At 69.4% G+C, this 55,581-nt stretch carries 53 protein-coding genes (1 of these 53 only partly in view); 37 read left to right on the top strand and 16 right to left on the bottom strand.

What is annotated here, in order from left to right:
• The 4 genes from DES41_RS34960 to DES41_RS34945 form a co-directional block, all read left to right on the top strand.
• Window positions 1–1,001, top strand: the 3' end of a protein-coding gene (locus DES41_RS34960) for a transketolase family protein (protein ID WP_245966028.1). 1,060 nt of this gene lie to the left of the window's left edge; only the last 1,001 of its 2,061 coding nucleotides appear in the window; its start codon lies beyond the left edge, outside the window; it ends in the stop codon at window positions 999–1,001.
• Window positions 1,002–1,025: 24 nt separating this feature from the next.
• Window positions 1,026–2,024 (top strand): type I glyceraldehyde-3-phosphate dehydrogenase, encoded by a 999-nt coding sequence (gene gap, locus DES41_RS34955; protein ID WP_114472296.1) that lies wholly within the window; start codon window positions 1,026–1,028, stop codon window positions 2,022–2,024.
• Window positions 2,025–2,122: 98 nt separating this feature from the next.
• Entirely contained in the window at window positions 2,123–2,404 is a 282-nt protein-coding gene (locus tag DES41_RS34950; RefSeq protein WP_114472295.1) for a hypothetical protein, read from the top strand.
• Between the two features lie 58 nt (window positions 2,405–2,462).
• Window positions 2,463–3,377 (top strand): hypothetical protein, encoded by a 915-nt coding sequence (locus tag DES41_RS34945; protein ID WP_114472294.1) that lies wholly within the window; start codon window positions 2,463–2,465, stop codon window positions 3,375–3,377.
• A 16-nt stretch (window positions 3,378–3,393) separates the two neighbouring features.
• Here the strand turns inward: DES41_RS34945 and DES41_RS34940 are convergent, their stop codons facing one another.
• The gene (locus DES41_RS34940; protein WP_114472293.1) at window positions 3,394–4,863 is read right to left on the bottom strand and encodes an aminotransferase class V-fold PLP-dependent enzyme; all 1,470 of its coding nucleotides are present in this window, start codon (window positions 4,861–4,863) and stop codon (window positions 3,394–3,396) included.
• A gap of 23 nt (window positions 4,864–4,886) precedes the next feature.
• Window positions 4,887–5,294, bottom strand: coding sequence for a Rid family detoxifying hydrolase (locus DES41_RS34935; protein ID WP_342769700.1), 408 nt, complete (start codon window positions 5,292–5,294; stop codon window positions 4,887–4,889).
• Window positions 5,295–5,704: 410 nt separating this feature from the next.
• Between DES41_RS34935 and DES41_RS34930 the strand changes: the two genes are divergently transcribed.
• Window positions 5,705–7,138: a cache domain-containing protein gene (locus DES41_RS34930; RefSeq protein ID WP_114472291.1), complete on the top strand. Its 1,434-nt coding sequence runs from the start codon at window positions 5,705–5,707 to the stop codon at window positions 7,136–7,138.
• Window positions 7,135–7,791 carry a response regulator gene (locus DES41_RS34925; protein ID WP_114472290.1) on the top strand — a complete coding sequence of 219 codons (657 nt, stop codon included), beginning with the start codon at window positions 7,135–7,137 and terminating at the stop codon, window positions 7,789–7,791. Before DES41_RS34930 ends, DES41_RS34925 begins: the two co-directional genes overlap by 4 nt.
• A 60-nt stretch (window positions 7,792–7,851) precedes the next feature.
• On the opposite strand, the gene DES41_RS34920 is transcribed toward DES41_RS34925, so the two are convergent.
• The 3 genes from DES41_RS34920 to DES41_RS34910 are packed head-to-tail and all read right to left on the bottom strand — an operon-like array spanning window position 7,852 to window position 10,059.
• Window positions 7,852–9,078, bottom strand: a complete 1,227-nt coding sequence (locus DES41_RS34920; protein ID WP_245966025.1) for an MFS transporter — start codon at window positions 9,076–9,078, stop codon at window positions 7,852–7,854.
• 33 nt (window positions 9,079–9,111) lie between these two features.
• Window positions 9,112–9,597: a DUF1579 domain-containing protein gene (locus DES41_RS34915; RefSeq protein ID WP_114472289.1), complete on the bottom strand. Its 486-nt coding sequence runs from the start codon at window positions 9,595–9,597 to the stop codon at window positions 9,112–9,114.
• A 15-nt stretch (window positions 9,598–9,612) separates the two neighbouring features.
• Complete coding sequence (locus tag DES41_RS34910) at window positions 9,613–10,059, bottom strand: VOC family protein (protein ID WP_114472288.1); 447 nt, start codon at window positions 10,057–10,059, stop codon at window positions 9,613–9,615.
• 56 nt (window positions 10,060–10,115) lie between these two features.
• Between DES41_RS34910 and DES41_RS34905 the strand changes: the two genes are divergently transcribed.
• Both DES41_RS34905 and DES41_RS34900 read left to right on the top strand, forming a co-directional pair.
• The gene (locus DES41_RS34905; RefSeq protein ID WP_114472287.1) at window positions 10,116–10,790 is read left to right on the top strand and encodes a TetR-like C-terminal domain-containing protein; all 675 of its coding nucleotides are present in this window, start codon (window positions 10,116–10,118) and stop codon (window positions 10,788–10,790) included.
• Window positions 10,791–10,846: 56 nt separating this feature from the next.
• A complete protein-coding gene (locus DES41_RS34900; protein ID WP_114472286.1) occupies window positions 10,847–11,479 on the top strand; it encodes a phosphatase PAP2 family protein in 633 nt (210 codons plus the stop codon).
• On the opposite strand, the gene DES41_RS34895 is transcribed toward DES41_RS34900, so the two are convergent.
• On the bottom strand, window positions 11,480–11,953 hold the full coding sequence (locus DES41_RS34895) for an FKBP-type peptidyl-prolyl cis-trans isomerase (protein ID WP_114472285.1): 474 nt from the start codon (window positions 11,951–11,953) through the stop codon (window positions 11,480–11,482).
• A gap of 125 nt (window positions 11,954–12,078) precedes the next feature.
• On the opposite strand from DES41_RS34895, the gene DES41_RS34890 reads away from it, so the two are divergent.
• The 4 genes from DES41_RS34890 (at window position 12,079) to DES41_RS39710 (ending at window position 17,799) form a co-directional block, all read left to right on the top strand.
• The gene (locus DES41_RS34890; protein ID WP_114472284.1) at window positions 12,079–13,887 is read left to right on the top strand and encodes a S8 family peptidase; all 1,809 of its coding nucleotides are present in this window, start codon (window positions 12,079–12,081) and stop codon (window positions 13,885–13,887) included.
• Between the two features lie 91 nt (window positions 13,888–13,978).
• Window positions 13,979–14,791, top strand: coding sequence for a gamma-glutamyl-gamma-aminobutyrate hydrolase family protein (locus tag DES41_RS34885; RefSeq protein ID WP_114472376.1), 813 nt, complete (start codon window positions 13,979–13,981; stop codon window positions 14,789–14,791).
• Between the two features lie 35 nt (window positions 14,792–14,826).
• Entirely contained in the window at window positions 14,827–15,699 is an 873-nt protein-coding gene (locus DES41_RS34880) for an HTD2 family dehydratase (protein ID WP_114472375.1), read from the top strand.
• Between the two features lie 138 nt (window positions 15,700–15,837).
• Window positions 15,838–17,799, top strand: a complete 1,962-nt coding sequence (locus DES41_RS39710; protein WP_170168390.1) for a methyl-accepting chemotaxis protein — start codon at window positions 15,838–15,840, stop codon at window positions 17,797–17,799.
• Window positions 17,800–17,806: 7 nt separating this feature from the next.
• On the opposite strand, the gene DES41_RS34870 is transcribed toward DES41_RS39710, so the two are convergent.
• A complete protein-coding gene (locus DES41_RS34870) occupies window positions 17,807–18,712 on the bottom strand; it encodes a LysR family transcriptional regulator (RefSeq protein ID WP_114472282.1) in 906 nt (301 codons plus the stop codon).
• Window positions 18,713–18,828: 116 nt separating this feature from the next.
• Here DES41_RS34870 and DES41_RS34865 point away from each other — a divergent pair, with 116 nt between their 5' ends.
• The 6 genes from DES41_RS34865 to DES41_RS34840 all read left to right on the top strand — a co-directional run bounded on the left by DES41_RS34865 (window position 18,829) and on the right by DES41_RS34840 (window position 25,993).
• A complete protein-coding gene (locus DES41_RS34865) occupies window positions 18,829–19,815 on the top strand; it encodes a tripartite tricarboxylate transporter substrate binding protein (protein ID WP_114472281.1) in 987 nt (328 codons plus the stop codon).
• An 8-nt stretch (window positions 19,816–19,823) separates the two neighbouring features.
• Window positions 19,824–21,941, top strand: coding sequence for an acetate--CoA ligase family protein (locus DES41_RS34860; RefSeq protein WP_114472280.1), 2,118 nt, complete (start codon window positions 19,824–19,826; stop codon window positions 21,939–21,941).
• Window positions 21,942–21,943: 2 nt separating this feature from the next.
• Window positions 21,944–22,693: an SDR family NAD(P)-dependent oxidoreductase gene (locus tag DES41_RS34855; protein ID WP_114472278.1), complete on the top strand. Its 750-nt coding sequence runs from the start codon at window positions 21,944–21,946 to the stop codon at window positions 22,691–22,693.
• Window positions 22,686–23,492, top strand: coding sequence for an enoyl-CoA hydratase/isomerase family protein (locus tag DES41_RS34850; protein WP_114472276.1), 807 nt, complete (start codon window positions 22,686–22,688; stop codon window positions 23,490–23,492). Before DES41_RS34855 ends, DES41_RS34850 begins: the two co-directional genes overlap by 8 nt.
• Window positions 23,493–23,496: 4 nt before the next feature.
• Entirely contained in the window at window positions 23,497–24,693 is a 1,197-nt protein-coding gene (locus DES41_RS34845) for an acetyl-CoA C-acetyltransferase (RefSeq protein WP_114472274.1), read from the top strand.
• A gap of 67 nt (window positions 24,694–24,760) precedes the next feature.
• Complete coding sequence (locus tag DES41_RS34840) at window positions 24,761–25,993, top strand: CoA transferase (protein WP_114472273.1); 1,233 nt, start codon at window positions 24,761–24,763, stop codon at window positions 25,991–25,993.
• Here the strand turns inward: DES41_RS34840 and DES41_RS34835 are convergent.
• Window positions 25,971–26,501 carry a DUF3016 domain-containing protein gene (locus DES41_RS34835; protein ID WP_114472271.1) on the bottom strand — a complete coding sequence of 177 codons (531 nt, stop codon included), beginning with the start codon at window positions 26,499–26,501 and terminating at the stop codon, window positions 25,971–25,973. The two genes, DES41_RS34840 and DES41_RS34835, sit on opposite strands and share 23 nt — an antisense overlap.
• 11 nt (window positions 26,502–26,512) lie before the next feature.
• A complete protein-coding gene (locus DES41_RS34830) occupies window positions 26,513–27,661 on the bottom strand; it encodes a serine hydrolase domain-containing protein (protein ID WP_114472269.1) in 1,149 nt (382 codons plus the stop codon).
• A 224-nt stretch (window positions 27,662–27,885) separates the two neighbouring features.
• Between DES41_RS34830 and DES41_RS34825 the strand changes: the two genes are divergently transcribed.
• Together DES41_RS34825 and DES41_RS34820 are read left to right on the top strand one after the other, a co-directional pair.
• Window positions 27,886–30,081, top strand: a complete 2,196-nt coding sequence (locus DES41_RS34825; protein WP_114472267.1) for a malate synthase G — start codon at window positions 27,886–27,888, stop codon at window positions 30,079–30,081.
• A 149-nt stretch (window positions 30,082–30,230) separates the two neighbouring features.
• Window positions 30,231–31,346: an AI-2E family transporter gene (locus tag DES41_RS34820; RefSeq protein ID WP_114472266.1), complete on the top strand. Its 1,116-nt coding sequence runs from the start codon at window positions 30,231–30,233 to the stop codon at window positions 31,344–31,346.
• A gap of 3 nt (window positions 31,347–31,349) precedes the next feature.
• On the opposite strand, the gene DES41_RS34815 is transcribed toward DES41_RS34820, so the two are convergent.
• Window positions 31,350–31,700 carry a DUF1304 domain-containing protein gene (locus tag DES41_RS34815; RefSeq protein ID WP_114472264.1) on the bottom strand — a complete coding sequence of 117 codons (351 nt, stop codon included), beginning with the start codon at window positions 31,698–31,700 and terminating at the stop codon, window positions 31,350–31,352.
• A gap of 105 nt (window positions 31,701–31,805) precedes the next feature.
• Here DES41_RS34815 and DES41_RS34810 point away from each other — a divergent pair, with 105 nt between their 5' ends.
• From DES41_RS34810 to DES41_RS34795, 4 genes are read left to right on the top strand one after another with little or no spacing between them, the layout of a single operon-like run.
• A complete protein-coding gene (locus tag DES41_RS34810; protein WP_114472262.1) occupies window positions 31,806–32,021 on the top strand; it encodes a cysteine-rich CWC family protein in 216 nt (71 codons plus the stop codon).
• 36 nt (window positions 32,022–32,057) lie between these two features.
• Window positions 32,058–32,246 (top strand): 4-oxalocrotonate tautomerase, encoded by a 189-nt coding sequence (locus DES41_RS34805; RefSeq protein ID WP_114472260.1) that lies wholly within the window; start codon window positions 32,058–32,060, stop codon window positions 32,244–32,246.
• Window positions 32,247–32,274: 28 nt separating this feature from the next.
• Window positions 32,275–33,741 (top strand): MFS transporter, encoded by a 1,467-nt coding sequence (locus tag DES41_RS34800; RefSeq protein ID WP_245966023.1) that lies wholly within the window; start codon window positions 32,275–32,277, stop codon window positions 33,739–33,741.
• Between the two features lie 2 nt (window positions 33,742–33,743).
• Window positions 33,744–34,511 carry a class II glutamine amidotransferase gene (locus DES41_RS34795; protein WP_114472259.1) on the top strand — a complete coding sequence of 256 codons (768 nt, stop codon included), beginning with the start codon at window positions 33,744–33,746 and terminating at the stop codon, window positions 34,509–34,511.
• A 5-nt stretch (window positions 34,512–34,516) separates the two neighbouring features.
• On the opposite strand, the gene DES41_RS34790 is transcribed toward DES41_RS34795, so the two are convergent.
• Window positions 34,517–35,014 carry an Lrp/AsnC family transcriptional regulator gene (locus tag DES41_RS34790; protein WP_114472257.1) on the bottom strand — a complete coding sequence of 166 codons (498 nt, stop codon included), beginning with the start codon at window positions 35,012–35,014 and terminating at the stop codon, window positions 34,517–34,519.
• Window positions 35,015–35,310: 296 nt separating this feature from the next.
• Between DES41_RS34790 and DES41_RS34785 the strand changes: the two genes are divergently transcribed.
• The 11 genes from DES41_RS34785 to glnT all read left to right on the top strand — a co-directional run bounded on the left by DES41_RS34785 (window position 35,311) and on the right by glnT (window position 48,982).
• Window positions 35,311–36,660, top strand: coding sequence for an NAD(P)/FAD-dependent oxidoreductase (locus tag DES41_RS34785; protein ID WP_114472256.1), 1,350 nt, complete (start codon window positions 35,311–35,313; stop codon window positions 36,658–36,660).
• 181 nt (window positions 36,661–36,841) lie between these two features.
• Window positions 36,842–37,648 carry a gamma-glutamyl-gamma-aminobutyrate hydrolase family protein gene (locus tag DES41_RS34780; protein WP_114472254.1) on the top strand — a complete coding sequence of 269 codons (807 nt, stop codon included), beginning with the start codon at window positions 36,842–36,844 and terminating at the stop codon, window positions 37,646–37,648.
• An 81-nt stretch (window positions 37,649–37,729) separates the two neighbouring features.
• A complete protein-coding gene (locus DES41_RS34775) occupies window positions 37,730–39,094 on the top strand; it encodes a glutamine synthetase family protein (protein ID WP_114472253.1) in 1,365 nt (454 codons plus the stop codon).
• 42 nt (window positions 39,095–39,136) lie between these two features.
• On the top strand, window positions 39,137–40,525 hold the full coding sequence (locus tag DES41_RS34770; protein WP_114472251.1) for an aspartate aminotransferase family protein: 1,389 nt from the start codon (window positions 39,137–39,139) through the stop codon (window positions 40,523–40,525).
• A 47-nt stretch (window positions 40,526–40,572) separates the two neighbouring features.
• On the top strand, window positions 40,573–41,709 hold the full coding sequence (locus DES41_RS34765) for a polyamine ABC transporter substrate-binding protein (protein ID WP_114472250.1): 1,137 nt from the start codon (window positions 40,573–40,575) through the stop codon (window positions 41,707–41,709).
• 36 nt (window positions 41,710–41,745) lie between these two features.
• Window positions 41,746–42,843, top strand: coding sequence for an ABC transporter ATP-binding protein (locus DES41_RS34760; RefSeq protein WP_114472248.1), 1,098 nt, complete (start codon window positions 41,746–41,748; stop codon window positions 42,841–42,843).
• 10 nt (window positions 42,844–42,853) lie between these two features.
• Window positions 42,854–43,792 carry an ABC transporter permease gene (locus DES41_RS34755; RefSeq protein WP_114472246.1) on the top strand — a complete coding sequence of 313 codons (939 nt, stop codon included), beginning with the start codon at window positions 42,854–42,856 and terminating at the stop codon, window positions 43,790–43,792.
• Complete coding sequence (locus tag DES41_RS34750; protein ID WP_114472244.1) at window positions 43,789–44,706, top strand: ABC transporter permease; 918 nt, start codon at window positions 43,789–43,791, stop codon at window positions 44,704–44,706. The genes DES41_RS34755 and DES41_RS34750 overlap by 4 nt, the downstream gene beginning before the upstream one ends.
• 59 nt (window positions 44,707–44,765) lie before the next feature.
• Window positions 44,766–46,142, top strand: a complete 1,377-nt coding sequence (locus DES41_RS34745; RefSeq protein WP_114472243.1) for a DUF3138 family protein — start codon at window positions 44,766–44,768, stop codon at window positions 46,140–46,142.
• Window positions 46,143–46,161: 19 nt separating this feature from the next.
• Window positions 46,162–47,652 carry an aldehyde dehydrogenase gene (locus DES41_RS34740; protein ID WP_114472241.1) on the top strand — a complete coding sequence of 497 codons (1,491 nt, stop codon included), beginning with the start codon at window positions 46,162–46,164 and terminating at the stop codon, window positions 47,650–47,652.
• On the top strand, window positions 47,645–48,982 hold the full coding sequence (gene glnT, locus DES41_RS34735) for a type III glutamate--ammonia ligase (protein WP_114472240.1): 1,338 nt from the start codon (window positions 47,645–47,647) through the stop codon (window positions 48,980–48,982). The genes DES41_RS34740 and glnT overlap by 8 nt, the downstream gene beginning before the upstream one ends.
• Here the strand turns inward: glnT and speB are convergent.
• From speB to DES41_RS34710, 5 genes are all read right to left on the bottom strand, one after another.
• Window positions 48,964–49,902: an agmatinase gene (speB, locus tag DES41_RS34730; RefSeq protein WP_114472238.1), complete on the bottom strand. Its 939-nt coding sequence runs from the start codon at window positions 49,900–49,902 to the stop codon at window positions 48,964–48,966. The genes glnT and speB overlap by 19 nt on opposite strands.
• 76 nt (window positions 49,903–49,978) lie before the next feature.
• Window positions 49,979–50,542 (bottom strand): cytochrome b, encoded by a 564-nt coding sequence (locus DES41_RS34725; RefSeq protein ID WP_114472237.1) that lies wholly within the window; start codon window positions 50,540–50,542, stop codon window positions 49,979–49,981.
• Window positions 50,543–50,591: 49 nt separating this feature from the next.
• Window positions 50,592–51,395 (bottom strand): ABC transporter permease, encoded by an 804-nt coding sequence (locus DES41_RS34720; RefSeq protein WP_114472235.1) that lies wholly within the window; start codon window positions 51,393–51,395, stop codon window positions 50,592–50,594.
• Window position 51,396: 1 nt separating this feature from the next.
• Window positions 51,397–52,215: an ABC transporter permease gene (locus tag DES41_RS34715; protein ID WP_114472234.1), complete on the bottom strand. Its 819-nt coding sequence runs from the start codon at window positions 52,213–52,215 to the stop codon at window positions 51,397–51,399.
• The gene (locus tag DES41_RS34710; RefSeq protein ID WP_114472233.1) at window positions 52,215–53,210 is read right to left on the bottom strand and encodes an ABC transporter ATP-binding protein; all 996 of its coding nucleotides are present in this window, start codon (window positions 53,208–53,210) and stop codon (window positions 52,215–52,217) included. Before DES41_RS34710 ends, DES41_RS34715 begins: the two co-directional genes overlap by 1 nt.
• 84 nt (window positions 53,211–53,294) lie before the next feature.
• On the opposite strand from DES41_RS34710, the gene DES41_RS34705 reads away from it, so the two are divergent.
• Together DES41_RS34705 and DES41_RS34700 are read left to right on the top strand one after the other, a co-directional pair.
• Window positions 53,295–54,296, top strand: coding sequence for a LacI family DNA-binding transcriptional regulator (locus tag DES41_RS34705; protein WP_245966022.1), 1,002 nt, complete (start codon window positions 53,295–53,297; stop codon window positions 54,294–54,296).
• 195 nt (window positions 54,297–54,491) lie between these two features.
• Entirely contained in the window at window positions 54,492–55,451 is a 960-nt protein-coding gene (locus DES41_RS34700; protein WP_114472231.1) for a Bug family tripartite tricarboxylate transporter substrate binding protein, read from the top strand.
• The last annotated feature ends 130 nt before the right edge of the window (window positions 55,452–55,581 follow it).

Raw genomic sequence — 55,581 nt, 5'->3', positions numbered from 1 at the left:
GCCTGACGGCCGCCCTGCCCGAGCTGCTGGGCGGCTCGGCCGACCTGACCGGCTCCAACCTGACCAACACCAGCCACACGCCGGCACTGCGCTTCGACGCCGAGACCGGCGCCGTGGTGCTGGGCGCCGCGCCCGACCGCAAGGCCGGTGCCGAGGACGAGAAGGCCGCCCCGGTGGAGGAGCCGCCGCACGGCGTGATCGGCCGCCACATCAATTACGGCGTGCGCGAGTTCGGCATGGCCGCCATCATGAACGGCATCGCGCTGCACGGCGGCTACATCCCCTACGGCGGCACCTTCCTGACGTTCAGCGACTACAGCCGCAATGCCATCCGCATGGCCGCGCTCATGAAGCAGCGCATCGTGCATGTGTTCACGCACGATTCGATCGGCCTGGGCGAGGACGGCCCCACGCACCAATCGATCGAGCATGCGGCCAGCCTGCGCCTGATTCCCGGCCTGGATGTCTGGCGCCCGGCCGACACGGCCGAGACGGCCATCGCCTGGGCCGTGGCCCTGGCCCAGAAGAACCGCCCGACCGCGCTGCTGCTGTCGCGCCAGAACCTGCCCTACGCGCCCAAGGGCGAAGAGGCGCTGGACAACATCGCGAACGGCGCCTACGTGCTGAGCGAACCCGCCGACGTGGGCCTCAAGCAGAAGGCCCGTGCCGTGATCATCGCCACCGGCTCGGAAGTGCAGCTGGCGCTGGCGGCGCAGAAGCAGCTGGCCGCCGCCAAGATCGCCGTGCGCGTCGTCTCCATGCCCAGCACCACCGCCTTCGACCGCCAGAGCCTGGCCTACAAGAAGGCCGTGCTGCCGGCCAACCTGCCGCGCATCGCGGTGGAGATGGGTGTGACCGACGGCTGGTGGAAGTACGGCTGCGCGGCCGTGGTCGGCATCGACACCTATGGCGAGTCGGCCCCCGCGCCCGTGCTGTTCAAGCACTTCGGTTTCACGCCCGAGAACGTGGCGGCGACCGTGCGCAAGGTTCTGTCCAAGTAATTTTCAACCTCAGGAGAAAAAGCAATGGCGATCAAGATCGGTATCAACGGCTTCGGCCGCATCGGCCGCAACGTGCTGCGTTCGGCGGTGCAGAACTTCTCCGACATCGAAGTCGTGGGCATCAACGACCTGCTCGAGCCGGATTACCTTGCCTACATGCTGCAGTACGACTCGGTGCATGGCCGCTTCAAGGGCGACATCGCCGTGGACGGCAACACCCTGATCGTCAACGGCAAGAAGATCCGCCTGACGCAGGAGCGTGACCCGGCTGCGCTGAAGTGGAACGGGGTCGGTGCCGACATCGTCATCGAGTCCACCGGCCTGTTCCTGACCAAGGAAACCGCGCAGAAGCACATCGATGCCGGCGCCAAGAAGGTCATCCTGTCGGCCCCGTCCAAGGACGACACCCCCATGTTCGTCTTCGGCGTGAACGACAAGACCTACAAGGGCGAGGCCATCATCTCCAACGCGTCGTGCACCACCAACTGCCTGGCCCCGCTGGCCAAGGTGCTGAACGACAAGTGGGGCATCAAGCGTGGCCTGATGACCACCGTGCACGCCGCCACCGCGACGCAGAAGACCGTCGACGGCCCGTCCAACAAGGACTGGCGCGGCGGCCGCGGCATCCTGGAAAACATCATTCCCTCCAGCACGGGCGCTGCCAAGGCCGTGGGCGTGGTGATCCCCGAGCTGAACAAGAAGCTGACCGGCATGTCCTTCCGCGTGCCGACCTCCGACGTGTCGGTGGTCGACCTGACGGTGGAACTGGTCAAGGAAGCCAGCTACAAGGAGATCTGCGCCGAGTTCAAGGCCCAGTCCGAAGGCGCGCTCAAGGGCGTGCTGGGCTACACGGAAGACAAGGTCGTGGCCACCGATTTCCGCGGTGACGCACGCACCTCCATCTTCGACGCCGAAGCCGGCATCGCGCTGGATGGCACGTTCGTCAAGCTGGTGAGCTGGTACGACAACGAGTGGGGCTACTCGAACAAGGTGCTCGAGATGGTCCGCGTCATCGCCAAGTAAGCTCCCGGCGCAAGAGGGCTGGGCGGCTTGCCCGGCGCTTGCGGGTTCCCCTGGGCGCGCTACGATGTGCGCCCACCTTGTCTCGCAAGAGTCCGAACATGTCCCAGCCTTCCAAAGATGCCCAGGCCGCCAAGGACCTGGAGCAGGCGATCGAAAAGGCCAAGGAAGTCGCTGCCGACATCCGTCAGGCTGCCGACGACCTTGCCGTCGCCAACACCGTGCTCGACACGCACCTGAGCGAGCAGGCGCGCACGCGTGAAGTCGACCAGGCGCTGGACCACCAGGGCGCCGTCGAGAAAACGCTGACCAAATCGGCCGAAACGCTGGACCAGGTCAACAACGCGCTGGACAAGGCGGCCGCGCCGGCGCCGCACGGCTGAGCCGCATCCTTTCCCTCTCACGACAAAGGGCCGGTCGAGACCGGCCCTCCTGCTTTCCATGGACAAAGAAGTCGCACCCGCCGTCCTGGCGGTCATCAACGAAAAGCGCTTGTCGGGCGACAAGCGCACGCCGGTCGAGATCATCACCAAGATGGGCGTGTTCGACGCCCGCGACAAGGCCTCCGACATGGCCTGGCTGGCCAGCGGCGACAACATCATCGTCACCATCTGGGCCGAGCTCGTCAGCGTTGGCGAGGGCGGCCGCTGGTTCCTGCTCGAATCGCTCGACCCGCTGCACCGCATCGGCGGTGGCGAGCGCACCGACCTGCGCATCCAGCGCACCAAGGACCGCATCCAGCTGATCAAGCGTGCGCTGGACGCCGGCCAGGGCCTGCGCGCCGTGCTGCAGACCAACCGCGTGGCCATCGCCGACCTGGAGACCGACAAGGCCGCCCGCATGTCGGTGCGCGTGCCCGACGAGCAGGAGTGGCATGTGGCCGTTTGGAGCCCCGAGGAGCGCCACGTGGTGCTGGTGCGCGGCCCGCGCGGCTGGGTGCCTGGCGAGGCGGAGATCCAGGCGGCGCGCGCGCGCGCCGGCATCGTGGACGCCGCGCCGGATGCAGCGGCCATCGCCGTCGGCGGCGGCGACCTGCACTCGGCCGCACTGGACCACCTCACGCGCCACTTCGCCGGCTACGGCTACAAGACCGAGGCCATCGATCCGCCGAGCGCGGGCCACGAGGTGGAAGTGCGCGACAAGAAGGGCAAGACCCTGCTCAAGCTCGTCGTCAAAGGCACCGCCACGGGCGCGACCGGCTATGCGCTGACGGCCGAGCAGCGCGCCCTCGCGCGGCGCGACCCGCAGTGGCGCCTGGCGGTGGTGTCCGACGTGGGCAGCCCCGCTGCCCAGCACAAGCTGTACAACGGGGCCGACATGGACAAGGCGCCGGGCCTGGCGCCCGAGCTGGGCTGACCCGGCCGGCCTGGTATCAGGCCATCTTGCCCGACAGGTCCCACATGGCATCGACCAGTGCGTCGATGTCGTTCGCGTCGTGCCACAGGTGGGTGGAGATGCGCATCGCGTAGTGGTTCGAGGCCGCGCCGATCACCGGGAAGCTGGCGTTGCGGATCACCAGGCCTTGCGGGTACTCGGCCTGCAGGCGCGAGACGAACTGCGTGGCCTTGGCCGAGTTCATCGCATCGTCCTTGTTGCGGAACACGTTGAACGAGGTCAGCGCGCACACCAGCTTGGGGTCGTCCTTGGGGGAGTAGAGCGACTCCACGCCCCAGCGCTCGACGATCTTCTCCTTCAGGTAGGCCGACAGCGTGAGGTCGTAGGTCTCGATGTTCTTGCGGCCGATCTGGTCCCACAACTGGCAGGCACTGGTCAGGGCCTGGAACATCGGCGTGTGCGTGCTGCCGCAGCTCGTCACGCTGGCGGCGATGTCGTAGGTGGCCGTGCCGTTGGTCGTGCGTTCGCGCGTGGAATAGGTGCTGGTGTGCACCGGGTACCACTTGGGCAGCGGCAAGGGGTTGGAGGCGCGGATCTTGTTGCGGATGATCAGGATGCCGGTGGACCCCGGGCCGCACTGCCACTTGTGACCGGCCCCGGACATGAAGTCCATGCCCAGCGCGCTGTAGTCGTAATGCATCATGCCCGGCAGGTGGGCCCCGTCCACGATGCTGATCAGCCCATGCATCTTGACCACTTCCATGATCTCGGCGATCGGCAGCAGCGTGCCCGTCACGTAGGTCGGCGAGGACCACATCACGGCACGCACATTCTTGCCGGCCGACTTGAGCGTGCGGATGCGCTCGTCGAACAGGTTCTGGTAGGTGGCCGCGGTCTGGTTGTTGCCCACCGGCATCTCGATGCGCGAGATCTCCACGCCGTAGCGGTCCACGGCGATGGCCAGCGGCGTGTTGCCTCCGCCGTGTTCGTGGTTGGTCGTCACGATCACGTCGCCGCGTTGCCAGGGGATGCCCAGGATCGCATGGCACATGCCCGAGGAGGTGTTGGCCGAGAAGGCCAACTCGTCCACGTCCACGCCGAAGGCGGGTGCCACCAGCGCGCGCAGCGCGTTGTGGTCCGAGTAGCCGTTGCCCGACTCCCTGGCCTTCTTGCGGTTCTCGGTGTCGAACAGGTCCAGCGCCACCTTGGGCATGGAGCCGGCCGTGCCGATGTTCATGAAGGTCTTGGTCGGGTCCAGCGTGAACATGTTCTGCACGTCCGCCCAGAAGGCCTCGTTGGCCACGAGCTGGGCGCGCAGCTCGGCGGCTGGCGTGGCCGAGTTGCTGCTGCCGCAGGCCATCAGGGCCGGGCCCAGCGCGGCCGCACCGGCGCCATAGCCCAGCATGCGCAGGAAGTCGCGCCGCTTGGACGGCCAGCGCGTGGTGTCGGTCGCGGCCAATGCGTTCAGTTCCGCGGCGTGGGCGGTGACGATCTGTTGGTCTTGCATGGTGTCTGTGCTCCTGATGGGGTTCAACGGCGACCGACGATGACGGCGATCTCGACCTTCACGTCACGCGGCAAACGTGCCACTTCGACGGTGGCCCGCACCGGCGCGTTGCCGGGCTTGAAGTACTCGCCGTAGACCTTGTTCATCGCGGCGAACTCGTTGAGGTCCTTCATGAACACCGAGGACGAGAGCACGTCGGTGTAGTCCAGCCCCTGCGACTGGAGCATGGTGCCGATGTAGCGCAGCACGGCATGCGTCTGTTCCTCGATGGTGGTGCCGACGACGGCGTTGCCGGCCTCGTTGAGCGGGATCACGCCCGAGAGGTACAGCGTGTTGCCGTGCGCGACCATCTGCGAGTACGGGCCGATCGCCGGGGGCACGCCGGTGGTCGACAACACGGTGCGTTTGGCCGGCATGGCGCAGGCCGTCATGAGCAATGCTGCAGTGCAGCCGGCCACCACCCTGGTGAAGCGGCCGACACGGATGTGAGAGGGCATGGAACCACCTTTCCTTCTTTCTGGAATCAAGAACCACGCGTGGCATTTCGGCCATGCGAAGCGACAAGAGCCAGACCCTCCCGGGATGTTTTGCTGCAGTGCAATGCGGTCTAACTTGCGATGAATTCTAGGAATGGCATCACGGTGTGTGACGGTTTCATTTCCCCTACGTGGTAGTACGCAGCGCTGCTTTTTGGACGCGGATTTCGCCGCACTGCAGCAGTGTTTCCAAATGAAACGTCACTGGCTGGCATCGGGATTGCTCTGCACATTCAGGCCCGCCATGCACATCGACACACATTCCAGGACATTGGTGCAGACCGGCCCCGGAGTGGGGCGCTGACATGCAGCTCCGCCTCAAGTTGGTGCTGCTGTCGGGTGTGCCCATCGTGGTCGCGTTGCTGCTCATGAGCGCCACCATGCAACAGCAGACCTACAAGCTCGTGCGCGAGGAACAGGCGCTCGTGCAGCAGGCCTTCATGCACAGCAAGGAGGCCGAGCTCAAGCACTACGTCGAGCTGGCGCGCAACACCCTCGTGCGCATCGCCGAAGGGCCGGGCGAGGTCGGCGAGCGCAAGGAGCTGGCGCTGGCCACGCTGGCGCGCATGCAGTTCGGCGACAACGGCTACTTCTTCGTCTACGACCAGCACGGCCAGCTGCTGATCGACCCGAAGACGCTGCCCATGCAGGGCGTGGCGTTCTGCGATCCCAACGATCCCGCGGGCGCCGATTCGGCGCAGCGCATCCTCAGCGTCGCGCGCCACGGCGGCGGCGTCGTGCGTTACAGCTGGAGCAAGCCCAGCTCGCAGTCGGTCGTGCCCAAGCTGGGCTACGTGCTCACGGTGCCGGGCTGGAACTGGGTGATCGGCACCGGCATCTACCTGGACGATGTGCAGGGCGCGCTGCAGGCCATCGAGACCGGCGCGCGCACCAACATCGAGGCCACGCGCCAGCGCCTGTACGCCATCGCCGCGGTCTGCGTGGTGCTCATCGGCCTGGGCGGCCTGGCGCTCAACCTGAAAGACCACCGCGTCTCCAGCGACAAGCTGCGCCGGCTGGCGCGGCGCGTGGTGCGTTCGCAGGAAGACGAGCGCGTGCGCGTGGCCCGCGAGCTGCACGACGGCGTGGTGCAGGTGCTGGCTTCGTCCAAGTTCCTGCTCGAGACGGCACAGCTGCAGCTGGCCGATCCGCGCGCCGCGGCGCCTGCGGCACCGCGCCAGGCGCTGGACCAGGGGCTGGCGCGGCTGGGCACGGCGCTGGTGGAGATCCGGCGCGTGTCGCATGGGCTGCGACCGGCCTTGCTGGACGACCTCGGGCTGGAGCCGGCCCTGGATTTGCTGGCGCAGCAGGTGCAGGAGAGCGGGGGCTTCAGCGTCGGCCTGGTGCGCCAGGGTGTGCCGGGCCAGCTGCCGGCCGAGCATGGCACGGTGCTGTTCCGCATCGCGCAGGAAGCGCTGCAGAACTGCCGCACCCATGCCCAGGCCACGCGGGTGGAACTCGTGCTGCATGGCACGCGCCACGGCGTCGGCCTGCAGGTCATCGACGACGGCCAGGGCTTCGACATGCGCGGTGTGTCCGGGGACGGCACGCGCGGCATCGGCCTGCGCAACATGCGCGAGCGGGCCGAGAGCCTGGGCGGCACGCTGTCCATCGAATCGGGCCGCCATGGCACACGTCTCGCCGCCTGGTTGCCCTTGCCCCAGGCCGCCGCGCCCGCACCCGCACCCGCACCGACGCGCGCGCCGCACCCCATCGCCATTGCCCGTTCCGCACCATGACCCCTGACCCCGCCCCCATCCGCGTGCTGCTCGTCGACGACCACCCGCTGCTGCGCGATGGCGTGCGCATGCGCCTGCACGCCACGCCGCACATCCGCGTGGTGGGCGAGGCCGGATGCGCGCAAGAGGCCGAGGCGCTGGCCGCCGCGCTGCAGCCCGATCTGGTGGTGACCGACATCCGCATGCCGGATGCCAGCGGCATCCAGCTGGCCACCCGGTTCCGCGACCGCTTTCCGGACCTGCGCCTGCTCGTGCTGTCCATGCACCAGGATGCCGAGTACGTGCGCCGCGCCGTGGCGCTGGACGTGCGCGGCTATGTGCTCAAGGACGGGCCGGGCCACCACCTGGTGGAGGCCATCGACGCCGTGCACGCGGGCGAGCGTTACTTCAGCCCCGGCCTGCCGCTGCCGACCGAGCCGGCGCCGCCGCCCGTGACGCGCGCCTGGGGCCACCTCACGCCCAAGGAGTCGGCCGTGCTCTCGCTGCTGGCCGATGGCTGCTCGAACCGCGAGATCGCCGATGCGCTGGGTGCCTCCGTGCGCACGGTGGAAACGCACCGGCTGCACCTGCGCCGCAAGCTGCGCATCGAGGGCCAGGCGGCCCTGGTCAAGTACGCGGTGTCGTACGCCGACCTGCAGGTCGGCCACGCCTGAGCGCGCGCCGCCCGAAGGCGCTCGGCAGCGCATGCGCAGCGCGGACGTGCTTGCTGGATGTCAGGCCGCGGGCGGCTGCGGCAGCCTGCGGTAAGCCAGTGCGCCGAGCAGCAGCGCTGCCGCGATCGCCAGCAGCGGCGCGGTGAAGGTCTCCACGCCCTGGCCTGCCGCCTGCGCGGCCACCCAGCCCGTGCCCCATTGCATGAACGCCACGCCCATGAACATGGCCATCGTGAAGACCGACAGCGCGCGCCCGATCATGGCCGGCGGGTAGGCTGCGCGCACGTCGGCGTACTGCAGCACCATGTAGCCCGACAGGCAGGCCACGGCCACGGCCAGCAGCACATCGGCCACCAGGCCGTGCAGCAGTGCCATCGCCACGAACAGGGCCGCCATCAGCAGCGTGCAGCGGCCGATGCGCCGGCGCCGCGCTGCGATGCCGCCAGGGTCGAAGCGGCCGAACAACGGCGGGCTGACCAGCGAGACCACCGACACCAGCAGCGCCACGTGGCCGCTGACGAGCAGCGACAGGCCGTGGCGCTCGACCAGCATGGGCCCCAGCCACAGGCCGCGCAGCGTCAGGAACGACGCGTAGTTGACGGCCGCCATGCAGACGATGCCCCAGGTGTGCGGCACCAGGAACAGCGCGCCGAAGCCGCGCAGCGCCTGGCCCAGCGATTCGCGCGCGATGCCGCTGGCAGCAGCCGGCACCTGGTGCGGCACCTTCCACCACACCAGCCCCCAGGCCAGGACCGAGCCGGCCGCCAGCAGCCACATGCCCCAGCGCCAGCCATGCGCCTCGATCAGCCAGGCCAGCGGCGTGCCCGTGAACAGCATGCCGGTGCCGCCCAGCATCAGCACCAGGCCGGACAGCATGGCGAAGCGCTCGGCCGGGAAGTTCTGCGCGATGAAGAGCGTGCAGGCCAGGAAGGCCGGTGCGCAGCCCACGCCGATCAGCACCTGGCCCACGATCAGCTGGCCCTGGCCGCCGGCCGTGGCCGACACGGCCGCGCCCACGACGGCCAGCGGGAAGGCCGTCAGCACCGTGCGGCGCAGGCCGTGCAAATCCATGCCGATGCCGACGAGCAGCTGCAGCGCGCCGAACGCGAAGTGAAAGCTTGCCGCGAACAGCCCCAGCTGCTGCGGCGACAGCTGGAACTCGGCCTGCAGCGGCGGCGCGAGGATGGCGGCCAGCGTGCGGAACGCCTGGCTCATGGCGAAGGCCGCCGTCAGCGCCAGCAGCATGGGCCAGGCGGCGCGCGGGGAAAGCAGGGGGCTCGTGGACATGGCGGGCGCGAGCCTACCCGAGCCCGTGCACGCCTACTGTCGCTTGTAGGTCGCCGTCATGAAGCGCCGCCACTGGCCGTCTTCGCCCAGCGTCTGCGAATGCAGCGTGCGCGTGTTGGCGTCGACCAGCGTGATCACGTCCTGGTAGCGCACGGTCCTGCCGTCGCCGGCGAAGCTCGGGCCTTCGGTGTCCAGCGTGAGGACCTTGCCGGCGGCGTCGAGCTGGCCCTCGTAGATCCACATCAGCGTCATCATCGAGCCGACCCAGTTGCCGACGAAGGCCTGGCGCTGCGGGTCGTAGCCCAGCGTCATGCGCATGTGGCCGGTGCCGGCACCGGCGGGCATGTCGGCCTGGCCTTCCAGCACCACCCACAGGTCGCCGAGCATGCGCACGCTCTCGGTGCCCAGGCTGCGGCTGGGGGGCTGGTCGGGGCCCATGTCGGCTTCGCCTTCCATGGTCCATTCACCGGCCAGCTGCTGCAGCCAGCGGTGCTGTGCGAGGGGCTTGGTGGATTCCATGCCTCGTCCTTCTGTTCAGCGCGGCGGCTGGTTGGGGTCTTGCACCACGATGAGCCAGTGCACGCCGAAGCGGTCGTCGACCATGCCGAAGGCCGGGCTGAAGAAGGTCTTGGCCAGCGGCATCTGGACCTGGCCGCCATCGGCCAGGGCGTCGAAGCGCTGCCTGGCCTCGGATTCATCCGCCACCACGAGCGACAGGGAGATGCCGGCGAAGCTCGGCTTGCCGCTGGCCATGCCGTCGGTCGCCATCAGCGTGGTGTCGCCGATGCGCAACTCCGAGTGCATGACCTTCTCGCCGTCCGGCGGGGGACCGCCGGCGCAGCCTTCGGGCGGTGGCTGGTCCATGGGCGGGGCGTCCTTGAAACGCATCACCAGGCCGACCGTGGCGCCAAGCTTGTCGCGGTAGAAGTCGAGCGCTTCCTGGCAGCGGCCTTCGAAGGAAAGATAGGGATGGATCTGCATGGCGTGTCTCCTCTCGATAGATGTGAACACCGTCCACAAGAATTCTGGCAGCAATAATGGACGCTGTCCACATGGCAGAGAACACACCTCCATCACGCACCCGGGCGGTCCCGGCACGCGGCAGTTACCGGCATGGGGACCTGCGCCGGGCCCTGTTGGAGGCCGGCTTGGCGCTGGCCGCCGAGGGCGGGCCCGATGCCGTGGTGCTGCGCGAGGCCACGCGGCGCGCCGGGGTGGCGCCCAATGCGGCCTACCGCCATTTCGCCAACCGTGAAGACCTGCTGGACGCCGTGCGCACAGCGGCCGTGGCTGCCGTGGCCGAGGCGATGGAGGTGCGGATGGCACAACTGCCGGTGCAGCCCGATGCCGTTGCCCAGGCGCGCGCGCGGGTGCGTGCCGTGGGCGCGGGCTACCTGGGCTTTGCGCGTGCGCACACAGGGCTGTTCCGTACCGCCTTCGGAGGGCGCTTCGCGCTGGCGACGACGCCCGATCCGGCCAAGGCCGGCCGCTCGGGCCTGGACCCGTTCCGCCACCTTGGCGCCGCGCTGGACGCGCTCGTGGCAACCGGCGCGCTGCCGCAAGAGCGCCGGCCTGGCGCCGAATTCCTGGCCTGGTCCACCGTGCATGGCCTGGCGCTGCTGCTGATCGACGGCCCCCTGCGCGGCCTGCCGGCCGAGCAGGCCGAGGCCCTGGGCGGCCGGCTGCTGGACATGGTCGAGCGCGGCCTGTAGGGCGCCTCCCGGCCGCCGCATTTCAGGGTTTACACGGGGGCCGCACAATCGGCGCCGTGCCCCTGCATTTCTGGACCACCGTCACCCACCTCGGCAACTCGGCGCTGCTGCTGCCTGCTGCGCTGGTGCTTGCGCTGTGGCTCGTCAAGACACGGCACGCGCCGCTGGCGCTGGCCTGGGCGCTGGCGTTCGGCACGGCCGTCCTGCTGGTGCTGGCCAGCAAGCTGGCCTTCATGGGCTGGGGCATCGGCAGCGCCGCGCTGGATTTCACAGGCATCAGCGGCCATGCGACGGTCTCGACCGCAGTGTTCACCATGGGTGCCTGGCTGGCGGTGGCCGATCGGTCGCGGCGCCTGCAGGTGCTGGGCATCGCCGCCGGCCTGCTGGTGGGCCTGCTCGTCAGTGTCTCGCGCGTGGTGCTGAAAGCGCACTCGGTGTCGGAGGTCGTGGCCGGTTTTGCGCTGGGCGCCATGGCGGCGGCGTTGCCCATCGCCTGGGCATCGGGCCGCACGCTGCGCCTGCGCCAGCGCTGGGTGCCGATGGCACTGGCCGGCATGCTGGCCCTGGTGCCGCAGATGGGCCAGCCCGCGGAGACCCATGGGCTGGTGCAGAAAATGGCGCTGATGGCCTCCAGCCGCGGCGAGGTCTACACGCGCCACATGCTGCACCGGGAGCAGCGCCGGCGCTGATCAGTGGTGGTGGCCGTGGCCACCGTGCACGTGGCCGTGCTGGATTTCCTCTGCGGTCGCCGCGCGCACGGCGCCCACCTGCAGCGTGAACTTGAGCGCCTTGTCGGCCCAGGGATGGTTGGCGTCCAGCAGCACCTGGTCGCCCTTGATCTTCATGACCGTGAAGATCTGCTCGCGGCCGTCTTCGGTCATGCCGCGCAGCTGGCCGCCGACCTTCACACCGGGCGGGAAGTCCTTCTTGGCGATGCTGCGCTCCAGTGCGGCTTCGCGGCGGCCGAAGGCGTCTTCGGGCTGCAGTTCCAGCGTCACGCGGAAGCCGGCTTCCTGCCCTTCCAGCGCTGCCTCGATCCTGGGCAGCGTGTTGCCATAGCCGCCGTGCAGGTAGTCGGTGGTTTCGCGGCTGGCCAGCGGCTTGCCATTGGCTTCGGTCACGCTGTAGTGCAGGGTGACGGCGGTGTCTTTGCTGATCTTCATGACATTGCGGTGTCGAAAGGCGCGGTCGCGCGAGGGCGCCGATTGTCGTGCAAGCCGCTGTGGCGCCACGCGCCGTCATCCATTTCCCACGCGCGGCGACGCACAGCCGTGCTACAACGCCGCGCATGCTCAAGATCATTGCCGCGGCCTTGCTGGCTGTCCCCCTGGTGGCAGCGGCCCAGGGACCCCAGGAACCTGTTCGCAACCTGCTGGTGCGGCTCAAGCCCGCGGCCGAATCGACGGCCTCCGCGCGCGAGGCGCCACAGGCGGCGCGTGAGCGCCTGCGCGCCGTGGCCGCCACGGCGGGGGTGGGCTTCGAGGACGAGCGCGCCGTCGGCCGGCAGCACCGGCTGCTGCGCATGCCGGCCGCGCAGTCCGGTGCCGAACTGGATGCCACGGTGCGTCGCCTGCGGCTGAACCCCGACGTTCTGGACGTCGAGCCCGATGTGCGCGTGCGGCGGCTGGCCGTGCCGAGCGACCCCGACTACGCACGGCAGTGGCAGCTGCAGCCGCCCACGACCGACGCCGCAGCGATGAACATGCCGGCGGCCTGGGATGTCACGACGGGCAGCGCCTCGGTGGTGGTGGCGGTGCTGGACGTGGGCGTGCGCCTGAACCATCCCGACCTCACCGGCCGCCTGGTGGCCGGCTACGACTTCGTGAGCGAGGTCGAGTATTCCAACGACGGCAATGGCCGCGACGCCGACCCGAGCGACCCGGGCGACTGGGTCAACGCTGCCGACAAGCGCTCGCCGCTGTTCTCCACCTGCGACATCGAGGACAGCTCCTGGCACGGCACCTTCATCGCCGGCCAGATCGCCGCTGCCACCAACAATGGCCTGGGCGTGGCCGGCATCGACTGGCAGGCCAGGGTGTTGCCCGTGCGCATCGCCGGCAAGTGCGGCGCACTGCTGTCCGACCTGCTGGACGGCATGCGCTGGGCGGCCGGCCTGACGGTGGCGGGCGCACCGGCCAATGCCACGCCGGCCCGCATCCTGAACCTGAGCTTCGGTGGCGATGCCGCCTGCAGCCCCAGCTACCAGGACGTGATCGACGAGATCACCGAGGCCGGCGCCCTGCTGGTGGTGGCGGCCGGCAACGAGGCCGGCACCGTGGCCCGGCCCGCCGATTGCGCCGGCGTGCTGGCCGTCGGTGCAGTGCAGGAGGACGGGCGCAAGACGGCCTACTCCAACTACGGTGCGCAGATCGGTATCGTGGCGCCGGGCGGCACGGGCACACGCGCCATCTATTCCCTGGACAACCAGGGCACGACCACGCCGGGCGTGGACACCTACGGCCTGAAGCTGGGCACCAGCTTCTCGTCGCCGCAGGCGGCCGGCGTGGCCGCGCTGATGCTGGCCGTGAACCCGGCGCTGACACCGGCGCAGCTGGTCGTGCGCATGCAGGACGCGGCCCGCCCCCACGTGGCGGTGGCCGGCGCACTGCGGTGCAGCACCAACGGCACCGTGCCATGCAACTGCGACACCAGCACCTGCGGCGCTGGCCTGCTGGATGGCGCGCGCGCCGTGCTGGCCGCGACCTCGTCGCTGGTGCCGCAGGCCGTGGCCGCGCCCGTGGCCACCGCTCCGGCGGGCAACGCCGTGCCGCTCAACGGCAACGCCAGCACGGCCAGCACGGGCGCCGCCATCGTCACCTACCGTTGGGCCCAGGTCTCGGGTCCGGCCACCGCCACCATCGCCAACCCCGGATCGGCCAACACCAGCGCGACCCTGCCCGTGGCCGGCGCCTATGTGTTCAGCCTGACCGTGACCGACAACGCCGGCCGGCGCGACGTGGCCAATCTGGCCGTCACGGCCAGCACAAGTTCCAGCGGCGGTGGTGGTGGCGGCGGTGGCGGCGGTGGCGCCAGCAGCTGGTGGTGGGGTGCTGCGCTCTGGGCCCTGGCGCTGCTGGCCTGGCGTCGGCGCGCTTGACCGAACCCGTGCCCCGCGCCAGGGCTTGCGGGGCCGCGGTGACCGACGGCGGCCGCGTGTGCAGAATGGGTTTCTTTTGCGCACCGCCGCCATGAGCACCGTCCACAGCCGCCTGAAGATCGGCCTGTCCGCCTGCTTCTCCCACGCCGACCACGCGCGCTCGCTGTTCACCGGCAAGACGCTGCAGTACGTGGAGCAGTCCATCGCGCACTGGCTGATGTCCACGGGCGCCATGGTCGTCATGGTGCCCTGTCCCACGGGGAGTACCCAGCGCGGCGACGTGACCTACGAGCACTACGCCCAATGGCTGGACGGCCTGGTCATGCACGGCGGCGCCGATGTCTGGCCGGGCAGCTACGGCGAGGAGCCGCTGCACGAGAACTGGGCCGGCGACCGCATCCGCGACGAGTACGACAAGGCCCTGGTGGCCGCGTTCGAGGCCGTGGGCAAGCCCATCTTCGGCGTCTGCCGCGGCCTGCAACTGCTCAACGTGGCCTTCGGCGGGACGCTGTACCAGGACATCAACACCCAGGTGCCCGATTCCTTCGTGCACCGTGACGCGGTGACGTACGACCTGAACTACCACAGCGTCAACATCCTGCAGGGCTCGCGGCTGTCGCGCCTGTACCCGGGTGTGGAGCGCGTGCGCGTCAACAGCATCCACCACCAGGCCATCAAGCGGCTGGCCGACACCTTCGAGGCCGAGGCCTTCAGCGTCAGCGACGGCATCATCGAGGCCATCCGGCGCAAGGACCCCTCTGGCAGCTACGTGGCGGCCGTGCAGTGGCACCCCGAGTTCCACCAGCCCGGCTCGGACACCATCGACGACGCCGCGATGCTGCGCGACTTCCTGGACGCAGTGGCCGCGCGACGCATGGCGAACAGCCCCTTCGCCAAAAGCTGATGGCCGCGGGTGCGCAAATCGCGCACCATCGCGGCATGAGCACCACCACGCCTTCGCCCGCTACCGACCTCGACCACCTGCGCGCCTGGATCGGCCGCAGCGAATCCCGCCACGACCTGCTGACGCTGCAGCCCGTGGCCGCCATGTCCGCCACGCTGGACCGCGAAGACCCGGCCCCCGCCGCCGGCGACGCGCTGCCGCCGCTGTGGCACTGGCTGTACTTCCTGCCGCTGGCGCCCGCGCGCGAGATCGGCGAGGACGGCCACCCGCGCCGCGGTGGCTTCCTGCCGCCCGTGCCGCTGCCGCGGCGCATGTGGGCCGGCGGCCGCCTGCAGTTCCACCGCCCGCTGCAACTGGGCGCCAGCGTGGAACGCCATTCGCGCATCCTGGATGTCAGCACCAAGAGCGGCCGCAGCGGCTCGCTGGTGTTCGTGACGGTCGAGCACAGCTATGGCGACGCCGACGGCGTGGCGCTCACCGAGCAGCACGACATCGTCTACCGCGACGCCCCCCAGCCCGGCGCGCCAGCCCCGGCGCCGCAGGCCGCGCCGGCGGATGCGCAGTTCGAACGCGCCATCGTGCCCGACCCGGTGCTGCTGTTCCGCTACTCGGCGCTGACCTTCAACGGCCACCGCATCCACTACGACCGCAGCTACGTGACCGAGGTCGAGGGCTATCCCGGCCTGATCGTGCACGGCCCGCTGATCGCCACGCTGCTGTTGGACCTGGTCCGGCGGGAGCGCCCCGGCCAGAGCGTGCGCAGCTTCTCGTTCAAGGCCGTGCGGCCCATCTTCGACATCCACCGCTTCAGCGTCTGCGGCCGCGACGAAGGCGGCGGCAAACTCGCGCTGTGGGCGCGCGACCACACAGGCGCGCTGGCCATGCAGGCCGAGGCCGAGCTGGGCTGACGGGCGGCGCCTGCGGGTGCCTGGAGCGGGTTGGAAACTTGCGTGTCGGGGGCGCACCGCTGGTTCAATCGGCAGATCGTCCCTGCCAGCGCCACCGGAGAACCGATGCCCCCCTCGCCCGCTTCCCCTGCCTCGTCCATGCGTCTGCGCACCAAGCTGCTGCTGCTCGTCGGCGGTGTCGTGCTTCTGGGCTTCGCCATCACGGTCACGGTGCTCGCGCGCCAGGCGGGCGACCTGCAGCGCAGCACCGCGCTGCACTATGCCGAGGAACTGGCTGCGCGCAATGCCGCGCAGGTGGAGGCCGAACTCGACGCGGCCATGCTGGCCAGCCGCACGCTGGCCTACGCCCTGGGCGGCCTGCAGGCCTCCGGCCGGGCCGACCGCACAGCCGCCGATGCGCAGCTCCGGGCCGTGCTGGCCGGCAACCCGCGTTTTCTGGGCGTGTGGACCGCCTGGGAGCCGAACGCCTTCGACGGGCGCGACGCCGAGTTCGTCGGCACGCCCGGCCACGATGCCACCGGCCGCTACATCCCCTACTGGAACCGCGGCACCGGCCAGCCGGCCGTGGAGCCGCTGACCGACTACGACAAGCCCGGCCCCGGCGACTACTACCTGCTGGCGCGCAATGGCAAGGTCGAGACGCTGATCGAGCCCTACAAGTACACCGTGGCCGGCCGCGAGGTGCTGATCACCACCACCGTCGTGCCCATCATGGCGGGCGAGCGCGTGCTGGGTGTGGCCGGCGTGGACGTCGCGCTGTCCGATCTGCAGCAGAAGGTCGGCGCCATCAGCATCTACGGCGACGGCTATGCCAGCCTGTTGTCCAACGGTGGCCTCTACGTGGGCGACCGCGATGCGGCCAACGTGGGCAAGCCGTCGACCGGCGCGCACGGCGATGCGCTGGCCGCCGTGCGCGAGGGCAAGCCCTTCGAGGCCACGACCTTCCACGAGCGGCTGCAGGGCCAGGCCACGCGCCTGTACGTGCCGGTGCGGGTGGGCGATGCGCGCACGCCCTGGTCGTTCGCCGCCACCGTGCCCGAAGACCGCATCCTGGCCGAGGTGCGCCGCCTCAACTGGACGGCGCTGGTGCTGGGCGGCATTTCCGTGGTGCTGGTCTCGCTGGGCCTGGCCTGGGCACTGCAGCGCCTGGTGCTGCGCCCGCTGGGCGGCGAGCCGGCCGAGGCCGCCGCCATCAGCGCGCGCGTTGCCGCCGGCGACCTGAGCCAGACGGTACGGGTGCAGGGCAGCGACACAGGCAGCCTGATGGCGCAGCTCGCGCGCATGCAGGGCGATCTGGCCGGCGTGGTGGCGCGCGTGCGCCACGGCGCCGAGGCCGTGGCCAATGCCAGCGCAGAGATCTCGCAAGGCAACCAGGACCTGTCCAGCCGCACCGAGAGCCAGGCCAGCGCGCTGCAGCAGACGGCTGCCTCGATGGAGCAGCTGGGCGCCGCCGTCACGCAGAACGCCACCCATGCGCGCGAGGCCGACCAGCTGGCCCGCAGCGCCAGCCAGGTCGCGCAGCAGGGCGGCGCGACGGTGGAGCGCGTGGTGGCCACCATGCGCGACATCGATGCGGGCTCGCGCAAGATCGCCGACATCATCGGCGTGATCGACGGCATCGCGTTCCAGACCAACATCCTCGCGCTGAATGCCGCCGTCGAGGCCGCGCGCGCGGGCGAGCAGGGCCGCGGCTTCGCGGTGGTGGCCGGCGAGGTGCGCAGCCTGGCCACGCGCTCGGCCCAGGCCGCGCGCGAGATCAAGGACCTGATCGGCGCCAGCGTGCAGCGCGTGGAGGCCGGCACCGCCCTCGTCGACGAGGCGGGAAAAACGATGCAGGAGGTGGTGGCCGCGGTGGCGCGCGTCTCGCGCCTGCTGGCCGATGTCAGCAACGCCAGCGCCGAGCAGAGCGCCGGCGTGGCCCAGGTCCGCGAGGCCGTGGTGCAGATGGACCAGACCACGCAGCAGAACGCCGCGCTGGTCGAAGAGATGGCCGCCGCCGCCAGCAGCCTGCAGCAGCAGGCCGACGAACTCGTGCGCACGGTGTCGGTGTTCCGGCTGGGGCACGACGCCCCGCAGGCCGGCCTGCCGCGCCTGAGCTGACCGCGGCTCAGGCCTCTACGCCGCCGGCCGCCAGCTGCGCCGCGCTGGCCGCGAAGTGCGCCGTGGCCGGGTTGCCGCTGTCGGGCCGGTGCACCAGCGCGATGCCGATGCCGCTGTCGCGCGGCAGCCCGCGCAGCGGCCGGTAGACCACGCTGGTGGCGTAGTAGTGCGCGTTGGTCGAAGGCACCAGTGCCAGGCCCAGGCCGCTGAGCACCAGGCCCAGCACGGTGGAGACCTGCACCGCCTCCTGCACCAGCTGCACCGCCACCTCGGCCTGCTGCAGCAGCCGGCTGGAGGCCGCGTGCAGCCCGCCCACGGGCGAGGGCGTGTAGCCGATGGAGTCCTGCCCGGCCAGGTCGCGCAGCGTGAGCTGGGCCTTGGCCGCCAGCGCATGGCCCGGCGGCAGCGCCACGCAGAAGCGGTCGCGCTCCATCACCTCGAAATGCAGGCCCGGCAGGTGGCTCGTGGGCACGCGCACGAAGGCCAGGTCCATCTGGCCGGCCTGCACCTGCGTGAGCGATTGCTGGTTGGTCAGCTCGTGCAGGTGCAGCCGCACCTGCGGCCAGCGTTGGTGGAAGGCCCGCACCACGCGCGGCAGCAGGCCGAAGGTGGTCGAGCCGGTGAAGCCGATGCGCAGTTCGCCGGTTTCGCCACCGGCCACCGCACGCGCTGCAGCGCCGACCTCGGCGGCTGCCGCCAGGCACTTGCGCGCCGCCGCCAGCGCGCCTTCGCCGGCGCTCGTCAGCTGCACGCCGCGTGCGCTGCGCTCGAACAGCGCCACGCCCATGTCTTCCTCGAGCTTGCGCATCGCCACCGACAGCGGCGGCTGCGCCATGTGCAGGCGCTCGGCCGCACGCCGCAGGCTGCGGGTCTCGGCCACGGTGACGAACTGGCGCAGTTGCCGGAGCTCCATAGAGATACCTTTTGTGTATCGCCAAGACCATCGAAAGTATTGGACGGAGTATAGGGCGCTGCCTAGGATTCGCAGCAGTGGCCGGGCCTTCCGCGCCGCGATATCAGGAGACAAGCATGGCAACCATGACCCGCCGCGCCACCGCGGCGCTCGCCTGCGCCATGGCGCTCGGCACCCTCGCCTACACGGGCAGCGCCAGCGCCCAGGCCTGGCCCACCCGCACCGTCAAGATCGTCGTGCCGTATGCGCCCGGTGGCACCAACGACATCGTCGCGCGGCTGCTGGCGCAGCGGCTGGGCGACCGGTTGGGCCAGCCCTTCATCGTCGAGAACAAGCCCGGTGCCTCGGGCAACCTGGGCGCCGAGCAGGTGGCGCGCGCACCGGCCGACGGCTACACGCTGCTGCTGGTGACCATGGGCCACAGCATCGCGCCCTCGCTCTACAAGGGAATGCGCTACGACATCCGCAGCGACCTGGCGCCCGTGGCCGAGCTGACCGCCGGGCCCACGCTGGTGATGGTCAACCCCGCGCTGGGGGTCAATTCGCTTGCCGACCTCGTCGCGCTGGCCAAGTCCAAGCCGGGCGCGCTGAACTTCAGCTCCGCCGGCAACGGCTCGTCCACCCACCTGGCGACCGAGTACCTGAGCGCGCAGACCGGCATCAAGATGACGCACATCCCCTTCGGCGGCAGCGCCCCGGCCATGGCCGACGTGATGGCCGGCAACACCCAGGTGGTGATGGACCTGATGTTCTCCGCCATGCCCCAGGTCAAGGGCGGCAAGCTCAAGGCCATCGCCCAGACCGGCCTCAAGCGCTCGCCTGCCATGCCCGACCTGCCCACGGTGGCCGAGTCCGGCGTGCCCGGCTTCGACGTGGTGGTCTGGAACGGCCTGATGGCCCCGGCCGGCACGCCCAAGGAGGTGATCTCCAGGCTCAACCAGGAACTCAAGCGCGAGCTCGACGCGCCCGAACTCAAGGAACGCCTGCTGGCGCAGGGCTTCGAGCCGGCCTGGTCCACGCCCGAGGCCTTCGGCCAGAAGATCGCCGCCGACATCGCACGCTGGTCCAAGGTGGTCCAGGTGTCCGGCGCCAAGGTCGAGTGAGGCCGGCGATGGTGGACGCTCTGCATTCCCCTCTGTCGCGCCTGCTGCGCCCGGCCAGCGTCGCCGTGGTCGGCGCCTCGGACGACGCGCTGCGCATCGGCGGCCGGCCCATCGCCTACATGCTGGGCCAGGGCTACGGCGGCCGCATCCTGCCGGTCAACCCCAACCGGCCGACCATCCAAGGCCTGCCTGCGTTCGAAAGCGTGGCAGCGCTGCCGCAGGCGCCCGATGTCGCCATCGTGGCCGTGGCGGCCAAGCTCGTGCCGCAGACCATCGCCGCGCTCGGCGAGCGCGGCACGCGGGCGGCCATCGTGTTCTCCGCCGGGTTCGCCGAGGCCAGCGCAGAAGGCGTGGTGCTGCAGCAGGAGATGCTGGCGGCCGCGCGCGCGCACGGCGTGCGCATCCTCGGCCCCAACACGCTCGGTGTGGTGAACCCGCGCAGCGGCTTCTACGGCAGCTTCACGTCCGTCGTGGAGATGGGCTTTCCGAAGGCCGGCGGTGTCGGCATCGCGAGCCAGTCGGGCGCCTACGGCAGCCACATCCTGGGCGTGGCGCGCGCGTCGGGCATCGGCATCTCGTCCTGCGTGATGACCGGCAACGAGAGCGACCTGCACCTGGCGGACATGGTGCAGGCCTTCGTGGACGACGGCGACACCGAGGTGATCGCCGTGTACGCCGAAGGCATCCGCGACGGCGGCGCGCTGATGGCCGCGCTGGAGAACGCGCGCCGCGCACGCAAGCCGGTGGTCATGATGAAGGTGGGCACCAGCGCGGTGGGCAGCGCCGCGGCGCAGTCGCACACCGCATCCGTGGCCGGCAACGATGCCGTGACCGATGCCGTGCTGGCCGAGCTTGGCGTGGTGCGCGCGCACAGCACCGACCATCTGCTCGACGTGGCCCGCACCGCCACGCGGCGCATCTACCCCGTCGACAACACGCTGGGGGTGATCACCGTCAGCGGTGGTGCCGGCGTGATCGTGTCCGATGCGGCCGAAGTCCACGGCCTGGCCATGCCCGAGATGCCGGCCGCCGCGCAAGGCCGGCTCAAGGAACTGATCCCGTTCTGCGCGCCGCGCAATCCGGTGGACTGCACCGCGCAGTTCATGAACGACCTGGGCATCGCCGGCCTGTTCGCCGAGGCGGTGGTGGCCGAGGGCGGCTATGGCGCGATCCTGGCCTTCTTCACCTACACGGTGGGGGCGGGCTCCATCGCCGAGGGCCTGCGCGCGCAGCTCAAGGCGGTGCGGGCGCGGCATCCGGACAGACTGTTTGTGCTGTGCATCCTGGCCACACCCGAGACCGTGCGCCAGTACGAGGACGATGGCTTCGCGGTGTTCGAGGACCCGGCGCGGGCCGTGGCTGCCATCGCGGCGATGACACGCTTTGGCCAGGCCTTCGCGCGCGGGCCGGCGCTGGCGCCGCCGGAGGTGCCGGTGCTGGCCTTGCCTGACGCCACGCCGAACGAGGCCCAGGCCAAGCAGTTGCTGGCCGCGGCCGGCATCGCCGTGGCGCCCGAGCGCGCGTGCACCGATGCGGCCAGCGCCGTGGCCGCGGCCGAGGCGCTGGGCTACCCGGTGGTCCTGAAGATCCTCTCGGCCGACATCCTGCACAAGTCCGAGATCGGCGGCGTGCTGCTGGATGTGGGCGACGCCGCGGCCGTGCGCAGCGGTTTCGAGCTGCTGCTGGCACGCGCCAGGGCCGCCGTGCCCGCGGCGCGCATCGAGGGCGTGCTGGTGGCCAAGCAGCTGTCGGGCGGCGTGGAGTGCATCCTCGGCATCCAGCGCGATCCGGTGTTCGGCCCGGTGGCGGTGTTCGGGCTGGGCGGCATCTTCATCGAGGTGCTGCACGACGTGGTGCTGCGCCGCTGTCCGTTCGGTGAAGACGTGGCCGAGCAGATGGTCCGCTCGATCCAGGGCGCCCCGCTGCTGCTGGGCGCGCGCGGCAAGCCGCCGGTGGACATCCAGGCGCTGGCGGCCATGCTGGCGCGGCTGTCGCAGTTCGCGCACCAGGCCGGCCCGCGCCTGCAATCGATCGACCTCAATCCGGTGTTCGCACTGCCGCAGGGCCAAGGGGCCTACGCCGTGGACGCCGTCATCGAACTGGCGCCGCAAGGCAAGGAGCAATAGACATGGATCTGGGACTGAAGGACAAGGTGGCCATCGTCACCGGCTCGGCACGCGGCCTGGGCGCGGCCACCGCGCGCAAGCTGGCCGAGGAGGGCGCGCGGGTGGTCGTCACCGACATCCTGCGCGAGCAGGCCGAGGCCACCACCGCCGCGCTGAAGGCCGACGGTCTGCAGGCCCACTGCGTGGTCGCCGACATCACCAAGGCCGACCAGGTGCAGGCGCTGGTCGACGAGGCCGCGGCCACCTTCGGCGGCGTGCATGTGCTGGTCAACAACGCCGGCTTTCCACGCGACAAGTACCTCGTCAAGATGTCCGAGTCCGACTGGGACCTGGTCATGGAGGTGATGCTCAAGGGCGCCTTCCTGGCCAGCCGCGCGGTGATGCCGCGCATGATCGAACAGGGCTGGGGCCGTGTCATCAACATCAGTTCGCGCGCGCACTTCGGCAACCCCACGCAGGCCAACTATTCGGCCGCCAAGGCCGGGCTGATCGGCATGGCCAAGGCGCTGTCGATGGAGCAGGGACGCTACGGCATCACCGTCAACTGCGTGGCGCCGGGCTTCATGGAGACCGAGATGGTGCAGGCACTGCCGACCTACGAGACCATCAAGGAACGCGCCGTGCAGATGCAGCCCGTCAAGCGCGTGGGCCAGCCGCGCGACATCGCCAATGCGGTGGCGTTCCTGGCGTCGGATGCGGCCAGCTTCATCAGCGGCGAGGTGCTGCACGTGACGGGCGGGCGCTATGGCTGACGGCCCGGTGCGCTGCGCCGTGCAGCCGGACGGCGTGGCCGTGCTGACGCTCGACAACCCGCCGCTCAACGTCGTGTTCCGCGGCCTCACGGAGGCGCTGGGCCGGCACCTCGGTGCGCTGGCGGCCGACCGGGCTGTGCGCGCCGTGGTCGTCACGGGCGCGGGCACGCGGGCCTTCTGCGCGGGCTCGGACATCGCCGAATTCCAGCCGCTGATGCAGCCGGGCCGCATCGTGCCCGAGAAGCTGCAGCTGCAGCACCAGGTGTTCGCGCAGCTCGACGACTTCCCCAAGCCGACCGTGGCCGCCGTCAACGGCCTGGCCTTCGGCGGCGGGCTGGAGATCGCGGTCTGCTGCGACCTGCTGGTGGCCGATGCCGCCGCCCGCTTTGCGCTGCCCGAGATCAAGCTCGGCGTGTTTCCCGGCAGCGGCGGCCCGGTGCGCGTGGCGCGCCGCGTCGGCGAAGGCCGGGCCAAGGAACTGATGTTCCTGGGCGAGCCCATCGATGCGGCGACCGCGCTGGCCTGGGGCCTGGCCAACCGCGTGGCGCCCGCTGGCCAGGCGCTCGCCCAGGCACTGGCGCTGGCCGCCACGCTGGCGCAGCGCCCGCCGCTGGCGCTGGCGCTGTGCAAGCAGGCCATCGACATGGCCTTCGACACCACCGAGGACGCGGCCATCGCCGCGGCGCTGCCGCTGTCCGAGCGCGCCTTCACCTCCCTGGAGTCCCGCGAGGGCGTGCGCGCCTTCCTGGCCAAGGAATCCCCGCGTTTTCCGAACGCACTGCACACCCTGAAGGATTGATCCCATGCAAAGAGCCGCCATCGTTTCCCCGCTGCGCACGCCCATCGGCGCGTTCGGCGGCAGCCTGCGCAGCGTGCCGGTCGAGGAACTCGGCGCCACCGTGGCGCGCGCCATCGTGCAGCGCACGGGCCTGGACCCGGCCCGCATCGACGACGTCGTGTTCGCACACTCCTACGCCAACGGCGAGGTGCCCTGCACCGGCCGCTGGGTGGCGCTGCAGGCGGGCTTTCCGATCTCGGTGGCCGGCATGCAGCTGGACCGGCGCTGCGGCTCGGGCCTGCAGGCCATCGCCACGGCCGCCATGATGGTGCAGACCGGCGCGGCCGACGTGGTGCTGGCGGGCGGCGTGGAGAGCATGAGCAACGTGGAGTACTACACCACCGACATGCGCTGGGGCAAGCGTGCCGGCACCGTGCGCTTCCACGACCGGCTGGAGCGCGGGCGCGAGCGCTCGCAGCCCGAGGCGCGCTTCGGCCGCATCAGCGGCATGATCGAGACGGCCGAGAACCTGGCGCGCGACTACGGTGTCACGCGCGAAGAGGCCGATGCCTTCGCACTGCGCAGCCACCAGCGCGCCGCCGCGGCCTGGGAGGCCGGCCGGTTCGCCGACGAACTCGTGCCCGTGGCCGTGCCGCAGAAAAAGGGCGACCCGCTGCAGGTGGCCATGGACGAGGGCATCCGCGGCGACCTCACGCTCGCGCAGCTGGCCAAGCTCAAGCCGCTGATGAAGGACGGCACCGTGACCGCGGGCAACGCCTGCCAGCAGAACGACGCGGCCGCGGGCTGCCTGGTCGTGGCCGAGAGCCAGGTCGAGAAGCTGGGCCTCACGCCCATCGGCTGGCTGCACAGCTGGACGGCAGCGGGCTGCGAGCCTTCGCACATGGGCATCGGCCCGGTGCCGGCGGTGGAGAAGCTGTTCGCGCGCAACGGCCTGTCCTGGGACGACATCGGCCTGGTCGAGCTCAACGAGGCCTTCGCCTGCCAGGCGCTGGCCGTCACCAAGGGCTGGGGCTGGAACGATCCCGAGCGGCTGAACGTGAACGGCTCGGGCATCTCGCTGGGCCACCCGGTGGGCGCGACGGGCGTGCGCATCATGACCTCGCTGCTGCACGAGATGCAGCGCCGCGGCGTGCGCTACGGGCTGGAGACCATGTGCATCGGCGGCGGCCAGGGCATGGCGGCGGTGTTCGAGCGCGCATGACAGGTGGATCGGCGCGCCGGTCCCAGAATCGAGGCTGTACCTTCCCATTCTTCGCTCTGAGACCAGCATGACCTATCCCTTCCTGAACCGCCTGCGCGTGGTCGAAAGCTCCGCCTTCATCGCTGCGCCGCTGGCCGGCCTCACGCTGGCGCAGTTCGGTGCCGACGTGATCCGCGTGGACATCCCCGGCGGGGGCATCGACTACGCGCGGCTGCCGCGCATGCCGCACCCTGAGGGGCGGGGGCGCAGCATCTACTGGGCCGGGCTCAACAAGGGCAAGCGCTCGGTCGCCATCGACATCCGCAAGCCCGAAGGCCGCGAGCTGGTGCAGGCCCTGGCCACGGCGCCGGGCCCGGACGCTGGCGTGCTGCTGACCAACATCGGCACGCCGTGGCTCGCGCACGAGGTGCTCGCCCAGCGCCGTGCCGACGTGATCAGCTGCACCATCCAGGGCAATGCCGACGGCAGCACGGCGGTGGACTACACCGTCAACTGCGCCACGGGCTACCCCTATGCCACGGGCGGCGGTTCGCGCGAGCGGCCCGTCAACCATGTGATGCCGGCCTGGGATGTGGCCTGTGCCTACCAGGCCGCGTTCGCCATCGTGGCGGCCGTGAACCGGCGCCAGCGCGAGGGCGTGGGCGCGGAACTCAAGATGGCGCTGTCGGACGTGGCGTTCACCACGCTGTCCAACCTCGGCGTGCTGGCCGAGGCCGAATTGCTGCACGAGGAGCGCCCCTCCATCGGCAACCACATTTATGGCGCCTTCGGTCGCGACTTCGCGACGGCCGATGGCGAACGCATCATGGTCGCCGCGATCTCGGCCGGGCAGTGGCGTTCACTGGTCAAGGCCTGCGGCATCGGCGAGGCCGTGGCCGCCACCGAGCAGCGCCTGGGCCTGGACTTCGACGACGAGGCGCAGCGCTACGAGGGCCGCGATGCGATCGCCGAATTGGTCGAGCCCTGGTTCGCCGCGCGCGGCACCCTGGACGCCGAACGCGAACTGCAGGCCAACAAGGTCTGCTGGGGCCGCTACAAGACCGTGGGCGAGCTGCTGGCCAGCGACAAGCGCGTCAGCACCGAGAACCCCGTGTTCGAGCGCACCACCACGCCCGGCATGGGCGAGCACCTGGTGGCCGGCAGCGCCGTGCGTGCACCGGCCATGGAGCGCGCCCCGACCCGGCCCGCGCCCACCATCGGCAGCAACACGGATGAAGTGCTGGCCGAGGTGCTGGGCCTGGATGCAGGCGCCATCGGCCGGCTGCACGACGCAGCCGTCATTGCAGGGCCGAGCGACTGAATTCCTTGCGCACCCAGTCGTCCAGCAACTGCTTCTCGTGGTTCAGCGGGTCGCTGGGGTAGAGCGCTGGGCCCATCAGGAAGCCGGCGTCGCGCAGTTCGCGCCGGCCTTGCTTGAGCACACGGCCATCGGCCGCCAGTTGCTTGAACTCCAGCGCGATGCGCGGCGGGTAGATGTCGCGCACGATGCGCACATCGCTGGCCTGCGTGCCGCGCCAGGGCTCGAAACCGCCAGCACGCTGGATGTCGGTGATGCGCACTTCCAGCTTTTCGTCGGCGGGCAGCACGGCCGCCGCCTTTTCGGCCAGGTGGCGGGCCAGCGCGCTGAGCCAGGCCTCGCGCGCGGCGGGCGTGTCGCGGGGGTTCGCGCGCGTCTCGGTGAACTGGGCCGGGTCGCTCCAGCTCACGCTGACGGCGCCCGGCGGTGCGCCTGTGGGGCGCGGCGTGGCGCAGGCTGCGAGCAGGGCGGCGGCGAGCAGCAGTGCCCAGCGCGATCGCGTGGTGGTCATGCCAGGTCCTTTCATTCGATGGCCGCGTAGACCAGGTGCCGGAACAGGTTGCGGAAGAATATGCGCTGGTTGGGCGTCTGTGCCAGCAGCAGCGCGAACACGTCCTCGGCCGGGTCGACGAAAAAGAAGGTGCCGCCGATACCGCTCCAGAAGTACATGCCGGGAGAGCCGGGCTGCGCGACCAGGCCAGGGGCCGTGCGCACCGCCACGCCCAGGCCGAAGCCATGGCCGGGCGCGAGCAGTTCGCCGGCCACGGGGATGGCGCCCAGGTGGTCTGCCGTCATCCATTCCATGGTTTTGCGCGAGACCAGGCGCTGGCCCTCGAAGCGGCCCTGGTTGCGCAGCAGTTGCAGGAAGCGCAGGTAATCGGCCGCGGTCGACAACAGGCCGCCGCCGCCCGATTCGAAGGCCGGTGTGCTGCGTGCGTCCAGCATCACGACCGGCTGGCCGGTTTCGGGGCAGTGGGCGAAGGGCTCGGCGATGCGGTGCTGCTGCGCGGGCGGCACGCTGAAACCCGTGTCCACCATGCCCAGCGGGCCCAGGATCAGCCGCTGCAGCAGCGCGCCCAACGGCTCGCCGGCCACCACCTCCAGCAGCGCGCCCAGCACGTCGGTGGCGCGGCTGTACTGCCAGCAGCTGCCGGGCTGGGCGCTGTAGGGCAGGCGGGCCAGCGCGTCGCAGAAACCCGCATTGGTCCGGCGGGTGTTGGCGAGGTCGGCCGCCTGGTACTGGCGCTGCACCGCGCTGTTGCCCAGGAACTCGTAGGTGAAGCCGGCCGTGTGGCGCAGCAGGTCGTGCACCGTGGGCGGGCGCAGCGCGCGCTCCAGCTGCAATTGGCCGTCGCGCTCGACACCGACCGGTGTCTCGGCGAACTGCGGCAGCCAGCGCGTGATCGGATCGGCGAGCGACAGCCGTCCCTGTTCGGCCAGCATCAGCGCCGCGAGCGACACGATGGGTTTGGTCATCGAATAGATGCGAAAGATCGCATCGGCCGGCATGGCTTGCGGACCGGCAGGGTCCCGCCGCCCCAGGGCGGCCCGATGCGCAACCTGCCCGCCGGTGCCCACCAGCACCACGGCGCCAGGCAGCAGGCCGGCATCGATGTGCTGCTGGAGCACCTGGTTCATGTGGTTCAAGGCGAGCGCATTCAGAAGGGCCATGGCAGGTTCCTGGGGTGGAAATGCAGGGTTATTGCGCTGGGTTGGGGTGGCTTTGGGTCTGGAACCTCTGTGATTACCATCATTTTGGTCACAGATGACCCGCTGCTGCGGTGCGCAATCGAAGGCCCAGTGTCCTCTAAAGTCAGGGGACGCCGCAGGCAGCGGCCCGATTTCTGCATCTCCCCGACGATCCTTTTCCGCATCCGGACTCCGAAAGGCCAGCCATGACCGCACGCACCACCTACCACCGACTCCAGGTCGCGACCAACCTGGCCCGCTTCATCGAAGACAAGGTGCTGCCCGGCACCGGTGTCGAGGCGGCCGCGTTCTGGAAGGGCTTCGACGCCATCGTCGGCGACCTGGCGCCCAAGAACATCGCCCTGCTGGCCGAACGCGATCGCCTGCAGAGCGAACTCGACGCCTGGCACCAGGCCCACCCGGGCCCCATCGCCGACATGCCGGCCTACCGTGCCTTCCTGGAAAAGATCGGCTACCTGGTGCCGGTGCCCGCCGGCGCCAAGGCGACCACCACCGACGTCGACGCCGAACTGGCCACCCAGGCCGGCCCGCAGCTGGTGGTGCCGATCCTGAACGCGCGCTACGCGCTCAATGCGGCCAACGCGCGCTGGGGCTCGCTGTACGACGCGCTCTACGGCACCGACGCGATCTCCGAGGACGACGGCGCCGAGAAGGCCGGCGGCTACAACCCCATCCGCGGCGCCAAGGTCATCGCCTTCGCGCGCAAGTTCCTGGACGAAGCCGCGCCGCTGGCCAGCGGTTCGCACACGGCTGCCACGGGCTACCGCGTCGATGGCGGCAAGCTGGTGGTGCAGACCGGCGCCGGCCAGACCGGCCTGAAGGACGCCGCGCAGTTCATCGGCTACCAGGGCGATGCGGCAGCGCCGTCTTCCGTGCTGCTCAAGCACAACGGCATCCACATCGACATCCGCATCGACCGCAGCACGGCCATCGGCCAAAGCGACGCGGCAGGCGTCAGCGATGTGGTGCTGGAATCCGCGCTGTCCACCATCCTCGACCTGGAAGACTCGGTCGCCGTGGTCGACGCCGACGACAAGGTGGTGGCGTACAGCAACTGGCTGGGCATCCTGCAGGGCACGCTGACCGAGGAAGTCGCCAAGGGCGGCAAGACCTTCACGCGCGGCCTGAACCCGGACCGCCAATACACCGGCGCCAGCGGCCAGCCCGTCACGTTGCATGGCCGATCGCTGATGTTCGTGCGCAATGTCGGCCACCTGATGACCAACCCGGCCGTGCTCTACACCGCGGCCGACGGTTCCACCAAGGAAATCCCCGAAGGCATCCTGGACGCCGTCGTCACCACGACCATCGCGCTGCACGACCTCAAGCCCCGTGCCGGCCAGACCGTGCGCAACTCGCGCACCGGCTCGGTCTACATCGTCAAGCCCAAGATGCACGGCCCTGCCGAGGTCGCCTTCGCCAGCGAACTGTTCGGCCGCGTCGAGCAGCTGCTGGGGCTGGCCGACAGCACCGTCAAGCTCGGCATCATGGACGAGGAGCGCCGCACCAGCGTAAACCTGGCGGCCTGCATCGCCGCCGCCGCGAGCCGCGTGGCCTTCATCAACACCGGCTTCCTGGACCGCACGGGCGACGAGATGCACACCGCCATGTACGCGGGCCCGATGCTGCGCAAGGGCGCGATGAAGAGCACGCCCTGGATCACGGCCTACGAGAAGAACAACGTGCTGGTCGGCCTGGCCGCCGGCCTGCGCGGCAAGGCCCAGATCGGCAAGGGCATGTGGGCCATGCCCGACCTGATGGCCGACATGCTGGTGCAGAAGATCGGCCACCCGAAGGCCGGCGCCAACACGGCCTGGGTGCCCAGCCCCACGGCCGCCACGCTGCACGCGCTGCACTACCACCAGGTCAGCGTGGCGGACGTGCAGAAGGAGCTCGAGAAGACCGACGTGGCCGCCGAGCGCGACGCCATTCTCAATGGCCTGCTGACCGTGCCCGTGGCCACCGACACCAACTGGTCGGATGCCGACAAGCAGCAGGAACTGGACAACAACGCCCAGGGCATCCTGGGCTACGTGGTGCGCTGGATCGACCAGGGCGTGGGCTGCTCCAAGGTGCCCGACATCCACAACGTGGGCCTCATGGAAGACCGCGCCACGCTGCGCATCAGCAGCCAGCACATGGCCAACTGGCTGCAGCACGGCGTGGTGACCGAGGCCCAGGTGCGCGAGACCTTCACGCGCATGGCGGCCGTGGTCGACAAGCAGAACACGGGTGACCCGCTCTACAAGAGCCTGGTGGCGAATCCGCAAGGTGCCGCGTTCCAGGCCGCGCTGGACCTGGTGTTCAAGGGCAAGGAGCAGCCGAGCGGCTACACCGAGCCGCTGTTGCATGCGTGGCGGTTGAAGGTGAAGGCGGGCTGAGCTTCTTCCCACCATGGCCTGGCGGCGCCTGCGGGCGCCGTTTTGCATGGGGGACGGCGTCCCGTCCGACCTGCGCTGGCGGTACCTTGCCCGGGGGCGGCTGCCTTTTGCCGATACGATCCGCGGCACCTCTGCCACCCGTCCTTCACATGTCCTCACAGCCGCCAGCGCTCGAACAAAAAGCCTTCATCCTGCTGCTGGTCGCCGTTTCGGTCGCCTTCTGCTGGATCCTGTTGCCGTTCTATGGCGCCGTGTTCTGGGGGGCGGTGCTGGCCATCGTGTTCGCGCCGCTGTACCGGCGCCTGCTGGTCAAGACGCGCCAGCGGCCCACCCTTGCCGCGTTGCTGACCCTGCTCGTCATCGTGCTGCTCGTCATCCTGCCGCTGGCCATGATCACGAGTTCCGTGGTGCAGGAGGTGACGGCGCTGTACGCCAGGGTGCGCGACGGTGGCGTGAGCTTCTCGGGCTACGCGCACCAGATCTATGCCGCGCTGCCCGACTGGTTCACGCAGCTGCTGGGGCGCTTCGGGCTGGACGACCTGGACGGCCTGCAGCAGCGCCTCGTGACCGCGCTGCAGCAGGGCAGCCAGCGCATCGCGCAGCAGGCCATCGACATCGGGCAGAACACCTTCGACTTCGTGGTCAGCTTCTTCATCATGCTGTACCTGCTGTTCTTCCTGCTGCGCGACGGCGCCCGGCTGACGCGCCGCATGCGCGACGCCATCCCGCTCGACGCGGGCTACCTGCGCAACCTCTCGGGCAAATTCACCACCGTGATCCGCGCCACGGTGAAGGGCAACATTGCCGTGGCCGCCGTGCAGGGCGCGCTTGGGGGACTGGCTTTCTGGCTCCTGGGCATCCACGCGCCGGTGCTGTGGGCGGTGCTGATGGCCTTCCTGTCGCTGCTGCCCGCCGTGGGGGCGGGCCTGGTCTGGGGGCCGGTGGCGATCTACCTGCTGGCCACCGGCGCCACGCTGCAGGGCATCGGCCTGGTGGTCTACGGCGTGGTGGTGATCGGCCTGGTGGACAACGTGATGCGCCCGCTGCTGGTGGGCAAGGACACCAAGATGCCCGACTACGTGGTGCTGATCAGCACGCTGGGCGGCATGGCGCTGTTCGGGCTCAACGGCTTCGTCATCGGACCGCTGATCGCGGCCATGTTCATCGCCGTGTGGGACATCTTTGCCACCGAGCAGGCCCAGGCCAATGCGCTGGCCGAGGCCACCGTCACCCCTCGCCAGCCCGCGGACGACGGGATCCTGTAGCCATTACAACAGCCAGAGCGCGGCGAGGGCGAGCAGCGCCGGCAGCGCCTGGATGTAGAAGATCTTGCGGCTGACGGTCATGGCGCCGAAGACACCCGCCACCGCCACGCAGGCGAGGAAGAAGACCTTGATGTGCAGGCCTTCGGCGCCCAGGTTCAAGCCCCACAGCAGCCCGGCCGCCAGGAAGCCGTTGTACAGGCCCTGGTTGGCCGCCATGGACTTGGTCATCTCTGCCTTCTCGGGGGTGAGATTGAACGCCTTCATGCCTTGGGGCTTGTCCCAAAGCACCATCTCCAGGACCAGGAAGTACAGGTGCAGCAGCGCCACGAGCACGATCAGGATGTTGGCCAACATGAAGTTCTCCTTGTTCTGTGTGGAAAGCGTCGTCCATTGTGCAGGCCGGGGCGCGCCCTTCGGCCCAGGCAGGGGCGGATGCGGGCTTGGCCTACACTGATTTGCATGCCTGCCGCACCCTTGCCGCCGCTGCCCGTGCCCGACGCTGGCACCTGTCCGCTGTGCGGCCAGGCCAATGCCTGCGTGATCGCCTGTGGCGAGGCCGGGCGCGCTGCCGACTGCTGGTGCATGCAGGCACGCATCGCCCCCGAGGTGCTGGCCCGCGTGCCACCGGCCGCGCGTGGCCTGGCCTGTGTCTGTGCGCGCTGTGCCGAGGGCTAACATGCCGGGCTTTCAGCCCTTCCAGGAGAACCACCCATGCCCACTTACCACGTCGAGATGATGGAAGGCCGCACCGTCGAGCAGAAGAAGAAGCTCGTGGCCGAGATCACCCGCGTCTCGGTCGAGATCCTCGGCGGCTCGCCGGAATCGGTCGATATCCTGATCACCGACATCAAGCGCGAGAACTGGGCCACCGGCGGCCAGCTCTGGTCCGAGAAGAAGTAAGCGGGCCGGCAACGGCCCTTTTCTTCCCTTGAGCGCGACGTCCTCCCTGCCCGACCTGCGTGCCCGCTACGGGCCGCGCTACCGCTGGCTGCTGCTGCTGTCGGTGATGGTGGGCACGATCGCGTCCATCATGTCCTCCACCATCGTCAACGTCGCGGTGCCGGACATGAGCCACCAGTTCGCGCTCGGACCTTCCCGTGCCGCCTGGGTCAGCTCGGGCTTCATGGTCGCCATGACCAGCTCCATGCTGACCACGCCCTGGCTGCTGGCGCGCTACGGGTACCGCCGCACCTATTCGGGCGCCATGTGGCTGCTGATGGCGGGTGGCATCGCGGGCGGCTTCGCATCGGACTTCGGCCTGGTGCTCGCGGCCCGCGTGGCTGAGGGCCTGGCCGCGGGCGTGGTGCAGCCGATCCCGGCCATCATCATCCTGCGCGCCTTCCAGCCGCACGAGCAGGGCCGCGCGACCGGCATTTTCGGCATGGGCGTGGTGCTGGCACCCGCCATCGGCCCCAGCATCGGCGGCCTGCTGGTCGAGGCTTTCGGCTGGCGCTCGATCTTCTTCATGGTGGTGCCGTTCTGCATCGCTTCGCTGTGGCTAGCGCGCACCTACGTGCCGATGACGGCGCCGGGGGGCGCTGCCGCCACGCGCGATGGCGGGCGGCTCGACTGGTCCGGCCTGGTGCTGGGCACGGTGGGCACGCTGTGCCTGCTCAACGGCATGGTGGAGCTGCACGCGCGGCCGGGCGCGCTGGCGGTGCTGCTGCTGGCCGCGGCCGTGGCGGCCTTCGGCAGCTTCATCTGGTGGCAGGAACGCCAGACCCGCAGCGGCGGGCTGCCGCTCATGGACATGCGGCTGTTCCAGTCGCGCGCCTATGCCATGGGCTGCGTGGTCTCCGGCATCTATGGCACGGCGCTGTTCGGCTCCACCTACCTGCTGCCGGTCTACATGCAGTCGGCGCTGCACCTGTCGGCTGCCCATGTCGGCACCATCCTCGTGCCGGCCAGCCTGGTGCTGGCCGGCACCATGGCGCTGGTCGGCCGGCTGGCGGACCGCAAGCCCGCATCGCTGCTCGTGAGCACCGGGCTGGCGCTGCTGGCGGCCTCGTTCGCGCTCATGATGACGGTGCCTGCGGCCAGTCCGATCGCGTGGCTGGTGGCCTGGGCCATCCTCGGGCGCATCGGCCTGGGCTTCATCCTGCCGTCCTTGAACCTGGGCGCCATGCGTTCGCTCGACAGGTCGCTGATCCCGCAGGGCGCCAGCGCGATCAACTTCCTGCGCATGCTGGGCGGCGCCACCGGCGTGAGCCTGTGCGGCATCGTGCTGGAGTGGCGGCTGGCTGCGCATGGCCAGAGCCTGATGCCGCAGGACGGCGTCAGCCCGCAGCGCCTGGCCGCGTTCAACGAAACCTTTTTGATGTTGGCCGCGCTGTGCGTGCTGGCGATTGCGGCGGCACGCCAGTTGCGCGCCGATCCGCGCGCACCGGGGAACTGAGCATGTGCCAACTGCTGGGCATGAACTGCAACACGCCGACCGATGTGGTGTTCAGCTTCACGGGTTTTGCCGAACGTGGCGGCCGCACCGACCACCATGGCGACGGCTGGGGCATCGCCTTCTTCGAGGGCCATGGACTGCGCCATTTCGTCGACCACCAGAGCGCCTGCGAATCGCCCGTGGCCGAGTTGATCCGGCGCTACCCGATCAAGAGCCGCAACGTGATCTCGCACATCCGCAAGGCCACGCAGGGCGTGGTGGCGCTGGAGAATTGCCATCCCTTCGTGCGCGAACTCTGGGGCCGCTACTGGGTGTTCGCCCACAACGGCGACCTGAAGGACTTCCACCCGCGGCTGCATGCGGCGTTCCGTCCGGTCGGCAGCACCGACAGCGAGCGCGCCTTCTGCTGGATCATGCAGGAGCTGGCCAAGTCGCATGCCGGTGTGCCGACGGTGGAGGAGCTCAGCATCACGCTGCGCGAACTGGCGCAGCGCATCGCGCGGCACGGCACCTTCAACTTTCTGCTGTCCAACGGCCAGGCGCTGTGGGCCCATGCGTCCACGCTGCTGCACTACGTGGAGCGGCGCCATCCCTTCACACAGGCGCAATTGGCCGACGAAGACCTTTCGGTCGACTTCTCCAGCCTGACCACGCCCGACGACCGCGTGGCCGTGGTGGTGACCACGCCGCTCACGACCAACGAAGCCTGGACCGCCTTCGCGCCAGGCGAGCTCAAGGTCTTCGTCGACGGGGCGCTGAGCGCCTACTAGGCCGGCTACTGCCGCAGCTCGGAGCGCAGCGCCAGTGCGGTCGTGCGCTTGACGGTGCGCAGCACCAGCATGGAGTTGGAGCGCACCACGCCGGGCAGGCGTGACAGCACTTCGGCATAGAAGCGCTCCAGGTCGTCTGCGTCGCGGTAGGTGAAGCGCAGCAGGTAATCGTTGCTGCCCGCGACATAAAAGCAATCCTGGATCCGCGGCTCGTCCGCCACGGCCTGCTCGAAGGCGCGCAGGGCTTCCGGCGTGGTCCGTTCGATGTTGACGATCGTGAACGAGGTGCCCGGCTGGCCTACCGCCTTCGGGTTGACGAGGGCCACGTAGTGGGTGATCACGCCGCCATCTTCCAGGAGCTTCACCCGGCGCAGGCAGGCCGAAGGCGACAGCTGGACCCGGTTGGCGAGCTCCACATTGGACAGCTTGGCGTCATTCTGCAATTCGCGCAGGATGGCCGCATCAATCGCGTCGAATTGCACGTTCGCCTCGAACTTTCGCATTGGATTCTGTTTTTGCTGCTGATCGTCGCATGTTATGCGAATACGCAGGGTTCACCCTCCACCCAGGCGCAACCCGATTGCGCCGACCGCCGCCTAAACTGGCATGCGAAATGCATACGAAAAAACAGAAGGAGATGAACGTGGACATCCCAAGAACCCGATCGACAAAGCCCGGGTCTTTCAGTACGGTGGAGCGGCGGCCGGTCGCACGGCGCGGGCTGGCACTGCCGTCCGGCTGCGCTCCAGGCTGGCTGCGGGACGGTGCACTTCCCTTCTAAGGCGAGCTTCACTTATTTATGAGCTTTCTGAGCGTCGACCAAGATCTTGCGCGCGATTCGTACTACGTGGCCACGGCGCCGCGCGAGATCCCGTTTCCCACGCTCGACGCCGACGCCCAGGCCGATGTCGTCATCGTCGGCGGTGGCTTGGCCGGCCTGTCTGCCGCGGTCGAGCTGGCGGAGCGGGGTCGCCGGGTCGTGCTGCTCGAAGCCCGGCAGGTGGCTTGGGGCGCCTCTGGCCGCAATGGCGGGCAGGCCATCGCAGGGCTGGCCTGTGACCAGAGCGTGATCGAGCAGCAGCTCGGCAAGGAAGCGGCCCGCGACGTCTGGGACATGACATTGGAGGCGCTGGATTTGATCACGCAGCGCTGCCGGTGTTTCGCGATCGATTGCGACTGGCAACCGGGCTACCTGGACCTGGCGGTCAACGCGCGCAAGGCCGCGGAGCTGCGCAAGTGGCAGGAGCAGATGCACCACCGCTACGGCTACCAGACCACCTGGATCGCACCACAGGAGATGGGCCGCTGGATTGCCAGTCCACGTTTTCACAGCGGCATCCACGACGCCCGCTCGGGCCACCTGCATCCGCTCAAGTACAGCCTGGGCCTGGCCCGGGCCGCACAGCGCCTGGGGGTCCGCATCTACGAAGACAGCGCCGTCACGCGTCTGCAGACCGGCGCCAGGCCGCGGGTGCACACGGCACGCGGACAGGTCGTGGCCGAGCAGGTGCTGCTGGCCGGCAACGTCTACCTGCAGGGCGTGGCCGCGCAGCTGGAGTCGCGCATCATGCCGGTGGGAACCTACATCGTGTGTTCCGAACCGCTGGATCCGGCGCTGTGCACGGCGCTGATTCCCTCGCGCTCGGCCGTGTGCGATACCAACTTCGTGCTCGACTACTTCCGGCCCACCGCGGACCACCGCATGCTTTACGGCGGGCGCGTGAGCTACAGCACGGCCACCCCCCGCAACCTGGTGGCCAGCATGCGCAAGCGAATGGCACAAACGTTCCCGCAAATCGCCGCTTGCCGCATCGACCACGCCTGGGGCGGCTTCGTCGACATCTCCATGAACCGCGCGCCCGATTTCGGGCGCCTGCGCAAAGATGGTGCGCAAGATCCGCCGTCCGACGGATCGTATTCAGTGCGCTCGCACCACGCCAACGTCTATTACCTCCAAGGCTTTTCGGGGCACGGGCTGGCGCTCACCGGGCTGGCCGGCAAGCTGGTCGCGGAAGCCATGACAGGCGATGCCGCACGCTTCGACATCTTCGCCCGTCTCGGACACCGTTCGTTTCCGGGAGGAGCCCGCCTCCGCATGCCCGCCCTGGTGCTCGGCATGGCCTACTACCGCATGAGGGATGCACTATGAAAGCGCTCGCCCGGTCTGCGCACACGGCAGCGGGGCTGTACCACAGCGCAAGGCTTCGGCGGCCTTGTGTTGTGGCACAGCCCTTGCAAACGCCAAGGCACAGAGCACTCCGTTCCAGCACCAGCGAGCCCAATGCGCCGTATCGCAAGACCCGGGTCAAGAGCCCGGCGCAGCAAGCCCAATGAGCACCCACCATCCGTCCACTCCGCGGAACCTGCCCGTCGTGCTGGTTCCCGCCTGCAGCAAGATGCTCGGACACCATCCGTTTCAGGCTGCGGGCCAGAAGTACCTTGACGCCGTGCGGCTCGGCGGTTGTCTGCCCCTGGTGGTGCCGGCCGCGCAACCCGACGACGTGAACGCGCTGCTGTCCCTCGCAGACGGCGTGTTCCTCACGGGCTCGGTCTCCAACACCCACCCGCGGCATTTCGGCGAAGACGTCCACGACACCAGCCTGCCCCTGGACGAAGCACGCGACGCCTGGACACTGCCCCTGGTGCGCGAGGTGCTGCGACGGGGCATGCCGCTGTTCGGCATTTGCCGTGGCCTGCAGGAAACCAATGTCGCCCTGGGTGGCACGCTGTACCAGGCCGTGCAGGAGCAGCCCGGCCTGATGGACCACCGCTCGCGCGACGAGGATCCTGTCGACGTGCAGTATGGGCCGGTGCATCCGGTGCACGTGCAGCGCGGCGGCGTGCTCGAGCGAGTGCTTGGCCTGGGCGATCTCCAGGTCAACAGCCTGCACGGCCAGGGCATCCGGCGCCTGGCCGACGGCCTGCGTGCCGAGGCGCTCGCGCCGGACGGTCTCGTCGAGGCCTTCTCGGTTCCGCAATCCAGCGGCTTCAGCCTGTGCGTGCAATGGCACCCCGAGTGGCGAGCCGACGAGAACCCCGCCTCCCGAAAGCTGTTGACGGCCTTCGGTCGCGCCTGTCAAGCTTGGCGCGCGGCCCACCACCGCAACGAAGACGACGATCTCGCGCCTGAAACCTAGCTGCCCTGACTGCAACGCATCGTTGTCAGATCCAGAAGAAAACGCGCCGCGCCCGAGGGCCGGTGCACAAGAAAGGTAGATATGGTTGTCCGAGAAAACTTCACGTTCAGCGAGCTCGAGCAATGGCTCAACGAGCGTCGCGTCACCGAGATCGAATGCCTGGTGCCCGACCTCACCGGCGTGGCCCGCGGCAAGATCCTTCCACGCGAGAAATTCACAGAAGACCGCGGCATGCGGCTGCCCGAGGCCATCGTCGCCATCGGGGTGACAGGCGAATTCCCCGAGCAGGGTTCCTACTACGACGTCATCTCGCCGACAGACCGCGACATGCACCTGCGGCCCGACCCGGCCACCGTGCGCATCGTGCCCTGGGCGGTCGACCCGACGGCCCAGGTCATCCACGACTGCTTCGACCGCGACGGCAACATGGTGCCTTACGCGCCGCGCTCCGTGCTGCGCCGCGTCTGCGACCTGTTCGCCGCCGAGGGTTGGAACCCGGTGGTCGCACCCGAACTGGAGTTCTATCTGATCGAGCGCAACACCGATCCCAACCAGCCCCTGCGCCCACCGCGCGGACGCAGCGGCCGCGCGGAGACCTCGCGCCAGTCCTACTCCATCGACGCGGTCAACGAGTTCGACCCGCTCTTCGAGGACATCTACGCCTACTGCGAGAAGATGGAGCTCAACGTCGACACCCTGATCCACGAGGCCGGTGCCGGGCAGATGGAGATCAACTTCTTCCACGACCATCCGCTGGGTCTCGCCGACGAGGTGTTCTTTTTCAAGCGCACCATCCGAGAGGCCGCCCTGCGGCATGAGATGTACGCGACCTTCATGGCCAAGCCCATGGCCCACGAGCCGGGCAGCGCCATGCACGTGCACCAGAGCGTGCTCGACGAGGCCGGGCGCAACATCTTCAGCAATGCCGACGGCAGCGCCTCGGACATGTTCCGCTGGTACATCGGCGGCCTGCAGCGCTACATCCCTGCGGCGATGGCGCTGTTCGCTCCGTACGTCAATTCGTACCGCCGGCTGTCCCGTTCGACGGCGGCGCCCATCAACATCCAATGGGGCACCGACAACCGCACCGTGGGCATCCGCTCCCCTGTGGCGAGCCCGGCCGCGCGCCGCATCGAGAACCGCGTCATCGGCGCGGACGCCAACCCCTACGTGGCCCTGGCCGCCACGCTGGCCTGCGGCTACCTGGGCATCAAGAACCGTATCGAGCCCAAGCCCGAATGCAAGGGCGACGCCTACCTCGGCGAATACAGCCTGCCGCGCAGCCTGGGCGAGGCCCTGGAACTGCTCAAGGCCGAGACCGACCTGCACACCGTGCTGGGCAAGGAGTTCGTGACTGTCTACACCGAAGTCAAGGAGATCGAGTACGAGGAGTTCATGAAGGTCATCTCACCCTGGGAACGTGAACACCTGCTGTTGCACGTCTGAGCTGTCTGCACGCACTCCATCCAACGCACTCCATCGACTTCCATGAACACGACCACCCGCACCCGCAGCACCGAGGAATGGCAACGCGCCGATGCCGCCCACTTCCTGCATCCGTTCACCGACTTCCAGAGCCTGGCGCGCAAGGGCTCGCGCATCATCACCAGGGCCGATGGCATCTACCTGCACGACAGCGAGCGCCACAAGATCCTCGACGCCATGTCGGGCCTGTGGTGCGTCAACGTCGGCTATGGCCGTCATGAGCTTGTCGACGCCGCCACGCGCCAGCTGCAGGAACTGCCCTTCTACAACGCCTTCTTCCAGACCGCCACGCCGCCCGCCATCGAGCTGGCCGAGCTGCTGGCCGAGGTGACGCCGCCGCAGTTCAAGCACGTGTTCTTCTCGGGCTCGGGCTCCGAGGGCAACGACACCGTGGTGCGCATGGTGCGCCGCTACTGGGACCTGCTGGGCCAGCCCCAGCGCGACGTGATCATCAGCCGCAAGAACGCCTACCACGGCTCCACCATGGCCGGCGCTTCGCTGGGCGGCATGGGTGGCATGCACGCCCAGGGCGGCCTGCCGATTCCGGGCATCGTCCACATGGAGCAGCCCTACTGGCACGCGCTCGGCCGCAGCATGTCGCGCGACGAATTCGGCCGCGTGGCAGCAGGCTGGCTCGAGGCCAAGATCCTCGAGGTCGGTGCCGACAAGGTCGCGGCCTTCATCGGCGAGCCCGTGCAAGGTGCCGGTGGCGTGATCGTGCCGCCGGAAACCTACTGGCCCGAGATCCAGCGCATCTGCGACAAGTACGGCGTCCTGCTGGTGTCCGACGAGGTCATCTGCGGCTTCGGCCGCACCGGCCAGTGGTTCGGCTGCGAGCGCTTCGGCACGCGGCCCGACCTCATGACCTTCGCCAAGGGGGTCACCTCCGGCTACATCCCGCTGGGTGGCGTGATGGTGGGCGACCGCGTGGCCAACGTGCTGATCGAGCGCGGCGGCGAGTTCAACCACGGCTACACCTATTCCGGCCATCCGGTGGCCTGCGCCGTGGCCCTGGCCAACATCCGGCTGATCCAGCGCGAGCGCCTGGTCGAACGCGTGCGCGACGACACCGGCCCCTACCTGGCCGAACGTTTCGAAGCGCTCAAGGACCACCCGCTGGTGGGCGAGGTGCAGACCTGCGGCTTGATGGGCGCCGTGCTGCTCGTCAAGGACAAGGACAGCGGCGAGCCCTTCCCCGAGGCGCTCGAACTCGGCATGGTCTGCCGCGGCCATTGTTTCGGCAACGGCCTGGTCATGCGCGCCGTCGGTGACCGCATGATCATCGCGCCCCCGCTGGTGATGACCCGGGCCCAGCTCGACGAAATGATGGCGCTGATCCGCCGCGCGCTGGACCTGACCCTGGCCGACGCGCAGCGCAACGGCTGGCTTTGAACTTCTCCTTTCCCCTTGTCGCTTGCTCCCCCTCCGGAGGTTTCAACATGAAGCTGATGTCGTTCCGTCGCCGCCCGCACCGCCTAGCCGGTGCCTTTGCCGGGCTTGCCCTGGCCTGCGCAGCGCTGGCCCCCCAGGCCGCGCTTGCGCAGGAGGAAAAGGTGCTCAACATCTACAACTGGTCCGACTACATCGCTGAAGACACCATTGCCAACTTCGAGAAGGAGACCGGCATCAAGGTGCGTTACGACAATTTCGACAACAACGAGATCGTCCATGCCAAGCTGGTGGCGGGCAAGACCGGCTACGACATCGTGGTGCCGTCCTCGTACTGGGCCAAGCTGCAGGCCGATGGCGGCCTGCTGCAGAAACTCGACAAGTCCAAGCTGCCCAACCTCAAGAACCTCGACCCGGTGCTGCAGGAGCAACTGGCCAAGCTCGATCCGGGCAACCAGTACCAGGTGAACTGGCTGTGGGGCTACACCACCGTGGGCATCAACGTCGACAAGGTCAAGGCCGCACTGGGCAGCACACCCATGCCCGACAACGTCTGGGACCTCGTGTTCAAGCCCGAGTACATCTCCAAGCTGAAGTCCTGCGGCGTGAGCTTCCTGGACTCGGCCACCGAGATCGTGCCGGCCGCCCTGCACTACCTGGGCAAGCCCGCGTACAGCCGCAACCAGGCCGATTACAGCGCCGTCGGCCCTCTGCTCAAGACGGTCCGCCCGTATGTCACGCTGTTCAGTTCCTCGGGCTACATCAACGACATGGCCAACGGCTCGATCTGCCTGGCGCTGGGCTGGTCGGGCGACATCAACATCGCACGCCAGCGCGCACTGGATGGCAAGACCGGCCAGAAGATCGAGGCGCTGATCCCCAAGACCGGCGGTGTGCTGTTCTTCGACGTCATGGTGATCCCGGCCGATGCGCCGCATCCCGACAACGCGCTGAAGTTCATCAACTACATCCTGCGCCCCGAGGTGCACGCTGGGCTGTCCAACAAGGTGTTCTACGCGAACCCGAACAAGGAATCGCGCAAGTTCATCAAGCCCGAAGTGGTCAACAACCCGACCATCTTCCCGACCGACGAGGACATGAAGAAGATGGTGGCGCCCGACGCCCTGAGCAACGACCTGCGCCGCACGGTCACGCGCCTGTTCACATCGTTCAAGACCGGCATGTGACCTGAAGGTCCTGCCAACCGCGAGGGGGAGGGGAATATGGTGAAGAGCCAGGGGCACGCGTACCTGCAAATCCGCGACGTGGTGAAGGATTTCGGCGGCGTGAAGGCCGTCAACCACGTCAGCCTGGACATCCAGAAGGGCGAGATATTCGCGCTGCTGGGCTCGTCCGGCTGCGGCAAGACCACGCTGCTGCGCATGCTGGGCGGGTTCGACCTGCCGACTTCCGGCAGCATCGTTCTGGACGGCAAGGACCTCAGCAACCTGCCGCCGTACGAGCGGCCCATCAACATGATGTTCCAGTCGTACGCGCTGTTTCCCCACCTCAGCGTCTGGGACAACATCGCCTTCGGCCTGCGCCGCGACGGCATGTCGAGCGACTCGGTGGCGCAGCGCGTGGAAGAGATGCTCAAGCTGGTGCAGCTCAGCAAGTTCGCCAAGCGCAAGCCGCACCAGATGTCCGGCGGCCAGCAACAGCGCGTGGCGCTGGCGCGCAGCCTGGCCAAGCGGCCCAACCTGCTGCTGCTGGATGAGCCGCTCGGCGCGCTCGACAAGAAGCTGCGCGAAGAGACGCAGCTGGAACTGGTCAACATCATCGAGGAGGTCGGCGTGACCTGCGTGATGGTCACCCACGACCAGGAGGAGGCCATGACCATGGCCTCGCGCATCGCCATCATGAGCGAGGGGCGGCTGCTGCAGGTCGGCGCGCCGGGCGAGATCTACGAGACGCCGTCCACGCGCTTCGTCGCCGACTTCATCGGCAATGTCAACCTGATCGCCGGCACGCTGGACGAGGACCACCCCGACCATGTGGTGATCCGCTGCCAGGACATGACGCACTACGTGGGCCATGGCATCACCGGCCACCAGGGCATGGAGGTGAGCGTGGCGCTGCGGCCCGAGAAGATCCGCCTGTCGCGCCAGGAGCCCACCGGCCAGCACAACAAGGTGCAGGGCAAGGTCCGCGAACTGTCCTACTTCGGCAGCTACACCGTCTACCACCTGCAGCTGGGCAGCGGCCAGGTCATCAAGGTCAGCCAGATCAACGCCGAACGCCATCCGGAAGACGTGTTGACCTGGGACGACCTGGCCTGGGCGCACTGGTCCGATTCGGCCCAGGTCGTCCTGACCCAGTGAGGAGAACGCGATGAGCACGACTCCCGCTACCGCGCGCCGCAGGGGATGGTGGAGCGGCCGCACGGCCGTCATCGGCATTCCCTACCTGTGGCTGCTGGTGTTCTTCCTGCTGCCCTTCCTGATCGTCGCCAAGATCAGTGTCTCCGAGATGGAGACTGTGACCTTCAAGGACCTGCTGACGCTGCAGGAGGGCGTGCTGCAGCTGAGCCTGAAGTTCAGCAACTACGTCTTCCTCACGCAGGACGATCTGTACTTCCGTGCCTACGTGGCGAGCCTCAAGTACGCGGGCATCACCACGGTGCTGTGCCTCGCGATCGGCTACCCGTTCGCCTACTTCATGGCGCGCGCCCGCCCGGCGGCCCAGCCGCTGCTGCTGATGCTCGTGATGCTGCCGTTCTGGACCTCGTTCCTGCTGCGCGTCTACGCCTGGAAGGGCCTGCTCAGCGACCATGGCTGGGTGGCCGAGGTGCTGGTGGCACTGGGCATCGACCAGGTGCTGGCGGCCGGCGGCATGATCGCCACGCCGGGCAAGCTGCTCAACACCCCGTTCTCGCTGGTCCTGGGCATGGTCTACACCTACCTGCCCTTCATGGTCCTGCCGCTGTACGGCAACCTGGCCAAGATGGACCTGCGCCTGCTGGAGGCCGCCAGCGACCTGGGGGCGTCGCCCTGGGTCGCCTTCTGGAAGGTGACGGTGCCGCTGTCCAAGGCCGGGATCATCGCCGGCAGCATGCTGGTGTTCATTCCCTGCGTGGGCGAGTTCGTGATCCCCGAGCTGCTGGGCGGACCGCAGACCCTGATGATCGGCCGCGTGCTGTGGGACGAGTTCTTCAGCAACAACGACTGGCCCATGGCCTCCAGCGTGGCGGTGGTCGTGGTGTTGCTGATCCTGATCCCGCTGGCGCTGTTCAACCGCTACCAGGCACAAGCCCAGGAGGCTGTACGATGAACACCGCCCGCCCGCCGGCAGGCGCTGGCACCGCTGACCATGCGGCCAGCGGCTTTTCAGGACGTCGCGCACTCTTCGGCCCCCGCGCCGCCCTTGCCACCGCGCGCATCTGGCTGTTCCTCGGCTACGCCTTCCTGTTCCTGCCCATCGTCGCGCTGGTCGTGTTTTCCTTCAACGACTCGCCCGTGCCGGGCGTGTGGGAGGGCTTCACCTTCAAGTGGTATGCCGCGCTGGCGCGGGACCGCGAGATCATCGCCGGCCTGTGGCTGTCGATGAAGATCGCGTTCTTCACGGCCTGCGGCTCGGTCGTGCTCGGGACGCTGGGCGCGTTCACGCTCACCAAGTACCGGCGCTTCCGCGGCCGCACGCTGTTCTCGGGCATGGTCAACGCGCCGCTGGTGATGCCGGAGGTCATCGTCGGTCTGTCGCTGCTGCTGATGCTGGTCTCGCTGCAGCGCCTGACGGGCTTTCCCGAGCGCGGCGCCTTCACGATCTGGCTGGGCCACGTGCTGCTGGGTATGGCTTACGCCACCGTGGTCATCCAGGCCCGGCTGCAGGAGCTCAACCCGCAGCTCGAGGAAGCCGCCATGGACCTCGGCGCGCGCCCGGCCCAGGTGTTCCGGCTGGTCACCTTGCCCATGATCACGCAGTCCATGCTGTCCGCCTGGCTGCTCACCTTCACGATCTCGCTGGACGACGTGGTGCTGTCGGCCTTCCTGTCGGGCCCGGGCTCGACCACGATGCCGCTGGTGATCTTCTCGCGTGCGCGGCTGGGCCTGAACCCCACCGTCAACGCCGTGGCCACCGTGATCATCGTGCTGGTCTCCATCGGCGTCATCGTCGCCAGCTACCTCATCGCCCGCGCCGAGCGGGAACGCACCCGCGCGATGGCCGCCGCGCGACGTGAAGAGTGATGCGCGCCTTTCGATCCCATTCCTGTGTCCCACAACACATCCCTCCGAGGAGCAAGAAGATGACAACCTGGAAGTACACCGCCATCGCCGCCGCATTGGCCGCCACGTTCCCGCTGTCGGCCGCGGCGCAAAGCTCGGCCGACCTGCTGAACGAGCTGCGGGCGCTGCGCGACAAGGTCAACCAGCTCGAGAAGCGCCTGCAGGACACCGAGGCCAAGGCCGCTGCGGCGCCGGCGGCAGGCATGACGCCCGACCAGCAGCAGGAGTTCAACCGCATCGCGCTCAAGGCCGAGGCGCTGGAGGACACCCGGGACGCATTGGGCCTCAAGGGCCTGCAGATCAAGGGCTACATGGACCCGACCTACATCTACAACAAGCGCCAGGACACCTCGACCTTCCAGTTCCTGAACCGGGTGGATGCCGACGGTTACAACTACGACAACTCCTACTTCGGTGCAGCCGTCATCGACTTCACGAAGGAGACCGACAGCGGCACGCGCTGGCGCCTCACGCTCGCGCCGAACCGCGGCGTCGGCTCCACCTTCGACGGCACGTCCATCATCCACGAAGCCTCGGTCTCCATCCCGCTCGGCAGCCCGACGACCCGCTTCATCGCCGGCCAGGTGCCGGACTGGTCCGGCTACGAATACCTGCCGGCGCCGCAGAACAAGCTCATCACGCACAACCTGCTGTTCGACTTCACGCTGCCGACGGCCTACACCGGTGCCGGCTTCGAAATCACCGACGGCAAGTGGATCTACAAGGCGATGCTGGCCAACATGAACGCGACGCGGCGCGGCTCGGGCAACAAGGCACCCGTGCTGGCCTACCGCGTCGACTACGCCAAGGGCGAGTACGCCGGTTTCGGCTTTGCGGGCGTGCACGGCAAGGCGCCCAACCTCACGGAGCTGGTGCTGGACCCCGACGGCAACGCCGTCACGCAACGCGACTCGACCGTGCACCTGTTCGAGTTCGACGCCTACTTCATCCGCGGCGACTGGACGCTGCAGGGCCAGGCCAGCGTCGGCATGCAGCGCAAGGCCGCGATCACGCCCGATCCGGACTCCGGCGCCCTGCGCGACGCCCGCTGGTGGGGCCTGTCGGGCCTGGCCGCCTACAAGTTCTCGCCGCGCCTGGAGGGCACGGTGCGTGCCGACTACATCAACAACAAGAAGAACGGCGGCGGCCTGCTGGGCTACACCGCCTTCGACGACCGCAACGGCATCGGCCCCGACCCCACTGGCGGCGACCCGAGCAAGGGCGCCAACCGCTACGCGCTCACGATGGGTGTGAGCTACCTGCTCAACCCCAACACCACGCTGAAGGCCGAATACCGGCTGGACCGCGCCAACCTGCCGGTGTTCCTGGACGTCAGCAGCGGCGGCTACAGGAAGTCCAACCACCTGGTCGGCACCTCCGTGGTCGTGAGCTTCTGACCTGCCGCGGAGCCTCCCCATGTCTCTCACCTCCTGGCAGGAACGGGCCGGCCAGCTGCGGCCCGACGGCCGCCTCCTGATCGACGGCCTGCGGCGCGACAGCACCGACGGCAGGACCTTCGACAAGCGTTCACCCGTGGATGGCCGCCTGCTCGGGGCCGTGGCGCGGGCCCAGGCGGCCGATGTCGACCGCGCGGTGGCAAGTGCCCGCGCCGCGTTCGACGATGGCCGCTGGTCGCGCCAGCCGCCGGCGGCGCGCAAGAAGGTGTTGCAGAAGTTCGCCGACGGCCTGCTGGCCGCCACCGACGAGCTGGCCCTGCTGGAGACGCTGGACATGGGCAAGCCCATCCGCTTCAGCCGCAGCGTGGACGTGCCGGCAGCGGCGCGCTGCATCGCCTGGTACGCCGAGGCCATCGACAAGGTCTACGACGAGATCGCCCCCACCGGCCCCTCGGCGCTGGCGCTGATCACGCGCGAACCCATGGGCGTGGTCGGGGCCATCGTGCCCTGGAACTACCCGATGATCATGGCGGCGTGGAAGCTGGGGCCGGCGTTGGCAGCGGGCAACTGCGTGGTGCTCAAGCCCTCGGAGAAGTCGCCCTACACGGCCATGCGCATGGCCGAGATCGCGCTGGAAGCCGGGCTGCCGCCCGGCGTCTTCAACGTGGTGCCGGGCTTCGGCCACGAGGCCGGCGAAGCGCTGGCGCTGCACCCCGATGTGGACGCCATCGGCTTCACCGGCTCCACGCGCGTCGGCCGGCGCATGCTGGCCTACGCGGGCGAATCCAACCTCAAGCGCGTCTACAACGAACTGGGCGGCAAGTCAGCGTTCCTCGTGTTCCCCGATTTCGACGACCTCGACCGCGCCGCCGAGACCGCGGCCGCCAGCATGTACTTCAACCAGGGCGAGTCGTGCAATGCACCGTCGCGCCTGTTGGTGCACGAAGCCATCGCCGACGACTTCGTCGCGCGTGTGGCGCGGCACGCGCCGGCCTACGCACCGGGCGATCCGCTGGACGAGACCACCGTGATGGGCGCCGTGGTCGACGAAGGCCAGTTGCGCACGGTGATGGGCTACATCGCATCGGGTCGGGAGGAAGGCGCGCGCTGCGTGGCCGGTGGCCGCCAGGCGCGTGCCGACAGTGGCGGCTACTACGTCGAGCCCACGCTGTTCGACCAGGTGCGCAGCGACATGCGCATCGCGCGTGAAGAGATCTTCGGTCCCGTGCTCAGCGTGATCCGTTTCCGCGACGAGGCCCATGCCATCGCGCTGGCCAACGATTCGGCGTACGGCCTGCAGGCCAGCGTGTGGAGCAGCCACATCGACCGCGCGCACCGTGTCGCACGTGCGCTGCGCGCTGGCACCGTGCACGTGAACCAGTACGACGAAGACGACATCACCGTGCCGTTCGGCGGCTACAAGCAGTCGGGCAACGGCCGCGACAAGTCGCTGCACGCCTTCGACAAGTACACCGAGCTCAAGACCACCTGGCTGCGCATCAATGCCTGATCCGACCACCGCCCAGGCGCTGCACGAACGCCTGGCCAAGCAGGGCGTTCACACCCTGCTGGCGCAATTCACCGACCTGCTCGGCGTGGCGCGCGGCAAGTACGTGCCGCTCGCGCAACTCGACACGCTGCTGCGCAGCGGTGCGGGCTTCTCCGGCACGTCCATCGTCGGCACCGGCCTGCCGCGCAGCGGTGCCCGCTCCGAGTACTACGGCCGCGGCGACGCGGCCACGGCCCAGGCGCTGTCCTGGATGCCGGGCTATGCCCGCGTGGTCTGCGACGGCCATGTCGACGGCCAGCCCTTCGAGGGCTGCCCGCGCCAGATCCTGCGCCGCCAGGTGGACCGGCTGGCCGCGCGCGGCTGGACGCTGCAGGTCGGCATGGAGCCCGAGTTCTTCCTGCTGCGCCAGGGTGCGGCCGGACAGTGGCAGCCCATCGATGCGCTGGACCGCTCCGACAAGCCTTCCTACGACCTCAAGGCGCTGGCACGCCAGGGCGGCTTTCTCGACGAACTGCACCAGGCACTGGCCAGCGCCGGCCTGGAGGTGCTGCAGATCGACCACGAGGACGCGCACGGCCAGTTCGAGCTCAACTTCAGCCATGCCGATGTGCTGACCACGGCCGACCGGCTCATGCTGTTCAAGATGGCGGCGCACACCCTGGCCGAACGCCACGGCGCCAGCTTCTCGATGATGCCCAAGCCCTTCGCCAACCAGCCCGGCAGCGGGTTGCACTTCCATGTGTCGCTGTGGAAGGGCGATGAGAACCTGTTCGCCGATGCGCATGCGGACCTCTCCGAACTGGCTCAGTCCTTCATCGCCGGCGTGCTCGGCCGCAGCGCGGCGCTTTGCGCGCTGGCAGCGCCTACGGTCAACTCGTACAAGCGGCTGGTGGTCGGCGAATCGCTCTCGGGCACGAGCTGGGCGCCGGCCTATGTGGCCCATGGCTTCAACAACCGCACGGCGCTGGTGCGCACGCTGCGCGGCCGCTTCGAGTGGCGCCTGCCCGATGCCGCGGCCAACCCCTACCTGGCCGCTGCCGGGCTGATCGCCGCCGGGCTGGACGGCGTCGACCGGCACCTGGATCCGGGGCCGGCGCGGCCGGACGACCTGTTCGACTGGCCGCTGCAACGCATCCGCGCCGAGGGCATCGCCGTGCTGCCGCAAAGCCTGGGCGCCGCTGTCGATGCGCTGGAGCGCGACAGCGTGCTGGCGCATGCGCTGGGCGCTGCAGCGCATGCCGAGTTCGTGCGCCTCAAGTGGGCCGAGTGGACCGCTTATGCGCGCCATGTCAGCGCCTGGGAGTTCGAGCGCTACGCGACGGTGTTCTGAGCGCGCTGCGCCACGCGCGCGCTGAGGTAGGTCCAGACGAACTGGGCCGCGGCATAGCTGGTCAGGTCGGCATGGTCGTAGGGCGGTGACACCTCCACGCAGTCCATGCCCACGAACGGCAGGTCGGCCATCTCTTCCAGCAAGCTGAACACCTGGTTGGTGCTCATGCCGCCGGGCTCGGGCGTGCCGGTGCCCGGCGCGAAGGCCGGGTCCAGGCAGTCGATGTCCAGGCTCAGGTACAGCGGCGGATGGCCGTGCGCGGCCAGCCGCTCGCGCAGTTGCGCCACGAGCGGCTGCAGTTGCGTGGGGCTCTCCAGGCCGCGCAGGGCGCGCGCGGTGTGGATCAGTCCACCCTGGTCGCGCACGTAGTCGCGCGCGGCGCGCTCGCCCGCCGAGCGGATGCCGAACTGCACGAAGCATTCCTTGACCACCAGGCCCTCCTGGATCGCCTCGTAGACCCACGTGCCGTGGCCGCTGGGCTCGCCGAAGTGGTCCTTCCAGGTGTCGCAGTGGGCGTCGAAGTGCACGACGGCCAGCGGCCGGCCGAAGTGCTGGCGGTAGGCGCGCAGCAGCGGCAGGGTGATGGAGTGGTCGCCCCCGAGCCAGGCCATGTGGTGCTGCGCGATCAGCGTGCGCACCAGCGGCATCATCGCGGCGCGCATGCCTTGCAGGCTGGTGTTGGGCAGCGGCAGATCGCCCACATCGGTGAGCGCGGCCTCCGGCGAGACGTCGAACACGGGATGCGTGCCGTCGCACAGCATGTGGCTGGCCTCGCGGATGGCACGCGGCCCGAAGCGGGCGCCGGGCCGGTTGGTGACGCTGCCGTCCCAGGCCACGCCGGCGATGGCGAACGGCCGGCCGCTGTCGTTGGCCGGGACCTTGAGAAAGCTCGTGTTGGAGAGGAAGGCGAAGGCGGTCATGGCATCGTGGGAGTAGGGCGCCGAGTGTGCCGGTTCGGCCCTCCGCTGACCATCCGCAGATGCCTGCGGACCGCCTTCAGCGCACCCGCCCCACCATCCGCTGCGCCACCTGGTCGCGCCACCACCAGCGGTGCAGCAGGACCATCGCCACATGCCCGGCCACGAGCGCCAGCAGCGTCCAGGCCAGCAGCCCGTGCGCGGCATTGGCCGGCACCATCAGCGCTTCGTTCTTAGGGCCAGCGCCCCACAGCGGCAGCGTGTTGAACCACGTGAAGGCGCGCCCCGAGCCGTAGGCGCGCACCAGGGCCAGCAGCGGCACCACCACCATCAACAGGTACAGCGCGCGATGCCCGGCCGCCGCTGCGCGGCCCAGCCAGCCCTTGCCGTGCGGCGGGCGCTGGCGCGCGTTGGCAAGGCCCCAGGCGCCGCGCAGCAGCACCAGGAGCATGAGCAGCAGGCCGACGCTGGAATGCGATCCGACGAAGAACGACACCGCCGGCGTGCGGCCCAGCGCCAGGCGCAGGCCCATGCCGATGAACTGCCAGGCGAACAGCAGCGCCATGCCCCAGTGCAGCCAGCGGCTGATGCGGCCGTAGCGGCTGGGGGAGTCGCGCCAGACGGAGATGAGAGCGTTTCGCATGCGGCCGCACTGTAGGCAGCCTGGGTAAACCCGTTGCGAACGCAGGACTTCAGCTGCCCGTGGAGGCGTAGTGCCGCACACCCACGCGCCAGGCCATGAACGACAGCGCAAGAAAGGCGAAGCCGGCCAGCGGCGAGATCCAGCCCAGCCAGCCCGGGGCGCCCAGCGGATCGGCGCGGCCCAGGATCGCCAGCCCGGGGTAGTACGCCACGCAGGCGAGCGGCACCACGAAGGTCAGCAACCGGCGAAACCACCGCGCGTACACCGCCATCGGATACTGCCCGGCCTCGACGCCGCCGTAGGTGAACACGTTGGCGATCTCCAGGCTCTCCACCGTCCAGAACGCCAGCGTGCCCTGCAGCACCAGGATGCCCAGGAACAGCGCCACGCCGCCGGCCACGCAGAACAGCGCCAGCGCCACGGTGGCCGGTGTCCAGGCGATGGGCACTGCCAGGCTGGCGAACACCAGCACGGCCAGCGCCTGCAGCAGCCGGCCCAGGCGGGAGAGCCGCACCTCGTGCGCCATCAACTGCAGCGCGAGCGGGCGCGGGCGCAGCAGCAGGCGGTCGAAGTGGCCGGTGCGCAGGAACTCCGTGCCGAGCACGTCGAAGCCGCGGCCCAGCGCATCGGCCAGCGCGAACATGGTGTGCACGAGCGCGTAGAACAGCGCCACTTCGCCGATGCGCCAGCCCTGCACGCTGCCGAATCGGTCGAACAGCGCCCAGATCGCCACCACCTCGATGCCCGTGGCGAGGAACTGCGAGACGGTGAGCAGGAGCGCCGAGGCCGGGTAGCGCAGCTGGCCGCGCAAAGAAGCGGCGACGAGCCGCAGGAACAGGCGCAGGTGGTTCACGTCAGCCGCCCTGGATCTCGAGCCTGCGCATGGTGCGCGCCATCAGCACGCGCCCCAGGCCGACCAGGACCGCCGCCCAGAACCCCTGCAGCGCCAGCAGCGCCGCCGCGTGCACGCCCGTGGCCTGCCCCATGTACAGGCGCATCGGGATGTCGGTGAGACCGGCCAGCGGCTGCAGCAGCAGTGCCCGCTGCCAGCCATCGGGCAACAGCGCCAGCGGCAGCAGGTTGCCCGACAGCAGGATGACCAGGGGAACGGCGAACGCGTTGATGCCGCGCGCATCCAGCGCCGCAGCCGCTGCGATGTTGAGCAGCATCACCAGCGCCGTGGACAGCGTCAGCGCCAGCAGCGCCGATGCCGCGAAGGCGGCCCCCGCGGCCGCACCGGCCGGCGGCTGCCAGCGCCATGCCCCGAATCCGGCCAGCGGCAGCAGCACGGCCGCGAAGGCGGCCATCAGCGCCACGCGCGGCAGCACGCGCGCGGCGATCCAGCCCGCGCTGCGCGCGAACCACAAGGCGTAGGCATCGACCGGCCGCAGCCGGTCGTAGGCCACGGCGCCGGTGCGCACGGCCAGCGCCACCTCGGGGTCGCCGCTCCAGGGCAGCAGGGCCAGCAAGCCCTGCGCGACCCAGGTGTAGGTGATGGCCTGGGCCAGCGTCATGGCCGGCGCCGCGCTGGCCGCCCGGTCGAAGAAGGCCGCCAGCACCATGACCTTGATGCCGCCCCACCAGCACTGCGTGCCGAAGCCCGCGAGCGCGGCCGCGCGGTACTGCAGCACCTGCAGGAAGCGCGAGACGAAGATGGCCCGGTAGGCGACCATCAGCCCTCCGCCGCGCCGTGCATGGCGTAGAAGCGCGTGATGACTTCCTCGATCGCCAGGCCCTCGAGCCGGATGTCCTCCACCGCATGCGTGGTGGCGATGCGGGCGATCAGGGCCGGCGCAGCCACCTGGGCCGGATCGAAACCCAGCACCAGCATGCGGCCCTCGCGCGCGATCTCGCGCACGCCGGGCTGCGTGAAGGCCGGCGGCGGCGTCTCGGCGAAGTCCACCAGCAAGCGGCGCTCGGCCATGACCTGGGCGCGCAACGCGGCCACCGGGCTGTCGGCCAGCACGCGGCCATGGCCGATCACGATCACGCGCTCGGCCAGGGCCTCGATGTCGTGCATGTCGTGCGTGGTCAGCAGCACGGTGGTGCCGCGCTCGCGGTTGGCGCGGCGCACGAAATCGCGCACCGCCAGCTTGGAGGGGGCGTCCAGGCCGATGGTGGGCTCGTCCAGGAACAGCAGGTCGGGCGCGTGCAGCAGCGCGGCGGCGATCTCGGCGCGCATGCGCTGGCCCAGCGAGAGCTGGCGCACGGGCTGGTCCAGCACGCGCTCGAGCTGCAGGGCGGCCACCAGCTCGTCGCGCGTGGCGCGGTAGCGGCGCGCATCCACGCGGTAGATGTCGCGCAAGAGGTCGAAGCCTTCGCCCACCGGCAGGTCCCACCAGAGCTGGGTGCGCTGGCCGAACACCACGCCGATGCGGCCCACATGGCGTTGCCGGTCGGCCGAGGGCTCGCGCCCGTCCACCGTGACGCGGCCACCGTCGGGCTGCAGGATGCCGGCCAGGACCTTGATGGTGGTGGACTTGCCTGCGCCGTTGGGGCCGATGAAGCCCAGCAACTCGCCACGCTCGAGCTGGAACGACACCCCGGCCAGCGCCTGCACCTCGCGGTGGCGGCGCTGCCACAGGCCGCGCAGCGCACCGCCCAGCCCCGGCGCGCGCTCGGCAATGCGGTAGGTCTTGCGCAGGTCTTCGACGACGATCTGGGGCATGGGAGGGGTGCGTGGGCGGGGCGCGGATTCTAGGGGCCGGCGCCTTGTCACAATCCCAGCCTCTCCACGCCCCACACAAGCTCTGTGAACCCAGGCGCCAAGCCCTTCACGATCCAGGATGTCGCCCGCATCGCCGGCGTCTCCGCCATGACCGTCTCGCGCGCGCTCAACACGCCGCAGAAGGTCTCGCCCGACACGCTGGAGCGCGTGCGCGAGGCCGTGCGCCGCACGAACTTCGTGCCCAACGCCATGGCCAGCGGCCTGCGCCGTGCGCGCGCGCGGCTGGTGGCGGCGCTGCTGCCCACCATGGTGGGCCCGGTGTTCCAGGAGATGGTGGAGGCGCTCGACCTGGCGCTGCACGAGCGGGGCTACCAGCTCATGATCGGCCAGAGCGGCTACGACGCCACGCGCGAGGACGAGCTGCTGCGCGCCATCGTGCAGCGCCGGCCCGACGGCGTGGTCGTCACCGGCGTGGTGCGTTCCGAAGAAGGGCGGCGCGTGCTGCGCGCCAGCGGCATCCCCGTGGTCGAGACCTGGGAGCTGACGCCCACGCCCATCGACATGCTGGTCGGCTTCTCGCATCCGGCCATCGGCGCGGCGGTGGTCGACTACCTGCACGCGCGCGGCCACCGCCATGTGGCCATGGTCAGCGCGGGCGATCCGCGCGCGCTGACGCGCGTGGCAGCGTTCACCGAACGCGCCGAGGCGCTGGGCATGCAGACCTCGCTGACGGCGTTCACCGCGGCGCCCAGCACCATGGGCGCCGGCCGCGCCGGGCTGGCCGAGCTGCTGGCGCGCGCGCCCGGCGTCACGGCCGTGTTCTGCAGTTCCGACATGCTGGCCCTCGGCGCGGCCATCGAGGCGCGCGAGCGCGGCATCGCCGTGCCTGGCCAGCTGGCCATCGTCGGGATGGGCGACCAGAGCTTCGCGGCCGACGCCGCCCCGCCGCTCACCACGGTGCGCATCGACGGCACACGCATCGGCCGCCTGGCGGCCGAAATGATGGTGGCGCGCGCCGAAGGCCAGGCGCCCGCGGCGCCAGTGGTCGACATCGGCTTTTCCATCGTCGAGCGCGCCAGCACCTGAAACCGCCGGTACCGATAGCGCGGTGTCGCCTCCGCGACGGCCTGGACGGCCGGGCTCATTGCTGTCGAGGGTAATTACTTAGATTGCCTTTGGGGAAGTTTGGATATCGTTAACACGCCGTTTGTTAACGATAACTCTCAGCGTTCGTGCGCGGGCATGGACGCGTCTCTTCCTTCGTCCTTCAGGAGAAATCCCATGAAAAAGTTGCTCGTCGCCGTGGCCTGCACGCTCTCGCTCGCAGCTGGCGCCCAAACCGCCTGGCCCGAGAAGCCCGTCACCATCGTCGTGCCCTTCCCGGCCGGCGGCTCCACCGACATGGTGGCGCGCGCCATGGCCCTGCAGATGGGCACGGCGCTGGGCCAAAGCTTCATCGTCGACAACAAGCCCGGCGCCACGGGCACCATCGGCGCCGGCTTTGTCAAGCGCGCGGCGCCGGACGGCTACACGCTGCTGGTCTCTTCGCTGGGCGCCTTTGTCGTCACGCCGCACCTCGTCAAGAGCGTGCCCTACGACGCGAACAAGGATTTCGACTACATCAGCGTGCCCGTGCAGGCGCCCAACGTGCTGGTGGCCAGCCCCAAGCAGAAGGAGCGCACGCTGGCCGAGGTCATCGCGCTGCTCAAGGCCAACCCCGGCAAGGTCAGCTTCGCGAGTTCGGGCAATGGCTCGTCCGACCACCTGTCGGCCGAGGTGTTCTGGCAGCAGAGCGGAACCGAAGGCCTGCACGTGCCCTACAAGGGCGGCGCGCCGGCCATCAACGACCTGCTGGGTGGCCAGGTGGATTTCTCGTTCCAGAACGTCAACGCCGTGCTGCCGCACATCAAGGCCGGCAAGCTGCACGCCATCGCGGTGACGGGCGACAAGCGCTCGCCCGTGCTGCCTGATGTGCCGACGCTGGCCGAGGCCGGCGTCAAGGGTGCAGAGGTCTACTCGTGGCAGGGCCTGGCCGCACCCAAGGGCCTGCCCGCCGCGGTGAAGGACAAGCTGGCCAAGGCCGCCGTCGCCGCCATGAACGATCCGGCCGTCAAGCAGCGCATGCTGGAGCAGGGCCTGGAGATCGTGGCCAGCACGCCGGCCGAGTTCACCGCCTTCCAGGCCAAGGAGTGGACGCGCTGGAAGACGCTGATCGACACCCGCAAGATCAGCGCGGACTGAGCACGATGTCCACTCCCATCGTCAAAGACCTGCGTGTCGTGCCCGTGGCGGGCCACGACGACATGCTCATGAACCTGTCGGGCGCGCACGGCCCGTACTTCACGCGCAACCTGCTGATCCTGACCGACAA

The sequence above is a fragment of the Pseudorhodoferax soli genome, from assembly GCF_003337555.1.
Taxonomy (GTDB): domain Bacteria; phylum Pseudomonadota; class Gammaproteobacteria; order Burkholderiales; family Burkholderiaceae_C; genus Pseudorhodoferax; species Pseudorhodoferax soli.
The sequence above is the reverse complement of the archived record's forward strand: the minus strand, read 5'-3'. Positions and strand labels throughout refer to the sequence as shown.

What these genes read in the sequence shown, in the direction of transcription:
- glnT (WP_114472240.1), top strand. Translation starts at nt 47,645, where the DNA reads ATGCCTGATCCGACCACCGCCCAGGCGCTGCACGAACGCCTGGCCAAG.
- DES41_RS34815 (WP_114472264.1), bottom strand. Translation starts at nt 31,700, where the DNA reads ATGTTGGCCAACATCCTGATCGTGCTCGTGGCGCTGCTGCACCTGTAC.
- DES41_RS34835 (WP_114472271.1), bottom strand. Translation starts at nt 26,501, where the DNA reads ATGACCACCACGCGATCGCGCTGGGCACTGCTGCTCGCCGCCGCCCTG.
- DES41_RS34710 (WP_114472233.1), bottom strand. Translation starts at nt 53,210, where the DNA reads ATGCCCCAGATCGTCGTCGAAGACCTGCGCAAGACCTACCGCATTGCC.
- DES41_RS34895 (WP_114472285.1), bottom strand. Translation starts at nt 11,953, where the DNA reads ATGAAGATCAGCAAAGACACCGCCGTCACCCTGCACTACAGCGTGACC.
- DES41_RS34880 (WP_114472375.1), top strand. Translation starts at nt 14,827, where the DNA reads ATGAGCACCACCACGCCTTCGCCCGCTACCGACCTCGACCACCTGCGC.
- DES41_RS34850 (WP_114472276.1), top strand. Translation starts at nt 22,686, where the DNA reads ATGGCTGACGGCCCGGTGCGCTGCGCCGTGCAGCCGGACGGCGTGGCC.
- DES41_RS34725 (WP_114472237.1), bottom strand. Translation starts at nt 50,542, where the DNA reads ATGCGAAACGCTCTCATCTCCGTCTGGCGCGACTCCCCCAGCCGCTAC.
- DES41_RS34760 (WP_114472248.1), top strand. Translation starts at nt 41,746, where the DNA reads ATGGTGAAGAGCCAGGGGCACGCGTACCTGCAAATCCGCGACGTGGTG.
- DES41_RS34950 (WP_114472295.1), top strand. Translation starts at nt 2,123, where the DNA reads ATGTCCCAGCCTTCCAAAGATGCCCAGGCCGCCAAGGACCTGGAGCAG.
- DES41_RS34865 (WP_114472281.1), top strand. Translation starts at nt 18,829, where the DNA reads ATGGCAACCATGACCCGCCGCGCCACCGCGGCGCTCGCCTGCGCCATG.
- DES41_RS34700 (WP_114472231.1), top strand. Translation starts at nt 54,492, where the DNA reads ATGAAAAAGTTGCTCGTCGCCGTGGCCTGCACGCTCTCGCTCGCAGCT.
- DES41_RS34825 (WP_114472267.1), top strand. Translation starts at nt 27,886, where the DNA reads ATGACCGCACGCACCACCTACCACCGACTCCAGGTCGCGACCAACCTG.
- DES41_RS34910 (WP_114472288.1), bottom strand. Translation starts at nt 10,059, where the DNA reads ATGCAGATCCATCCCTATCTTTCCTTCGAAGGCCGCTGCCAGGAAGCG.
- DES41_RS34920 (WP_245966025.1), bottom strand. Translation starts at nt 9,078, where the DNA reads ATGTCCACGAGCCCCCTGCTTTCCCCGCGCGCCGCCTGGCCCATGCTG.
- DES41_RS34890 (WP_114472284.1), top strand. Translation starts at nt 12,079, where the DNA reads ATGCTCAAGATCATTGCCGCGGCCTTGCTGGCTGTCCCCCTGGTGGCA.
- DES41_RS34785 (WP_114472256.1), top strand. Translation starts at nt 35,311, where the DNA reads ATGAGCTTTCTGAGCGTCGACCAAGATCTTGCGCGCGATTCGTACTAC.
- DES41_RS34830 (WP_114472269.1), bottom strand. Translation starts at nt 27,661, where the DNA reads ATGGCCCTTCTGAATGCGCTCGCCTTGAACCACATGAACCAGGTGCTC.
- DES41_RS34925 (WP_114472290.1), top strand. Translation starts at nt 7,135, where the DNA reads ATGACCCCTGACCCCGCCCCCATCCGCGTGCTGCTCGTCGACGACCAC.
- DES41_RS34740 (WP_114472241.1), top strand. Translation starts at nt 46,162, where the DNA reads ATGTCTCTCACCTCCTGGCAGGAACGGGCCGGCCAGCTGCGGCCCGAC.
- DES41_RS34755 (WP_114472246.1), top strand. Translation starts at nt 42,854, where the DNA reads ATGAGCACGACTCCCGCTACCGCGCGCCGCAGGGGATGGTGGAGCGGC.
- DES41_RS34765 (WP_114472250.1), top strand. Translation starts at nt 40,573, where the DNA reads ATGAAGCTGATGTCGTTCCGTCGCCGCCCGCACCGCCTAGCCGGTGCC.
- DES41_RS34805 (WP_114472260.1), top strand. Translation starts at nt 32,058, where the DNA reads ATGCCCACTTACCACGTCGAGATGATGGAAGGCCGCACCGTCGAGCAG.
- speB (WP_114472238.1), bottom strand. Translation starts at nt 49,902, where the DNA reads ATGACCGCCTTCGCCTTCCTCTCCAACACGAGCTTTCTCAAGGTCCCG.
- DES41_RS34770 (WP_114472251.1), top strand. Translation starts at nt 39,137, where the DNA reads ATGAACACGACCACCCGCACCCGCAGCACCGAGGAATGGCAACGCGCC.
- DES41_RS34775 (WP_114472253.1), top strand. Translation starts at nt 37,730, where the DNA reads ATGGTTGTCCGAGAAAACTTCACGTTCAGCGAGCTCGAGCAATGGCTC.
- DES41_RS34790 (WP_114472257.1), bottom strand. Translation starts at nt 35,014, where the DNA reads ATGCGAAAGTTCGAGGCGAACGTGCAATTCGACGCGATTGATGCGGCC.
- DES41_RS39710 (WP_170168390.1), top strand. Translation starts at nt 15,838, where the DNA reads ATGCGTCTGCGCACCAAGCTGCTGCTGCTCGTCGGCGGTGTCGTGCTT.
- DES41_RS34855 (WP_114472278.1), top strand. Translation starts at nt 21,944, where the DNA reads ATGGATCTGGGACTGAAGGACAAGGTGGCCATCGTCACCGGCTCGGCA.
- DES41_RS34810 (WP_114472262.1), top strand. Translation starts at nt 31,806, where the DNA reads ATGCCTGCCGCACCCTTGCCGCCGCTGCCCGTGCCCGACGCTGGCACC.
- DES41_RS34745 (WP_114472243.1), top strand. Translation starts at nt 44,766, where the DNA reads ATGACAACCTGGAAGTACACCGCCATCGCCGCCGCATTGGCCGCCACG.
- DES41_RS34795 (WP_114472259.1), top strand. Translation starts at nt 33,744, where the DNA reads ATGTGCCAACTGCTGGGCATGAACTGCAACACGCCGACCGATGTGGTG.
- DES41_RS34915 (WP_114472289.1), bottom strand. Translation starts at nt 9,597, where the DNA reads ATGGAATCCACCAAGCCCCTCGCACAGCACCGCTGGCTGCAGCAGCTG.
- DES41_RS34885 (WP_114472376.1), top strand. Translation starts at nt 13,979, where the DNA reads ATGAGCACCGTCCACAGCCGCCTGAAGATCGGCCTGTCCGCCTGCTTC.
- DES41_RS34820 (WP_114472266.1), top strand. Translation starts at nt 30,231, where the DNA reads ATGTCCTCACAGCCGCCAGCGCTCGAACAAAAAGCCTTCATCCTGCTG.
- DES41_RS34715 (WP_114472234.1), bottom strand. Translation starts at nt 52,215, where the DNA reads ATGGTCGCCTACCGGGCCATCTTCGTCTCGCGCTTCCTGCAGGTGCTG.
- DES41_RS34945 (WP_114472294.1), top strand. Translation starts at nt 2,463, where the DNA reads ATGGACAAAGAAGTCGCACCCGCCGTCCTGGCGGTCATCAACGAAAAG.
- gap (WP_114472296.1), top strand. Translation starts at nt 1,026, where the DNA reads ATGGCGATCAAGATCGGTATCAACGGCTTCGGCCGCATCGGCCGCAAC.
- DES41_RS34860 (WP_114472280.1), top strand. Translation starts at nt 19,824, where the DNA reads ATGGTGGACGCTCTGCATTCCCCTCTGTCGCGCCTGCTGCGCCCGGCC.
- DES41_RS34940 (WP_114472293.1), bottom strand. Translation starts at nt 4,863, where the DNA reads ATGCAAGACCAACAGATCGTCACCGCCCACGCCGCGGAACTGAACGCA.
- DES41_RS34750 (WP_114472244.1), top strand. Translation starts at nt 43,789, where the DNA reads ATGAACACCGCCCGCCCGCCGGCAGGCGCTGGCACCGCTGACCATGCG.
- DES41_RS34905 (WP_114472287.1), top strand. Translation starts at nt 10,116, where the DNA reads ATGGACGCTGTCCACATGGCAGAGAACACACCTCCATCACGCACCCGG.
- DES41_RS34935 (WP_342769700.1), bottom strand. Translation starts at nt 5,294, where the DNA reads ATGACGGCCTGCGCCATGCCGGCCAAACGCACCGTGTTGTCGACCACC.
- DES41_RS34840 (WP_114472273.1), top strand. Translation starts at nt 24,761, where the DNA reads ATGACCTATCCCTTCCTGAACCGCCTGCGCGTGGTCGAAAGCTCCGCC.
- DES41_RS34845 (WP_114472274.1), top strand. Translation starts at nt 23,497, where the DNA reads ATGCAAAGAGCCGCCATCGTTTCCCCGCTGCGCACGCCCATCGGCGCG.
- DES41_RS34930 (WP_114472291.1), top strand. Translation starts at nt 5,705, where the DNA reads ATGCAGCTCCGCCTCAAGTTGGTGCTGCTGTCGGGTGTGCCCATCGTG.
- DES41_RS34870 (WP_114472282.1), bottom strand. Translation starts at nt 18,712, where the DNA reads ATGGAGCTCCGGCAACTGCGCCAGTTCGTCACCGTGGCCGAGACCCGC.
- DES41_RS34780 (WP_114472254.1), top strand. Translation starts at nt 36,842, where the DNA reads ATGAGCACCCACCATCCGTCCACTCCGCGGAACCTGCCCGTCGTGCTG.